Consider the following 57,059-nt stretch of genomic DNA (forward strand, 5'->3'; position numbering starts at 1 on the left):
GCGCTGCCATGCCGTGAGGTGGAAGCCCCGCGAGACTTCATCGAGATCGCGCGGCACGGTGCGCAGCGACTGGTAGAAGCTGAACGTCATGTTCCAGGCCTGGCTCGTGAAGATCGCGAAGATCGCCGCGAGCTCCGCGCCCAGCACGCGCGAGGGAAACAGCGCGAGGAAGAACGTGACCGTAAACGAGATGTAGCCGAGCACCGGCACCGACTGCAGGATGTCGAGGATCGGCACCAGCACCTGGCCCGCGCGGCGGCTCTTGGCCGCGAGCGTGCCGTAGACGAGCGTGAACACGAGCGAGGCAACCATGGCCGCGAGCATGCGCAGCGTGGTGCGCAAGGCGTACTCGGGCAGCATCGACGGATCGAGCGAGATCGTCTGCGTCTTGAGCGTGCCAATGGGCGCCATGGTCTGATGGAAGCCCACGACGGCCATGGCGATCAGCCCGATGATGAGCGGGAACGCCACGAAGTCCCAGCGATTGGGCAGCACGCGCCACGCCGAAGCGTTGGCCGTGCGGTTCAGGTTGAATCTGAACTCCATCAGCGGCCTCCTGGGGCGGATGCATGCACGGCGCCACGTACGCGCGGTGCGCGGCGAGTCGTTCGCATCGAGCGGTTGAGCAGATTGAGCAGATTCATGTCTTGAGGCACCGGCATTTCTGGATGTTGCTGTTTGTTGCTGTTGCGCGGCCCTTGCGCCTCGCCTGCATCGCCATGCGCGATAGCGGCACAGGTGCGCGGGGCCGCGCTTTCTTGTCTATCTCTTGGCTTGCTCTCGCAAGCTACGTCAGCCCCGCGCGCTCCGAAACACCCGTGCGCGCAAGTCTTGCCAGCGCGCGGCGAGTCTCGAATGGCGGCAAGGCGGAGCGGCCGGCGCGCGCTGGCGGGCACCGATCACATCGGGATGGAGGTTTTGTTGCGTTTGCGGCAGGTGCGGCAGAAGAAGGCCGAAGTTCATGCTGAATCTCCTCGCGTCACGCATTCGCGTGGACGCCATGTCGAGAAAAGCCAGCAGACCCGGCTGCGCGCAATACAAGGCCAATTCGGCGCGCTACAGCGGCTTTAAGTCTGCGCGCTTTCCTCAGGGAACGAAACAAGGAAGCGGCATAACGGATAACTGTCACTGTCGGACATCGGAACTCCTCATCGTCACGGCGGCACGCGCGGTGGGCCGAATCGGCCTGGGCCATAACGGCCTGGGCCATGCTGGCCTGCGCCATGCGCGACGCAAGTGGCGGTCCGCGCATCGCACCGCATCGGCTGCCGATGCGCGCAACGAACGGACCGTGCCGCGAGCGAGACTCGCTCACAGCGCGATATCGGCCTGGTGCTGCGCGCGAAACAACAACGCGGCGGCGCCGGGTCGACGCTATTCAGAGTGCACGGAGATTACTGCTGGACGCGCACCATCTGCCTGGCTGGCAAGACGGCGGCTGAAAGAAAAGGAGCGCGGACGTCGTGCCGGTCAGGCAGCGAAACTAATCGAAGATCGACAACTGCTACTGTCCAAGGCGTCAGCCCCTTTTGTTAAGACGGGCGAATTTTAGTCACGCCCACTGCCGGAAGTCAACACGATTCGCGCCTCGCGTCAAATGTCGTGCCAATGCCGCCACAAGGCCACTGCACGGCCAGAACAAGTGCGCCACGCGGCCATCCCAAGGCAGCGATCGCGAAGCGGGACGATCCATCGAGCGTCACCGGCTTTTATCTGGCCCCGCTTGCGATGACGCTCACTTCATTCTGCTTCCAAGGGCGCGGCACGCATGGGGGGCGGATCGTTTGCCAGCCTCACGCAAAACGCGCAATCCACATGCCCAACACCGTGCCCTCCCCTAATTCCGGCGCCTGCCCGCATGCTTCACGCGCGCTTGCGCATCGACTGCCGTGCGTCACCCGTGCGCGTGCGCTCCAGCCGCTCGCTCGCCTGCGCCAGCACCCAGAACGGCGCGCTCTGCAACTGTTGGTCGTAGACGCTCACGATGGTCTTGACCGCCTCGAACTGCGCGTCGTCGAGACGCCAGTCGTCCTCGGCGCCGCCGCGCGCGAAGCACGCGAGGATCGCCTCGTCGGCGCAACGCACCTGCTCGGGCGTCAGCGCACCGTAGCCCGCGCCGGCAATCGACTGCGCCAGCACATGCGCATGCAGGAGCGCCTGCGCGTCGAGCAGCGTGCCGTCCGCGCGCAACGACGCCAGCGCCAGATGCACTTGCAGCGCGAGCTCGTCCGCGCTCGCGCGCGGCATCGGCAGCAACTCGGTCTTATTGCGCCGGGCGCGGGTGGTCTGGTGCTGCGGAAAAGGGATCGTCTTGGCCATGTCGCACATCGGGGTCCATTCAGGTGCATTCAGCCGCATTAACGGCACGCGGCGCCCAAGGTTGAGCGCCGCAGCGTGAGATGGATGTAACGAATGGTGACGACCCGGCGCCGGTGCGCGCCCGCGAGCCGCCGCGCCTGCCTTGCACTAGCGCGCCTCGTCGGACCCGCGGCGGGCCGCCATGAAGGCCTCCACGTGGCGGATGGCCGCCTCGCATTGTTCTAGTGTCAGATGGTGGATCGACGGATTCGGCAGGTCGAAGCCGAGCTCCTCGGCGAGCCAGCGCAGCGCGCGGCCGCGGGCCTCGAAAACGTTCACCTTGTCGCGCCGCACCTTGGCGGCGACGAGCGGTTCGAGCACATCGTGCAGGCGGCTCTTGGCCTCGCGCAGCGCGGCATTGGCGAGCCGCCCGAGCGGCACGTTGCGCGTGCTGCGCGCGGGCACGCCAATCCATGCTTCGCAGGCCGCGCAGACCCAGAGCGGGCCGTGGTCGTCGCGATACGGATAGGCTTCGTCGCCGTAGCGGGCGAGCAGCGCCTTCGCGCCGCAGTAGTCGCATAGCGGCTGCGGCAGCGCCTTGACCGGTCGGCCTACGCGCATGCGGGGCTCCCGAGGGTGATGATCGATGGTTGCATAAACACTTGCTTGCGTGATGGTGATTGCGTTTGCTGTGTAGCGGCGTTGCAGCTGGTGCACATTGGCGTGACGGCCCGGTGGGGCGGGAAGAACGCGCGCCTCGGCAAAAGGATACCGGGACATCCGCCGTTTGGGCTGCGTGCGTCTTCCAGCGCTTCGCTCACCCCGCGCCTGCGGCGGCGCGCGTCTCCTCGTTCTCGAGCGAGCGCGTCTCGCGCAGGGCGGGAAAGAGCTTCATCCACAGCAGCGCCACGCCGATGGTCGCCACACCGCCCACCAGCACCGCGGGCTGCGCCCCCCACCATCCGGCGGTCAGGCCCGACTCGAACTCGCCCAACTGATTCGAAGTGCCGATGAAAAGCGAGTTGACGGCGCTCACGCGTCCCAGCGTGTGCTCGGGCGTGCGCAGCTGCACGAGCGACGTGCGCACGACCACGCTCACCACGTCCGACGCGCCGAGCACCGCGAGCGCGACAAGCGACACGGCGATGTTGTGCGACAGCCCGAACGCGATGGTCGCGCAGCCGAACACAATCACGCCGCCGAACATCGCCAGGCCGGGACGCCTGCGCAGCGGGAAATGCGCGAGCCAGATCGAGCCCGAGAGCGCGCCCACTGCCGAAGCCGAGCGCAGCAATCCCAGTGCCAACGGGCCCGCATGCAGGATGTCGCGTGCGAAGACGGGCAAGAGCGCCGTCGCGCCGCCGAACAGCACGGCAAACAGGTCGAGCGAGAGCGCGCCGAGAATCACGGGCTGCGATCGGATGAAGGCGATGCCCGAAAACACCGAGGCGAGCGTGACGGGCGCGCGGGCGGCGGGCCGCGTCTGCAGCGGAACGCGCGCCGAAAGTATGGCGGCCACGGCGAACGACAGTGCGCACACGAGATACGCGGGCCCCGCACCGACGCCGTAAAGCAACCCGCCCAGAGCCGGCCCGACGATCTGCGCGGTCTGGCTCGCCGAGGTCGACCAGGCAGTGGCCTTGGGCAACTGCGCGCGCGGCACCACGGCGGGCAGCAGCGAAGACATGGCCGGCGACTCGAACGCGCGCGCCGCGCCCACGCAGGCCGCCAGCGCATAGATGACCGGCGCGCTCAGCCAGCCTCCGAAGGTGCCGCACGCGAAGGTGAGCGCGGCGGCGCACTCGATGCCCTGGCAAACGGCGGCGATGCGCCGGCGGTCGTAGCGGTCCGCGACATGGCCGACGACGAGCGTGAGGAGGAACATCGGCAGGAACTGCGAGAGGCCGACGAGGCCGAGCGCGAACGCGCTCTTCGTGAGCGCATAGACGTGCCAGCCCATTGCGACGGCGAGCATCTGGAACGACATCGAGGCGAGCACGCGTGCGCCCCAGAAGCGCTGGAAACCGCGATTGCGCGCAAGACGCCCGGGCGCAGCCTCGGGTGCGGACGAAGGTGTGTTCATGAACGGCAGGAAGGGCGCGGCGCGCGGGCGACGTGCGAAACAGCAGATTTTAAAGCAGCGGGCCTGACGCACCGGCGAGCCCCGATTGATGCGCGCGACGGATTACTGCCATCGATATATACATTAGAATACAACGAACCCGTCGGGCCTCCCGATGTGCGATCCGGAATCCATCAGTCAGAAAGAGGTGCTTGAGTGAGCCGTCGGCCCTTGGCGACGAATGCAGCGGGAAGCGCCCCGAGCACACCTGCCACGCTGAACGCCATGCCGCCGCGCGCGGCGTCGCCGTGCGGCGCACCAGCGCCTGGCGTGCGGGAAGCCGGCGGGCGGGCAACTGACATACAGGCGTCTGCCATACAGGCAGCCGACATACGGGCGACCGACATGCAGGCAACCGGCATGCGGGCACCCGACGCCGTTCCGGCCACGTTCACGATCTTGCGCCCCGCGTCTGGACATGAGCGCGCGGAACAGATTCGCGACATCATTGACGCCTTCCGGCGCCTGCGCGAGAGCATCGAGCGCTTCAACCGCATGTTCGCCGCCGCAGCGGGCGAGCCGCAGCCGCGCGGTAACAGCGGCGCTTCGCTACAGCCGTTGCTCACGACGCTGGCGCGTCGCGTCGACGGCGCGCGCTTTGCGCGGCATCGCGAACTCAAGCGGGCGATTCGCGACGCGCGCCGCCTCGACAAAACCCGCGACGCGCTGTTCTCCGACGCCTTCTGCCTCGATACCGACGCCATGCGGCGAACCGCAGCGGAACTGGAGCGTCTCGATACCGCGTTCGTCCGGCTCGGCGTCGGGCATGTGCTCGCGCAACATCTGGAAGACGCGCGCACCACTCCGGGCGACGCCGCAGCGAAACCGGCAGTTGCCGGCGCAGCCGCTGCCATGCAAAGGGACGCCGCCTGAGCCACCGCGCGCACGCGAGCCGATGCACGCGCGCCAGGCACCGTCAGACAAGCGCCGCCAGCCCCGCGCCATCCGGCACGTGAGCGCGCCGCCTGCGGCGTTCAGCGGCCCGATCTCGTTATATTCCATGGTATATTGCGATTTCGGCAAGCAGCCGCGCGTCATCGCTAACGGCTGCGCCACGCGCATCGCCATCCCGCGTTCCCAACCGGATCAGAGGTCACCATGCACGCACCGCCGTTTCGCCTCGCCCGCACGCCGGGCGCCGCGACGCCGGACGAGGCGCCGCATCTGCGCGCCTTCGCCCCCGCCGCCGCCTGTTGTGGCCCTTCTCAGGCCGAGCTGGACCGTTCGCGGCGCCGCACGCGGCTCGCCGATCTCGACGCGCATTTGCACTGCTCGATCATCGGCACCTGTCTTTCCACACACGAACTGCGCAAGCTCGTGCCGAAATACACGCCGCTCGACGGCCAGCATGCGAGCGATCTCGAGATTCACCACAGCGCGGTCGAACACGCGATCCAGGGCGGCGCGCTCTGCAAGGCGCTGCAAAAAGCGCTCGACACGCGTTACGCCGGTGCGCTTCGGCGCTTTGCCGCCGCGCGAGACGTCGACGCCGTTCTCGCGCTCTGGAACGAAGCCCGCGCGAGCGGCGACATTCCCCCCGCCTACTGGGCGCTGATGACTCATCCGGCCACGACGATGGAGGTGCGCCAGGCGGCGTTTGGCGACCTGCACATGCTCTCGCACCTCGTGGGCGCCGCGAACCGTGCGGATCTGCGCCGCCTCGTGGCGCTCGAGGAAGAAAACGCTGCCTTGCACGCGAAGATCGAGCGCCAGCAGTTGCGTCTGAACGAGATGAGCCGCGAGCGCGACGACGCCCGCAAGGCGCTCGACGAGCAGTCCGCGCACGCGGCTGCGCGGTCCGAAGCGCAGGACAACGCGCACGACCAGGCGGCGCCGCGGATTGCGGCATTGCAGGAGGCGCTGGCTGCCCGCGACGCGCGGCTCGCGCTGGAAACGACCCGCCGCGAAGCCGCCGAGCAGCGCGCCGCCACGGACGCGAGCACCCTGCAAACGTTGCGCGCGCAACTTGACGAAGCGCACGCGCTGATCGATGCCCTGCGCGCCGAGGCGCACGCGATGGAAACCGCGGCGCAGCCCGACGACGAAGACGCGCCGCGCGCACTGCCGCGCGAGACGCTCAAGGGACGGCGCATCGTCTATGTGGGCGGACGCCCCGGATCGAATCACGCGCTGCGGCGCTGGGTGGCCGCGGCGGGCGGCGAGCTCACGGTGCACGACGGTGGTCTCGAGGACCGCAAGGGTCTGCTGGCGGCCTCGCTCGCAAGCGCCGACCTGGCCGTGTTTCCGGTCGATTGCATCGACCACGATTCGATGGCGACGCTCAAGCGCGTGTGCGAGCGGCACCGGGTGAGCTGGCACCCACTGCGCACTGCGAGCCTCGCGAGCTTCGTCGAATTGATGATGCGGTTGCACGTGAGTCCCACGCCAGCGCTGACGGCCGTGCCCGTCTCGCGGTTCTGCCTGCGCCACGGCTAGGCGGCGCACAATCGTGCGCCCGCCCGAAACCGCGCATGACGCACGTGTGCGGATGCGGGCTCAGCCCTTCACGAGTTTCTTCAGCGCTTCGATTTCGGGCGCGCATGCGGCGGCGGCCCGCGCCTCGATACCGCGATAGAGGCGAATGATCTCTTCGCCCACCGGCGTGAGCGTGCTGCCCCCGCCGCTTTGTCCGCCGTGCTCGGACACCGTGGCCGGCGATTCGAGCGCGCGATTGAGTTCGTCCATGAGGAGCCAGGCGCGCCGGTACGACATGCCCAGACTGCGCGCCGCCGCGGAAATCGAGCCATGCTCGCGCACGGCTTCCAGCAATTGCACCTTGCCTGGCCCGAGCGCGATGGTGCCGTCCTGCATGACGCGCATGCGAAAACGCACTTCAGGCTCGCTGCGCCGTGTCGACGCACTGCCCTGAGTCTGATCTTTTTGGGGTGGGGTCATGGGCGCAAGCATACACGAAGGTCCAGCCCGAATAGCCCAGGCCGGGCGGCTGACCGCCCTGCTGCTCAATGCCCTTGCGGAAAGCAGAAGCCAAAATCCTCACAGCCCGGACAACCCGGCGCGGGCCCCGGCACGCCGCCGGTGGCTCGTGCAAGCTCGCGCGCGAGCAGTTTCTTCCAGCGCAGGCCTTCGCGATTGCGCGCGACGACTTCCGGGAAAAAGCGCGTGAGCATCGCTGTGACGTCGTCGCGGCCAGCGAGGCCCAGATCGCGCCACAGGTGATCGGGACGCAGGCACGCATGCGCGAGGATCGTGGCGAGACACTGGGCATCGGCCGCATCGACGTCGGGCGCGGCGAGGCCAATCAGGAATTCGCGCATCGAAGCCACGAACGTGGCGTGCGTTGCATCCACGACCGGCGCCCGATGCGGAGGATGCAGCCATGGCGCCACCGCGTCCGCCACGAAATACCGCTGGGCGAGCGCCGTGAACGCGTGCGCCGATAACCCCAGCAGCGCCAGTTCGCCGCGCACTTCGCGCGCCGCCACGAGCCGCGCGAACAGCCACGCGTCGCCGCAGCGCGCGCCGCCGGGCACGCCGGTCAGGCGGTCGCGGCAGGCCGCCGCAAGGCGCTCGAAATCGGGCGCCGCCGCGTGGCCGTGCGTGGTCCCGGTCATGTCGGTCGCGGTTGCGGCTGTGCGCGCCGGGATCGGCGTTCGAGCCGCTTGAGCGCAGGCTGCACGCGCAACTCAGGCGTCCACGCCCACGATCACGCTCGACGCCTTGAAGAGCGCCGAAGCCGCCTTGCCCGCTGCCAGGCCGAGGCGGTCCACGCTGTCGTTCGTGACGATGGCCGCGATCTGCGCGCCGCCCGGCGCAGCGATCACAACCTCTGCGTTCACGGCGCCCTTCGTGACCGAAGCGACGGTGCCCGCGACCACGTTGCGCGTGGAGACCTTGCTTGCGTCGCCGTCGACCATCAGGATCACCGACGAAGCCTTCACGAGCGCAAACGCGCTCTTGCCAGCAGCCAGGCCCAGCGACGCGGCGCTGCCATGCGTGATGATGGCGACGATCTCGAGGCCACCGTCCGCGCGTAGCGTGACTTCGTCGTTGACGGCGCCGGCCTTGACCGCGGCGATCTGGCCGGTGAAATGATTACGGGCGCTGGTACGCATGATTGCCTCCTGTTGAACCGCACGCTGAGTGCGGCCCCATGCAAAGTTGAGATTTCGCGAAACGACGCAACAACCGGCGCGGCGCGCGCCGGCGAGATGTCCGAATGCAGGTGCCCAGTGTAGCCGCGCGGCCGGATCACGCACAGGTGTTATCGAGAAGATTGGCCATGTGGCCAGGTGCATGAACCCGACAGTCCGTCGTAATATATGGACCTTTATAACGCTACGGGGTAGAAGAGATGATCCGCAAGCTGATCGCATCTGTCGTGGTGATGTCGGGCGTGCTCGCCACGAGTACGGGCGCATTCGCGGCCGATGACAGCGACGTCAACGTGCTTTACGCAGGCTCGCTCGTGAATCTGATGGAAAAGAGCGTCGGTCCCGCGTTCGAGAAGGAAACGGGCCTGCACTTCAAGGGTTACGCGGCCGGTTCGAACAAGATCGCCAACGAAGTGAAGGGCAAGCTGCGCCGCGGCGACGTGTTCATCAGCGCAAGCCCGAAGGTCAACACCAACCTAATGGGCGAAGCGAACGGCAACCATGTTTCGTGGTACGTGAATTTTGCCGAGTCGCCGCTCATGATCGGCTATAACCCGAAGAGCCGCTTCGCCGCCGACTTCAAGACGAAGAAGTGGGATCAGGTGCTGCAAGAGCCGGGCATCCGTGTTGGCCGCACCGATCCCAAGCTCGACCCGAAGGGCGCCTTCACGGTCGAGCTCATGACGAAGGCCGCGCAGGCCTACAACCAGCCGGACCTCGTCGAGAAGACGCTTGGCGCGCCGGAGAATCCCGCCCAGGTGCTGCCGGAAGAAACGCTGGTGGGCCGTCTGCAGTCGGGCCAGCTCGACGCCGGCTTCTTCTACTCGACCGAAACGTCCGACCTGAAGATTCCGTCGATCCACCCCGCGCCCGAGCTGGGGATCAAGGCCAACTACACGCTCACGATCCTCAACGACGCGCCCAATAGCGCCGGCGCCGCGCGCTTCGTCAACTTCCTCTTGAGCGCCGAAGGCCGCAAGCTGCTCGCCGAGCACGGCGTGGATGTCACGAAGCCCACGGTCAAGGGCGAGGCGCAAGCCATTCCGCCTTCGGTGCAGGCCGTGATCGACGCCGCCCAGCAATGATGCAGCAGCCATGACCCAACCCGCGCAGCGCGCCGCAAGGCCGCTCTGGTGGCTCGGCGCGTTGCTCGCGGTCTATCTGTGCGCGCCGTTTTTCGCCAGCATTCCGCAGATCGATCAGGCGGACTGGGCCGGCGTCGACTGGCACACCATGGGGTCGGCCGTCGGCGTCTCGGTGGCCAGCGCGAGCGTCGCCTCGCTCATCATCCTCGTGGGCGGCGTGCCGCTCGGCTATTGGCTCGCGCGTTCGCGCGCGCGCGGCGTGGCCGTGCTCGGCTTCGTCGTGCAACTGCCGCTCGCGCTGCCGCCCCTCACGAGCGGCGTGCTGCTGCTGTTCCTGATCGGCCCGTATAGCGCCCTCGGCCAGCTCTTCAACGGCGCGCTCACCGACTCCTTCACGGGCATCGTGCTCGCCGAGACCTTCGTGGCCGCGCCGTTCCTGATCGTCGCGGCGCGCTCGGCGTTCGCCGCCGTCGATCCGGTCTACGACGACGTCGCCGCCACGCTCGGCCATCACGCCGCCAGCCGCTTCTTCCGCGTCACGCTGCCGATTGCGTGGCCCGCCATCCGCGCGGGGCTCGCGCTCGCGTGGCTGCGCGCGTTCGGCGAATTCGGCGCGACGGTGATGGTCGCTTATCACCCGTACTCACTGCCGGTCTACACCTACGTGGTATTCGGCGGCCAGGGGCTGCCGGCGATGATGCCGCTCTTGCTGCCGACGCTCGCCATTGCGATCGTCTGCGCAGTGCTCTCGGTGTACAGCCGCGGCGCGCGCGCCACGCTCGCGGTGAGCGTCGACAACGGCGACGAGCTCACCGCATTCACGCCCGCCGCCACGGCCGTGGATGCTGGCGGTCTGCGTCTCGCGTTCGCGGCGCAGCGGCGCCTGGGCGCCTTCACGCTCGACGTCGCCTGGCAGCCGCGCACGCGGCGGCTCGCGATTATCGGGCCCTCGGGCTCGGGCAAATCGCTCGCACTGCGTATCGTCGCGGGCCTCGAGCAGAACGACGCGGGCTTCGTCTCGCTCGGCGCGACCGACATCGGCGCGCTGCCGCCCGAGCGGCGCCAGATCGGCTACATGCCGCAGGACTATGGCCTGTTTCCGCATATGACGGTGGCGCAGCAACTGGCGTTTCCCGTCGATGCCGACGCCGCCAGCGCACGCTACTGGCTCGCCCATCTGGGCCTCGACGCGCTCACGCAGCGCCTGCCGCGCCAACTCTCGTTCGGCCAGCGCCAGCGCGTGGCGCTCGCCCGCGCGCTCACGCGGCACAGTCAACTGCTGCTGTTCGACGAGCCGTTCGCCGCGCTCGACACGCCGCGCCGCCGCAAGCTGCAGCAATCGCTGCGCGCCCTGCAGCGCGAGATCGGCGCGGTGACGGTGATCGTCACGCACGATCCCGACGAAGCCGCCCTGCTCGCCGACGAAGTGCTCGTGATCGAGCACGGCCGCACGCTGCAGGCCGGCACCGTCGACGCAGTGTTCGCGCGGCCCGCCTCGCTGCGGGTGGCCGAATTGCTCGGACTGCACAACATTGGCGTCGGTGTCGCGCTTGACTCGGGCGAGATCGAAACGGCGGGCGGGCTGCGCCTGCCGTGCCGGAGCGCCTGCCTCGATACGCCGCTCGCCGCGGGCACGCGCGTGATGTGGCGCGTGTCGCCACGCGCGCTGTGCGCGACGCCCGGCGGTTCGCTCGAAGGCCGTCTCGCCGGCTACTCGCTGCGCCACGGCGACCGCTACGTCACGCTCGAGCTGGCCGGCGAAACATTCGACATTCCCGCCGAGGAAGCGGCGTTGCCACACGCCAGCGCGCACGCGGGCGCCCTGCGTTTCGAGATCGATCCCTCGGGTGTTACCGCGTGGCCCGCCGCTCACCCCTGAAAAAGCTCACCTTTCGGTGTCGCTACGGCGTCGATGGCGCGATGCCGAGCGTTGCTGCACCAGACAGAAGGCCTTGTTTTCCGGTGTTTTCAAGGCTTTCTGCTCGAACGGTTAGTGTTTCGAAACGACCGCGCGCACCGCTCCCGAATAACCTCACCTTTGCCGCTCAGGCACGGCTTCGCATGCCGGATCGAGAAAGATTCACATCGCTTAACCTGGGACTACCAGGAAATTTTTCCGTGGCGCCATGGGCAAACCTGCGCTTCGCAGCCGCTTTTCGGCTTGATGGGTCTCGCGGACTCGCCGGCGCACCCGCGCAAACGGTGAATAACGGACGATTCGCTCACCTCACCGCATGGCGCCGATTCGCGAGATAGCATCTGCTCCCGAAAACCCTCACCTTGAAGCACACACGCTTGTGCGCCACGGCGCGAGCAATCGTCTCGCGTGACCTGGGAGTCCCAGGAAATTTTTCACCGCAATGCATCGAAGAATCGCGCGATTTCTTGCGCGGGTGCCGAATCTCCGGTGAGTGGCTCCGAACCGTTGCGCTTCACCTCACGTCGCATGACGGCACGCGCTCTTGCCTGCGCCACACTCCCGAAAAAGCTCACCTGGCGCGCGACGACGCCCCTTTGCGAATGCCATCGGCTCAAATCACGAAGCGGCTATCCTCGTCCAATACCTTTGGCAGCGGCATGAGATCCGCGCGCGCAAAGCGTATCAGCGAGAACGCGCGCAGGCCCTGCGGACTGGCCGGAAGGCGCGCAAGCGGAAACACGATCTCCGCGCCGCGGCCCGGCGCGCCGCGCTCGATCACGACATTCATCGGGCTCAGCCGCACATGCTTCATCTCGACGTTGGCGTGCTGCGCGGGATGCGCGAGGACGTCGCAAATCACATCCATTTCATGCTCGAGCGCATCCGTCTTCAGGCCGAGCGCCGCGAGCGCCTGCTCGTTTGCGTCGATTTGCGCCTGCAGTTGCGCAAGCTCCGCGGCGTTCGCGATCGCGCGCTCGCCAACCATCTGCTGCGTGCCCGCGCCCTGACGCGTGAGCAACTGGCGGCGCGTGCGCAGCAGCGCACGCTCCTGTTCCAGCGCGTCGCGGCGCGACTCGTCAGCGCCGATCTGCGCGAGACCTTCCAGCGCGATCTGCTCGACAACGCGCTGCACGATGTGCTCGCGCAGATCCGCTTCGGACTCGCCGCACACGCGCACCTGATGATCGTCGAAACTCAGCGTGGTCTGAGCGACGTCGGCATGCACCTGGTCGCCGTGCTGCTCCACGCCGAAGCCGCGGCGCTCGTTCATCGCCATGCCCAGCACCGCCCAGGTTTCGCGCACGAGCGGATGGCTCTCGAACCACGCATGCAGATCGGGCGAGCGGCTCAGCACGGGCGCGATCTCGTCGGGCACGGCAAAGAACGCGTGAATATAGGGATCGGCAAGCCAGTTCGCGGCGCTCGCCTCGCGCGCGGGCGGCAGGCGCTCGACGATGTCACGCACGTACGTAACCGATTGCGCGAGCGCGGGGCACAGCCGCTCGCGATAATCGCGCGCAAGTTTCAGCGAGGGGCTGAGCACGATCAGCCGCTCGACGAGCGCGCGCGTCTGCGCCGTCTCCTGAACCGGCAGCGCGCGTTTGCGTGGCCACAGTCGGTCGAAAAAGCCCATGGTGCAACTCCATCGTGCGGCGCCGGGGACGCTCGAGGGTCGAGCCGGCCGGCGCATATCGCGAGTCACTATACCGTTTCCCTCGTGCATCTCGATGACAGCAAGCCTGGCGCACCCCTCCCGAAAACGCTCACCTTTGCAGATTCACCCAGACGCTTTGGTTGAGAAAATCCGCGAAGCAACTTACCAACGTGCAGTAAAAAAACACTTTTTGACGTCGCTCAGTGAATATCTGCTCCCGCAGACACTCACCTTTGCCATTTGCGAACCGGGTTGGCCGGTTCCCGGCCGTTTTTCGACACTCGCCGCATGCCTGGCACCCACGCCCCCGAAAACGCTCACCTTTGGTGGCCGCCCACCAGAATCCGATCCCGAATTCCCTCACCTTTGAGCGTGCCACGCAGTTCGCGAACGGTACCGCCAGACGCACCGCAGTTACTTTGGATATCGAATCAACTATCCGATTTAGCCAGCAGCCCGAACCGATTGGGCCGCGCCTTCTTCGCGCCTGCCGCAATCGGGATTTGCCTCAAGCCCTTCGTTTAGCCCTTCAAATAGCTTGCTATCCGAACGGTTCGCACACAACGAGCCTCACGTTCCCCGGGAACACCGTTTGCTCGGCGGCCCCGCCGCGCCACTGACGAGCCACGCAAACACATCGGGAAAAACCCCTGTTGCGGGCGGCTCAGGCCATGCCTGTGCGAGCCGCGCTGCCGCACGGCCCAGTTTTAGAGTGATTCGTTCAATTGACAGCGGCCAATGTCATGATCCAATCTTCAGCGCATAAATTATTACGAGACAGGGAGGCAACACATGTTGGAGAGCATGCTCCGCTGCGTCGCGCTGGCCGCAGCCGCCGCGCCTTTGCTGATCGCGTGCGGCGGCGGTAACGCCAGCGATCCGGCGCCCGTCACCCCGGCGCAATGCTCGGGATCGACCTGCGCGAACCAGGGCCCGCCCACGAGCCAGCCGGCTGCCACGGCGCTGTGCCCGGCCGCCGCCGATATCGCCAAGAACACCTACCTGGGCGGCGCGGGCAGCGGCGAAGTCGTGAGCCTGAACATCGATCCCACGAAGATGACCTACTCGCTCACCTTCCTCGCCTCGCCGATTCCGGTGAACTCGAGCTCGGTGCAGAACACGCGTGCGGGTCTCACGATCACGGGCGCGGTCCAGCATCCGCCCAGCGGCTCGCTGCCCACGGCCGCGCAGATCGCCTGCGCGTTCCAGCTTCAGCAAGGCACCGGCACGATCGGCGGCAGCACCTACACGAGCGCCTATAACGCCAACAATCCGCCCACCATCTACGTGGGCTTCGGCGTGGCGGGCGGCGGCATTCCGGGCGCGACCGTGGACTTCAGCGGCGACCAGCTCGCCTCCACGCTCTTCCCGAACGTGAAGGCGCGCTCGTTCGACTTCTATCCGTTCATCGGCTTTTCGTCGGTGAGCACGAACATCGCCGACCTGAAGGGCTCGTATAACGCGCTGCTTTATCACATCCTGCCGTCGAACAACTTCGCGCCCGCAGCCGAGGTCACGCAGGAACAGTACGATGCGAGCGGCAACTGCAGCGTGCCGTCCGGCGCGACCAACACGGGTTGCGCGACGGCCACGAGCGCGTGGGCCACGGACGCGAACGGCAGCTACTTCGACAGCGCCAACGCGCCGCAAATCGAAACGCCCACGCCTGTTGGCACGCCGCTCGTCGGCCCGCTGCTCGGGCTCGTCGTCCAGCGCAATGGCGCGACGGCGCATCTGATCCTCGGCAAGCTCAACAACGCGATCGTGCCGATCGTCGTGCGCACCGGCTACGTGAACGAGAACCTCACGAACGCCCACGTCGACGACGAATCGGGCATCGCAATGATGGCGCCCGCCGCCACGCTCAAGCCGGGCGCGTTCGACGGCAGCTATATCGGCGCCGACTCGAACTTCGCCTACACGGCCACGCTCATCAACGGCCAGACAGCGGGCTTCCTCAAGCCCTCGACGATGACGACGCAAAGCACGTTCACGCTCGACTACACGCAAACGCAACCGGGCCTGATCGGCGCGATCGACAACAACGGCAACAAGGGCAACGTGATCGCGGTGGGCGGCCTGTACGGCATCTTCCTGAACGGCGAGGAGAACGGCGGCGTCACGTCGACCTCGGCGAACAGCGCCACACCGAACCAGCCTTACTTCGGCGTGGGCGCGCTGATCCAGCCGCAGTAAGCGCCGCGCGGCACGGCGTCAGTTAGTTCGGATGCCAGATTATTAAAGAAGCGATTCAAAGAAACCAGACCGGGGCGCAAGGACAGGGAGCCTGCGCCCCGCCAACAAGAACACCTGGAGACGCGCAATGAAATTAAAGCTCTTCGCGACGCTTGGCGTCGGCGCGCCGTTGCTGCTTACGCTGAGCGCGTGCGGCGGCGGCGGCAACAGCAGCCCGCCGCTCGTCGAAACCTCGCTCTGTCCGACCACGCTCGACTACAACACGGTCTACACGGGCGGCGGCGGCGACGGCGAGCTCGTCAAGCTCCAGCTCGACACCACCAAAAAAACCTGGCAGATCACCTATGTGGAGTCGCCGATCCCGGCCACTACGGGCACCGTCACGCCCACGCGCAAGGGCCAGGTGGTGTCAGGCACGATTACTCAGGAGACCGGACTGCCTACTGCGAAGCTCAATCAGTGCGCGTTCCAGCTGAACGGCGCGAGCCTCGATCCGAACCGCCCGGCGCGCGTGTTCATCGGCGAAGGCGTGGCGGGCGGCACGATTCCGGGCGCGGAGATTCAGTTCGCGGGATCGGGCGGCATCGGCGTAGTGCCGGACACGAAGTTCCCGTACTACCCGTTCATCGCCTTTTCGTCGATCGAAACGAATATCGCCAACGTCGCCGGCACCTGGAACCAGCTTGGCTATCACCAGGTGCCGTCGCAGAACTTCCTGCCCGCCGCCGTCGACGCGAAGATCACCATCAACGCCGACGGCTCGTGGACCGAATGCGACAACACCGGCGTGAACGCGGGCAAGTGCCAGCAGCCCGGCACGAACCTGACGCAATCGGCCGACGGCAGCGGCGCGTTCGAAACTGATCACTTCCAGGGGCAGGTCAAGCCCACGCTCGTCACGACCCAGAACGCGGCGAAGGGCTTCATGATCGTCGGCAAGCTGCGCGGGCAACTCGTGCCGGTGCTCGTGCGCACGGGCGTGGCGTATCCGCAGGTGGGCGTCGATCCGCAGAGCGGCGCGACCGGCCCCGTCGCCGACGACGAATCGGGCATCTCCGTGCTCGCGCCGCAGACGGCCATTGCGCAAGGTTCGCAGGACGGCGAGTACATCAGCGTGGACAGCCAGTTCGATTACCGCACGCTCGCGCTCGCCGGCACGCAGGCCACGCTGCTCGATCCGTTCAATGCCTCGCAGGCTTCGCTCGCGACGGCGCTCGATCTGGACTACACGCAAAGCGTGCCGGGCATCGTGACGACCACGCACGTGGGCGCGTCGACCGGCACGACTCCGACCGGCAAGATGACCTTCACGGGCGGCGTGTTCAGCTTCCTCGACATGACGAATGCGTCCTCGCCGTATTTCACGGCCGGCGCCTTCGTGCAATGACGTGTGCCATGACTCGCGCAGTCGTGCAGTCGTGCATGGATAAACCAGGGCCGTGCGGCCCACGAGGTGACCGCCTGCACGCACGCTAACGCGTGCGTGCAGCCTGGCGTGCGCAGGAACGGCCGTTCACGAGACGGCCGCCGCGCACAAAGCCAGCAGCAGGCAGGGACACCCGAACCTGAGAGCAGCCAAGAAGAACAGGGAGGAATGATGAGACGTATCGCAAAGCCAATGCTGGCAGCGGCGGCGGTCGTGCTGAGCACGACCGCCCACGCCCAGCACGCGGGCGACAACGTGGCCGTGCTCGGCTGGTTCCACGTCGCGCCGAAGGATTCGAGCACACCGCTCACGACCACCGTCGCGCCCACGCCGATCAATACGCCGTTGCGCCTGCCGAATTCGTTCACGTCGCCGGGCACGAGCCTGTCGACGAACAATGCGAACACGGTCGGCCTCGTGTTCACCCACTTCCTGACCGATCACATTGCAGTTGCCTCGGTGGCGGGCGTGCCGCCCACCTTCAAGCTCTATGGCCACGGCACGATCAAGCCGCCCGGCCCCGCGGGTGCGCTCGGCAGCCAGAACCTGAACGATCCGGCCACCAACCCCATCGTGCAGAGCGTGCGCCAATGGAGCCCGGCGCTGATCTTTCAGTACTACTTCCGGGATGGCGACGCGAAGTTTCGCCCGTTCGTGGGCGTCGGCGTCTCGTACAACTGGTTCTCGGACATCCAGCTCAACCCGAACTTCGTGAAGGCCACCCAGGACGATCTGGGCTCCGTGATCGCGGCCGGCGCGGGCAAGCCGGGGGCGACCCAGGTGAGCGCGAAGGCGTCGTCGTCCTGGCAGCCCGTGTTCAATCTGGGCGCGGAGTACAACATCACGGCGCATCTGGGGCTCGTGGCTTCGCTCACGTACATTCCGCTGAAGACCACGTCTTCGGTCATCGTGAAAGCCGCCGACGGCACCGAGCTCGCCGTGAGCCGCGCCGAGCTCAAGGCCGATCCGTTGATCTCGTTCCTCGCGGTGTCGTACAAGTTCTGAGGCGCGTTTCGCATGTTTTGCGCGCATCTCGTGCATCCCGCACGTTTGGCGCGCGTGCGCCAACGCGCGTTCGTGGCGCTCGCGCGACGGGTCTTGCTAAAATCGGCGCATGCCGAAATCGCCCACGCCCCCCGTCACCGAGACCGCGCCCGAGCACGCCATCGACAGTGAATACACCGTCGACGAACTCGCGCGCGTGGCCGGCACCACGGTGCGCAACGTGCGCGCCTATCAGGACCGCGACCTGCTCATGCCGCCCGACAAGCGTGGCCGTGTAGGCATCTACAACGACTCCCACGTGGCGCGCCTGAAGCTCATCAATCACCTGCTCGCGCGCGGCTATACGCTTTCGAACATCCAGGACCTCATCAAGGCCATCGACGACGGTGGCGACTTGCGCTCGATTCTCGGTCTCGAGAACGCGATTGGCGGTCCGTGGTCGCACACGCGGCCGAGGAGCTATTCCCTGCCCGAGCTGATCAAGCTGTTCGGCCCGCAGGTGCCCAGCAGCCTCACGCGGCTCGCGAAGCTCGGGCTGCTCGAACGCCAGGGCCTGTCGTTCGTCGCGCGCAACCCGGCCATGCTCGATGCCGCCGCGGCCACGGTGCGCGAAGGCATTCCGGCGCGCGAGCTGCTGGACGTGCTCGAAGAGGCGCGCCCGCATTTCGATGCCATCGCGAGCGCGCTGGTGGCGATGGTCGTGCGGCATCTGGACCGCTACGACGCGGGCGCCCTGCCGCCCGCCACCGACATGCCCGCGCTCGTCGATGCGATCTGGCGGCTGCGGCCCCTCTCCACCGTGTTCGTCGAGAACGAAATCCTGCGCGCGCTCGAAGAGCAGTCGAGCGCCTACCTGGGCGGCCGCGTCGCCACGATCCTCGAGCAGACACTGGGACGCCGCCCGGGCGCTGGCGCGGCTGCATCTTCCGCATCGGCGGCTCAAGATGCGCCGCCCGAACCGGGCGAAGCCGCCACGAAGTCCTCCCCGGCCGAGGCCATGCCGAAATCGGCCAGAGCAGGCGCGAAGCCGTCCGCCGGTAAAGTGGCTGGCAAAGCGGCCGGTAAAGCGGCCGGCAGATCGCCTGCCAGGAAGCGCTGACCCCCACACGCGCGGAGGCAGATTCCTACGCGCGTGAGCTTCGCGGGCTTGTCTTAAGGCCCCGATTTTCTCTCCGATTTCCTTCCGATTTTTTCCGCTCACGCCACCCGCCCTCGGCGCGCAACCCGCGCCAGGCGGGCATTTGGGCGTTCTCCCGGCCTGCGCGCTCGTTCCTGGAGTGTTCCCTCTAGCCCCTTGCGTCAAAGCGCCCCACCCACTATGTTTACATCATTCAATGTAACAGTTCTCAATGGACCATAGGGAGACGCTCCGGATGAACGCACCCACCCGGTCTTTCGACGCGGTCGGCATAGACGCGGTCGGCAATGGCGCGGCCAGCAAAGGCCGCACAGGCGAGCCGCTCGGCATCGCCATCATCGGCACGGGATTCGCCGGTCTCGGCATGGCGATCCGTCTGCTGCAACGCGGCCATACCGATTTCGCCGTATTCGAGAAGGCCGGCTCGGTGGGCGGCACCTGGCGCGACAACCACTACCCGGGCTGCGCATGCGATGTGCAATCGCACGTCTACTCGTTCTCGTTCGCGCCCAATCCGCGCTGGACGCGCATGTTCGCGCCGCAGCCCGAGATTCGCGCGTATCTGAACCGCTGCGTCGAGCAGTTCCGCCTCTCGCCGTGGCTGCACTTCGATCACGAGTTGACCAGCGCCCACTGGGACGAGACCGCGCATTGCTGGCGTCTTGCGTTTGCCAACGGGCGGAGCCTCGCCGCCCGTGTGCTGATCTCCGGCATGGGCGGCCTCTCGCGGCCCGCGCTGCCCGCGATTCCCGGCGTAGAAACCTTCCAGGGCAAGGCCTTTCATTCGCAGCAGTGGGACCACGGCTATGCGCTCGCAGGCAAGCGCGTGGCCGTGATCGGCACGGGCGCGAGCGCGATCCAGTTCGTGCCGCAAATCGCGGCGCAAGTGGCCCATCTCGCGCTGTTCCAGCGCACGCCGCCGTGGATCATGCCCAAGCCCGACCGGGCGCTCTCACGCTTTGAACAATGGATGTTCCGCACGCTGCCGTTCACGCAGAACATCGCGCGCACGGGCCTTTACTGGATGCTGGAGTCGCGCGTGCTGGGCTTCGCTGTCCACCCCGCGCTCATGAAAAACGTGCAGAAGCTCGCGCTGCGGCATATCCACCATCAGGTGAAGGACCCCGCGCTGCGCGAAGCGGTCACGCCCGATTACACGATCGGCTGCAAGCGCGTGCTGATCTCGAACGACTACTATCCGGCGCTCACGCGAGCCAACGTGGGCGTCGTCACGGACGCGATCGAGCGCATCGACGCCACCGGCGTGATCACGGCGGACGGCAGGCATCACGAGGTGGATTGCCTGATCTACGGCACGGGCTTCCAGGTGGCCGATCCGTTTCCCCCGGGCGCAGTCATCGGGCGCGGCGGCGCGGACATCGTGCAAACCTGGCGCAACGGCGCGCATGCCTACCTCGGCACGACCTTGCCTGGTTATCCGAACTTCTTCATGATCGTCGGCCCCAATACCGGGCTTGGCCATAACTCGATGGTCTTCATGATCGAGTCGCAGGTCGAGTACATCCTCGGCGCGCTCGACGCCATGAAGCACGATCGCGCCGATGCGATCGAGGTGCGAGCGCAGGTGGAGGCGCGCTACAACGCGCACATTCAGGCAAAGCTCGACCGTGCGATCTGGTCGGTGGGCGGCTGCAAGAGCTGGTATCTCGATCCGCGCAGCGGCAAGAACACCACGCTCTGGCCGGGCTTCACTTGGCGCTTCAGGCAGGCCACGGCGCATTTCTCGATGGCCGACTATCAGGTATTTCATGCGCCGCATCATGAGGATGCCGAATCACCGCTCGCCGTCACCACGCGGACCACCGAGGCCGTCTGAAGCGCAACGCCGCGCACCACAGCGCAACGCCACGCATCGTCAGGGAGAGAACGCTCATCATGAAGCACTTCGACAACAAGGTCGCCGCGATCACCGGCGCGGGCTCGGGCATGGGCCGCGCGCTCGCCGTCCAGCTTGCCGGCGCCGGCTGCCATCTCGCGCTCGCGGACAAGAACGCACCAGGACTCGCCGAAACCGAGCGCATCGTGCGCGCGATCGCCCCCAAGGTGCGCGTGAGCACGCGCGTGCTCGACGTGGGCGAGCGCGACGCCGTGTTCGCCTGGGCCGACGAAACCGCCCTCGCGCACGGCCGCGTGAACCTCATCTTCAACAACGCGGGCGTCGCGCTCTCCAGCACCATCGACGGCATGTCGTACAGCGATCTCGAATGGATCGTGAATATCAACTTCTGGGGCGTCGTGCATGGCACCAAGGCCTTCCTGCCCTATCTGAAGGCATCGGGCGACGGGCATATCGTCAACACATCGAGCGTGTTCGGCCTGTTCGCGCAGCCCGGCATGAGCGCCTACAACGCCACCAAGTACGCGGTGCGCGGCTTCACCGAATCGCTGCGCCAGGAGCTCGACATGATGAAGTGCGGCGTCTCCGCCACCTGCGTGCATCCGGGCGGCATCCGCACCAACATCGCGCAATCGAGCCGCGTGGCGCCGAACATGGTCGGCTTCATGGTGGCGAGCGAGCAGCATGGCAAGGACGAATTCGAGAAGTTCTTCATCACCACCGCAGACGACGCCGCGCGCACGATTCTCAATGGCGTGCGCCGCAACGCGCGGCGCGTGCTGATCGGGCGCGACGCCCGCATGGCGGACTGGCTCGCGCGCGTGCTGCCCGCGGCCTATCAGTCGCTCGTCGTGCGCGAGGCACGGCGCGAGGCCGGGAAGGCCCGCAAGCGCGCGCGCCGCGAACAGTCCAATGAGCTGATAAATGGACTCGCCAACGGACTAACAAGCGGCACCAACGCCGCACGCGAACAGGCAAGGAACAACAACACAGGCAACAGCAATCAGGGAGAAACAGCATGATGCCGATCCGGCGCGACATCCGTTTCGCGTTACCGCCCGAAAGAGCCTGTGACTGGCACGTCGAGGGCGTGCCAGTCACCCACTTCTTCAATGCGCTTTCGCTGCTGTTTCCGGCCGGCGAACGCTTCTTCATGGACGCCGTGCGCCACTACCGCGACCGGATCGTTGACCCCGAGCTCAAGAAGCAGGTCATGGGCTTCATCGGCCAGGAAGCGATGCACACGCGCGAGCATGTCGAATACAACGACCTGCTGGAGGCGGCGGGCCTGCCCGCGCACAAGCTCGACAAGCGCCTCTGGGCCATCCTGAACTTCGGGCGCAAAGTGCTGCCGCCCTCGCTGCAGCTCGCGCAGACCGTGGCGCTCGAGCACTACACCGCGATGCTCGCCGACCTGCTGCTCGCGGACACCGGCACGCGCATCGAAGGCTCGGTGCAAGGCTATAAGCAGATGTGGCTCTGGCATGCGCTCGAGGAAACCGAGCACAAGTCCGTTTCGTATGACGTCTGGAATCTCGTGATCGAGCCCGGCGTGAAACGCTATCTGATGCGCACCGGCACGATGCTCGCGACGACGGTGCTGTTCTGGCTGATCGTGTTCGACTATCACCTCGCACTCATGCGCCGGCACAAGCGGCGCATCGGCAAGTTCGGCGGCCGCTGGCAACTCATCAAGTTCCTCTACGGTCCGCGCCACGGCGTGTTCCCCGGCATCGCGCTCGAATGGCTGCGCTTTTTCAAGCCGGGCTTCCATCCGTGGGATCACAACAATCGTAAGCATCTCGAACGAATCGATGGCCTCATCGCGCAGATCGACGAGACCAATGCGCAATACGCTTCGCAAGCTGCGCCACGCCGCGTGCCGCTGCATCCGGCGGGCACACCGCGCGCCGCCTGACGCAGCATGTGCGCCATGAGCGAAGCTAAGCACGGTGGGTCACGCGGGCACGATGCGCCTTCGGCGCCGGAACGGCTCGAGGTGATATCGGACGGCGTGCGCCTTGCCGTGTACGTGAGCGGGCCGCCCGACGCGCCGCCCATGATCCTCGTGCACGGCTATCCGGATTCCGCGCGCGTGTGGGCGGCGCTGCGCCGCGAGCTGGATACGCACTTTCGCGTGATTGCGTACGACGTGCGCGGCATGGGCGCCTCGGCGGCGCCGCGGCGGCGCGCGGGCTACCGGCTCGCGCAGCTTGCCCGCGATCTGTCGGCCGTGGCCGACGCCACCTGCGGCACGCGGCCGTTTCACCTCGTCGCGCACGACTGGGGCTCGATCCAGTGCTGGGAAGCCGTGACCGACCCGGCCAACGCGGCGCGCATCGCCTCCTACACGTCGATTTCGGGGCCGTGCCTCGATCATGTGTTTCGCGCGCGCATGAGTCTCGCGCAGTCGCTGAAGTCCTGGTATATCGCGTTCTTTCATCTGCCGCTCGCGCCACAACTCGTGTGGCGCCTGGGCGGCGCTGCGCTATGGCCGTGGTGGCTGAGCAAGACCGAGGGCGTGCGCGCGACGCCCGACCCCGATCAGCTGCGCAACGGCATCAACGGGCTGCAGCTCTATCGCGCCAACTTCATCGCGCGCGCCTGGCGTCCGCGTGAGCGGCGCACCCAGGTGCCGGTGCAGTTCATCGTGCCGCGCCTGGACCGCTATGTGACGCCGGCCCTGTCCGAGGGCGTCGCGCAATGGCTGGGCCGCTACCGGCGCGAGGTCATCGACGCTGCGCACTGGTGCGTCTTGCGCGACGCGCCGCTCATTGCCATGCGTATCGAACGGTTCATCGCATGGACAAGACGCGACCCGCAGCCGATGGCAGCGCAGCCCCGATGCCCGGACGACACCGGGGCATCCGGTGCTGCGCCGGAACGCGGCGAGCGCAAAAGTACCTGAACCATACCCAGTCGTACGGATAACGAAGAATTCCGTGTTCTTCATGTCTCTCCATCTTGCCAGCGGAGGATCGCGTGAACGCCATCGCCTTGCCCCTCGTAACGGCAATCGCCGTGATAGCCCTTGCCTGCGCCGCGCTCATGTCGTTCACGCGGCGTGCGGCGCGCCGCATCGAACAGGCCGTGCCGATGGACGGCCGCCATATCGATATCGATGGAGAGCGCATCCATTACGCCGAGTACGGCGGCGGCAACACCGATGGGCCGCCCATCGTATTCGTGCACGGTCTGTGCGGGCAGATGCGCAATTTCTCGTACCTGCCCCTCGAAGCGCTCGCGCGCGAGCATCGCGTGATTCTCATCGACCGGCCCGGCTCCGGATACTCCACGCGCGGCGCGCATAGGCTTGCCAACATTCGCGCCCAGGCAGACACGGTTGCGCGCCTCATCGCCGCGCTCGGCCTCGAGGCGCCCGTGCTCGTGGGGCATTCGCTCGGCGGCGCGATCGCGCTGGCCGTCGCGCTCGACCATCCCAGGTCGGTCGCACGGCTCGCGCTCATCGCCCCGCTCACCCATGTGCAGACCGAGGTGCCCAAGGCCTTCCGCGCGCTCGCCGTACGCTCGGCGCGCGTGCGCCGCTTCATCGCGCGCACGCTCGCCACGCCCTTCGGCCTCGCCACGAGCACCGCGACGCTCAAGGCCGTGTTCGCGCCCGAGGCGGTGCCCGCGGACTTCCGCACACGCGGCGGCGCGCTCCTCAGCGTTCGGCCCAAGGGGTTCTACAACGCGTCGATGGATCTCATCGCCATCGAGGATTCGGACGATCTCGAACAGATGGAGCAACGCTACGCAGACCTGACGGTTCCTGCCGACGTGCTGTTCGGTCGCGACGACATTGTCCTCAACTGGATGCATCACGGCGATGCCCTGCGCCGCCGCTCGAAACGTGTGACGCTCAAGGTCGTCAATGGCGGCCACATGCTGCCGGTCACCGCGCCTTCGGCGACCTGCGACTGGCTGCGCGCTGCGATCGCAGGCACCACGCAGGCGAATGACGAACGGCCGATCGCCGTCGACCAGCACGACGGTGCGCAGTCGCTCGTCGCTTCGCCTCCACTGGGCGGCCGGGCGGCGACATAGTCACGCCGCCCGCGCGTTCAATCGGCAGGAATGCAAACGAAACCCTCGCCGCGCGTTACGCGACGAAGAAATTGAGAAACAACGCGCAGCGTAGCCGTTACCATCGCGCTTTTTTCGCTACGCCGTTTGCCGTTCTGTTTGACGTTTCGTCCAAAAAAGTAGCGACACAGGGAGCCAAACCATGAATATCGATCCATCGCATTCGACACCGCCCGGCGCTCAGCCTGTTCGCGCACCGGCGCGGCTTGCGCGGCGCCTCGCTGCGCCGCTCACCTGCGTGGCGCTTGCCTTCGCCAGCGTCACGGCCTTTGCGCAAAGCGACGCGCCAGCCGACGCAAGTGCACAACAAAGTACCCAGCAAGACGCCGCGCCAGCCGCCGCGAGCCCATTGGGCAACACCGCCGCCGAAGTCGGCAAGCTTTCCCTCGAGCAGCAGGTGCGCTGGCTTCAGCGCGCGCAAAAGAGCGGTGCGCTCGTGAAGATGAGCGACGCGCAACTCACGGCGCTCTTTCAGGCATTCGATCCTGTCGTCGTGCCCGCGCTCATCCAGCTCGGGCCATCGGGCTATCCGTCGTACGAATTCGTGCTCTCGCGCTGGGAACGCCTGAACGGCAAGTGGCCCAGCAAGCCCGCGCACATGCTCGTCAAGCTCACGCACGATCCCCTGCGCATCTACGCGAAATGGCTGCCCGACGGCGAACATTCGGGCGAAGAAGTGATCTACGACGCCGGCAAACGCACCGACCAGATGTACGGGCATCTGGGCGGCCTGCTCGGCGTCATGCCGATGTGGACGGCGCTCGACGGCTCGCTCGCGCGCTCGCAGTCGAATCACAAGATCACGGAACTCGGCACGGAGTTCATCGTGAGCCAGTTCATGACGGACGCGAAGAGGTATGTCGAAGTGGGCGCGCCGTACAAGCCGCAAGTGGAGGTGAAGACGCTCAGCGGCGTGCGCGTCGTGGCGCTCACCTATGTCTCGCCGGCCGGCAAGCCGCAGTTCTATGCGAAGAAGCAGACGCTCGGGCTCGACCTGCGCCGCCCGTATTTCCGCACCGTCGAAGCTTACGACAACGACGGCCAGATCTTCGAAAAGATCGTGATTGAAAGCATCACGCCGAAGACCTTCGAGGCCGATGCCTTCGATCCGAAGAATCCCGACTACAAGTTCTAGCACGCATTTGCGGCGCGGCGCGCAAAGGTGAGGTTTTTCGGGGGCCGACGACTCCTGGAATTCCTCACCATTACCGTGCCGGTGAGACTGCCGCGCCTTGTGCGGCTCACCCCGAGCCTGCATCTCCTGGAATTCCTCACCATTACCAGGGCCGGTGAGGCTGTCGCGCCTTGTGCGGCTCACCCCGAGCCTGCATCTCCTGGAATTCCTCACCACTACCGGAGCCGGTGAGGCTGCCGCGCCTTGTGCGGCTTACCCCGAGCCTGCATCTCCTGGAATTCCTCACCACTACCGGAGCCGGTGAGGCTGCCGCGCCTTGTGCGGCTCACCCTGAGCCTGCATCTCCTGGAACAGCTCACCTCAGTGGCACGCCGCCCTAAATTCCGCGCTCAGCGATAGCGCTGCAATTCAGGATCCTTGATCGGCTGCGCGGGCAAATTGAGCATGCCTGGCAGCATGCTGAGCTTCGGCAGGCCGTCGACATCGGCCCAGCGGCCGCCCGAGCCCTGATAAATGATGGTGGGCGTGCCCTGAAAACCCAGGTCCTGGAACAGCTTCATGTTGCTGTCGAGCTGCGCCTGCGCGGCCGGCGGGATGCTCGCGAGCGGCGCGATGCCGCCCGACTCGTCCTTCTCGGAGTAATGCGTCTCCAGTTCCCTCAGGAGTGCCGCACTGTCCTTCGACTGCAGCAGTGCCGCCGCCTTGCCCGCCGAATCGGGCTTGAGAAAGCCCATGGGAATCCAGTGGACCTGGAGCCCGACGGCTTCATACGGCTGCAGCGCTTTCCACACCAGGTGACAAAAAATACAGTTGGGGTCCATGAAGACATAAAGCGTCGACTTGACGTTCGCACCACTCGCGCCTTCGACAATCGCACTCGCGCTCAGAAAGCGCGTGGCGGCCGTGGCCGGCAGCCACGCGGGCTCGTCTGCAGCCATGCTCGCTGCCGGAGCAGCCAATGCGCTCAAGGCACTCGCTGCAATCAGTGTCGTGATCCACTTCTTCATTATTCACCTTTGGGCATGCTGCGCGTGCAGTCAGGCTCCCTTTGTCATATCAATCGGCTCGATACCGGCCTCGGCAAGAAGCTCCGTATCTTATGGCGCGGGCGTGGCGCGCTCCTGACGCGATTATGGCAAGACTGTCAGGTGAGCACAAAGGTGAGCGTTTGCGGGAGGCACGTGCGCGCTTCGCCGGGCGCGCGCGAGCGTGTGTGCATGAGCACACATGGCGGCACCGCGGATGCGTTCGCTCCATCCCCTGGAATTCCTCACCTTATCGAAGGTGAGGAAGAGGAGGTGTCCAAACAGCGCGCCCGTGCGTCTGCGTTGCTGTGTTGGACACCGCACACAAGGGCATTGATAGCGGTGGCGCCCGCCATCGCCCGTGCGCTATAAGATTACCAATTGCTTTCATTTCGCTATCAGCGCGAGCAGGAGTGAAAGTCTTTGGTTGCCAGCGACGAGTAACACGACGAGCAGCACGACGAACGGCAAACAGGCGAACGGATCGGCCGGACGGGCGCGAGCGGCAACGCGGGGCAACACCGACCAGCCGAAACGCGTCAGACAAGCGCTCAAAGCAGCGCACATAGCGTTGCACGAGCACGCGCTGACTACGGGGGACAAGCGGTGAAGGACATCACAATCGTCATATGCAGCTACAACTACGAGCGGTTCTTGCGCGAAGCGATCGACTCGGCGCTCGCCCAGGAACCGCAACGAACGCAGGTCGTCGTGATCGACGATGGCTCGACCGATGGCTCGCACGCCATCATCGCGAGTTACGGTGTGCGTGTGACACCGGTTCTGAAGGCCAATGGCGGCCAGGCGAGTTCGTACAACCTGGGCCTGGAAATGGCCCAAACCGAATACATCCTGTATCTCGACTCCGACGATGTTTTGTATGAAGGCGCGGTTGCGCAAGTGCTCGACACATTCGAGCGAGGCGGCTACGCGAAAGTGCAATTCACGCTGGACGTGATCGACGGCCAAAGCCGGTCCATCGGCGTGTGCGTGCCGCATTCGCAACCGCCCGCCGAATGTGCGGGGCTGCTGCGCAATGGCTGGCTCTACCCGTCGCCGCCGGCGTCCGGCAACGCGTATCGCGTCAGCGCGCTCAAACGCGTGTTGCCGTTGCCGAAGACGACGCGCCGCGGCATCGCCGCCGACTTTTTTGCCATCTACGGCGTTGCCCTGGTTGGGCAGGTGGGCGTGATCGACACGCCGCTTGGCGGCTATCGCGTGCATCGGGCGGCCAACGAAAGCGAAGCGGCCGCCAAGCCGCGCGCCGGGCTCTCGATTGCGAACAGTCAGGACGTTGCCGAGGTCGTGCAAGCCTTTCCGCAGCGCTGGGACGCGTTGCGCGAGCTCGTGAGCGAGCGCCTCGGCGAGCAATTGCCCGAGCAGCCCATGGACTTCTCGTACGAGAAGGCGCATCTGTGCCTGCGGGTGTACGACGCCCCGCTGTGGCGGCGCTGGCATTGGATCGTTTTCGACTCGCGGCGCTACTTTCGTTCGATCCTCGCCAATCCGTTCTGGACGACGCGCAAGAAGTTCGCGGCGGTCGCATTGACGCTGCTCTGCCTCCTGCCGCTGCGCAGCGTCAGCGATCACGCCATTCGCTTTCTCGCCAATCCGCTCGCGCGGGGCACCCAGACCCATCGCTCCTGATCCCGCGATGGTTTGACCATCCAGCGCCATGCACCCAGGCATTCAATTCGTCATCCTGAATTATTTCGAATAAACCCAGTCGATCAGAAAACAATCGATAACCACGCTCACGGGACCCAACATCGTGATGAACGACACGAAAGCCGCGGTAGTGCCGGTCACCCAACCCTTCTTGCCGCCCCTCGGAGAATTCCTGCCTTACCTGGAGCAGATCTGGTCGAACCGCTGGGTGACGAACGACGGCCCGCTGCACCATCGGCTGGAGCAGGCGCTATGCGAGCACCTCGGCGTGGAGCACATCAGCCTGTTCTCGAACGGCACACTCGCGCTGATCACCGCCCTGCAGGCGCTCGAGATTACGGGTGAAGTCATTACCACGCCGTTCTCGTTCGTCGCAACGACGCATGCGATCCACTGGAACGGCATCAAGCCGGTTTTCGCCGACATCGACCCCGTGAGCATGAATCTCGATCCGGCGCGTGTCGAAGCGGCGATCACGCCGGCGACGCGCGCCATCATGCCGGTCCACGTCTACGGCAACCCGTGTGAGGTCGAGGCGATCGGGCAGATCGCGAATCGCCATGGATTGAAGGTGATCTACGACGCCGCGCACGCGTTCGGCGTGCGGCGCAACGGCCGCTCGGTCCTGAGCTTCGGCGACATGTCGGTGCTGAGCTTTCATGGCACCAAGATCTTCCACACCTTCGAAGGCGGCGCGATCGTCTGCCGCGACGCGCAGATGAAGCAGCGCATCGACCGGCTCAAGAACTTCGGCATTCAGGACGAAGTGACCGTGGTGGGTCACGGCATCAACGGCAAGATGAACGAGGTTCAAGCCGCGTTCGGTCTCGTGCAATTGCAGCACGTGGACTGGACCCACGCAGCGCGTGCGCGGATCGATGCCTGCTATCGCGAGCGTCTCGGTCACGTGAAAGGGCTGCGACTGCATCGAATCGATGCAGACAGCACACCTAACTATGCGTACTTCCCGGTGCTCGTGACGCCGGACTTTCCGCTCAGCCGCGACGCGCTCTACGCGGAGCTGCGGGCGCGCCAGATTGCCGTGCGGCGCTACTTCTACCCGCTGATCAGCGAATTCCCGGCGTATAGCGGTCTGGCTTCCGCGGCACCCGGAAATCTGCCGTCGGCGCAGGCGATTGCGCAGCAGGTGCTGTGTCTGCCAGTCTTCCCCATGCTGGAGCGGGAGGTGCAAGAGCGCATCATCGACATCGTGCTGGCCGCGGCGGACGCCACGGTGCCAGCGGTGCAATGAGCATGCCGGCCAGGACGCGCAAGGAGCACCGCCCATGAGCGACAGCGCTTCTCCCGAAGGCGAACGCAAAAGTGCAAGCGCGCGCGAGGCGCACCGAACCCGCAAGCGGGTGCCTCGCGTGCTGCTCTCGCCGTTCACCAATACGACGAATCCGTACATCGATTTGCAGAAGCAACTGCTGCGCGAGATCGGCTACGACGTCCGGCCGCTATCGTTGCGGTACCTGCTGCGCGGCGGCTTCATCGATTTGTTCAGACGCTCGACGGTGCTGATGCTGCACTGGATCGAGCTGCGCGCCTTCATCGACAAGGGGCGAGGCGTCGTGCCGCGGCCGTGCGGCTTGCCGGTGGTGCTGCTCTATTGCGCGTTGATGGCGTTCGGCCGCGCGCGAGTCGTGTGCTTCGTGCACGACCACGCGGTGCACAATGCGCGCGGCGCCGTGCGCGTGCTCTCCGTTGCCTTGATGTCGCTCGTGCGCTGGCTCGCCGATATCCGCATCGTTCACGATCCCCACTACGCCGGGCATTTTCGCGCGCGCTATCTGCCGCATCCGCTCTATTGGGACGTGCCGGGGCGCGCGGTGCCGGCCGCGCAGGGTGGAACGCGCGAGCCGTCGTTTGCGATTCTCGGCACCGTCGAGCCCTACAAGGGCATTGCCCAGGTGCTCGCCGCCTGGCCGGCCGGCCACACGCTGCTGATTGCCGGGCGCGGGCAGGCGGCCTATGTCGACGCGCTGCACGCGATCGTGCGCGAGCGGAACCTCTCGGCATGCGTCACGCTCGAAGCCCGCTTTCTCAGCGATGGTGAATTCGACGCGCGAATCAGCGCCGCCGACGTCCTGATCCTGCCGCACGTCGCCGATTCGATGCTGGTGAGCGGCGCGTTCTTCGAGGCGATCGGGCGCGTGCCGGTAGTGATCGGGCGGGCCATCCCGTTCATGCGATGGGCCGCGGAGCAGTTCGACAACGTCCTGCTCTTCGAGCACGAAGCGCAGCTGCCGGAGGTGGTGCGCTTCGTCACGGAAAACTGGCCGCGCTTTTCGGCGGTAGAGGCGGTCGCGGCGCGTCGACAACAGGCCATCGACATGTTCGGGTGGGAGGCTTGCCGCCATCGCTATCGGCAATGCTTCGACACGTTGACGCAAGACCCGCAGGCGCTCAGAACTTCACCCGCAGTTGAAACCCGATCGTAAAAGGCAGGTCGTCGGAAGGAATCGGCGGGATGACGATGAAGTTCACGCCCACGCGCTTGTACGCGACCATCACGATGGGCGCGGCCACGGGCCCGATCGTGTGATTGTGGCCGAGTCCCCAGTTGCCGTAGTTGTAGCCCGAGATGATGCCGCCCATCGCCGCCAGACGCACGTAACCCCAGTGCAGGAATTCGGGCGCCCAGACCGCGCCGCCGTACCACGAGGGCCGCCGCAGCGAATTGCGAAAGCCTCCGGCCGTGAGCGCCCATGTGTCGCCGGGCCAGCATTCGATGCCGAGGCCCGGGTTGAACTGCTCGAAGTCCTTGTCGGGGTGGATGTGGTACGAGCCGGCCATCGCATCGACCCACAGGCCCCCGCCGCACCAGTTGGCCGCGCGTGCGCCCGTTGCGGCGCCGAGCATGAGCGCCGTGAAGGCGATGAGCGTTGCCGCCTTGGCAATCCTCTTGCGCCCGTTGATGGTTGCTGGGTTTTTGGCGCGCGCGTCGGCCGCCGGGCGTGCTTCAGGACTTACCCCAGTCTCTCGAACAGCGGGTGCGATCCCGCGCCAACTTGTCCTGCCACCGCGCACTTGCCAACACCGCATGGGCTCTCCGTCCTCTCGCTTGCCGAATCGCTTCGGTTCGTCTGCTGCTGGTTCTGTTGATGGTCTCTTTCCGGTGACTGCAAACTGTACAGCAAGACCGCCCGCGCGCGTATGGAATCCAGGCTCGGAATCGCCCATCGAGCGCGCAGGCGCGCGCCTTTCGGCGCGTCCATGATGCCCGCCCGATGAGTCTCGGCGATGAACCCTCGAGCGGCGTGCGATGGCGAGAGGCGAGGCAACCCGCTCAGAGCCCGAGATCGCTCAAACCCGGATGATCGTCGGGACGGCGGCCGGGCGGCCAGCGGAAAAGCCGGTCTGCTTCGCGAATCGGCAAGTCGTTGATGGAGGCATGGCGGTGCGCCATCAGCCCGTTCTCGTCGAACTCCCAGTTCTCGTTGCCGTACGAACGGAACCAGTTGCCCGAATCGTCGTGGCACTCGTAGGCGAAGCGCACCGCGATGCGGTTCCCGCTGAACGCCCACAGTTCCTTGATGAGCCGGTATTCGAGCTCGCGCGCCCACTTGCGCGTGAGAAACGCCACGATGGCTTCGCGGCCAGTCACGAATTCGGCGCGATTGCGCCAGACGCTTTGCGGCGTGTAGGCAAGCGCAACGCGCTGCGGATCGCGCGTGTTCCAGCCGTCCTCGGCCGCGCGCACTTTCTGGATCGCGGTCTCATGGGTGAAGGGCGGCAGCGGCGGGCGGACTTCGGCTGGCGTCGTCGGTTGGGTGGCACTCATGCGTCTGCTCCATGGAGAGGGCGGCGCACCGGGACGGCGCGCACGCAATAGAAACGGCGGAAAGCGGCAGAGACGGCCGCGAACTACAGGCGAACTACAGGCGAACTACAGGCGAACTACAGGCGAACTACAGGCGAACAGCAGGCGACCAGCGGGCGACCGGTGGGCGAACACGGGCGCACAACACGCGAACACCGGGCGAAGCGCACGCGAACGGCGCGAAACGCGCAGCTAGCGGCGTGCTCGTGCAGCCTCGCGCTTGTTTTGCACGGCGCCGCGCGTTCGCGACGATCGAGGCAATCGAGCCGGCCGGGGCGCGAGCGCATCGAGCAAATGCTGGCCGGCGGCGCGCGCATCGAGCGCCGCGTCCGCCTCGCCGCTCACGAGCGCCACGCCAATCGCGCCGTCGATCAGGATCAGCCACTGGCGCGCGAGCCGCGCCGCCACGCGCCGGTCCGCGCCAACCGCTTTGGCCCATGCCGCGCCTTGCTCGCCGATGAAAGCGAGCAAGCGCGCCTTGTGCAGGCGGGCGACCTCGCGCACGGGGTCGTCGGGCGAGGCGGTCTCGCCCGCGGCGTTCAGGAATGCGCAGCCGTGAAAGCCTTCCGAGGCAAACCACTCGCGCAGCACGTCGAACATGCCGATCAGGCGCGTGCGCGGCGTGCGGCCGCGTTTCATCGTGGCTTCGACGAACCAGCGCATCCAGCGCTCGTCGCGGCGCATAAGCGCGGCGGCCACCAGCGCATCCTTCGACTCGAACCAGGTATAGAAGCTCTTGCGCGCGGCGCCCGCCGCGCGGACGATCGCGTCGACCCCGGTGGCATGGATGCCGCCCGCGTAGATGAGCGCCTCGGCGGCCTCGAGCAGACGCTCGCGCGCATCGGGCAAGGAAGCAGGCGGGGAGGCTTGCGGCGCGTCGGCGGCAATCGTGTGGTGGCTCATGACTTCAATTCTTCGCAGGGTGTCGCGGCGTGCGCCGGTCAATCGGCTACCGGTCGATCAGGCGCCGGCGCGTGAGGTGGAACGATCGTTCTCCATGTCAGGCAATGTAGAACGATCATTCTCCGGAGTCAAGACATCGCCGGGTTGCGAGTTCGCCGGGACGCTCCCGCGCCCGCTACATCATGCGTCCTGGCCGCCCGGACACCGCCGCACGGCCGGCCCCGCAATCACGAACACGGCCGCGACAACGAGTGCGAGCCCGGCAAGCCGTGCGGGCGTGAGCGGCTCGCCCAGCACGAGCGCGGCGAGCACCACGCCCGAGACGGGCGCGACGGCCGTGAAGATGGCCGCCTCGGCGCCGGTCACGCGCGCCGCGCCCGTGTACCAGAGCCAGAAGCCTGCGACGGTCGGCACCAGCGCGTAGTACGCCACGGCCAGCACGGCGTGCGAGGGTAGCGCATGCAGCGTGGCCGGCCAGTCGGGCAACGCCGCGGCAGCGGACACGGCGAGGCCGATGCCCGTCATTGCAGTCGATTGCGCAAGCGGCGGCCAGGGCGTCGCCAGACGCTTGTTCAGCAGCACGAAAAGACTCTCGCAGACCACCGCGCCGATCAACAGCGCGTCGCCCGCAAGCGAGCGGTTGCCTGCCTGCTGTGCGGCGGGCGCGAGCGTGACCAGCGCCACGCCGAGGCTCGCCACCCCAACCGCGGCCAGCGTGCTTGCACGCAGGCGCTCGCGCAGCACCACGGCGGCGGTGAGCGCGCACACGGCGGGCAAGGTGCCGAGGATGATCCCCGCGTCGGCGGCCGAGGTCCGCTGCGTCCCGGCTATCAGCAAAACGGTGTAGCCGACGCTGCCGATCGCCGCCTGTGCGATCAGCAGGCACGCGTCGCGCAGGCCCGGGCGGGGAAACGCGGTGCCAGTCACGCGCATGAGCACGAGAAACACGGGCAGTGCGAATGCGAAGCGCAGAGCGGTCGCGGGCATCGGGTCGAGTCCGGCGCCGATGATCTTGCTCGCAATCACCGTGCTGCCCACGGTGATCATGGCGAGGGTCAACTGAAGATGCGCGACGGACCGCGACGACGATGCGCGCGGCGATTTTGCGGGTGACAGCGAAGAGGACATGAGGCGCTCCTGGGATTGAAGCACCGGTATAGATCGTGGCGGGCGCGCCGTCTTGGATCGGTGTGCGGCAAGGCGTGGCGGTGGCCAGCCGTTTCGGTGGGCGACGGCAAACGACAAAGCGTGGCGGCGACCGGCCGTTTCGGCGGTCGACGGCAACCGTCAGGCGGGGCCGGCACCCTGCGCGAGCCGGTAACGGCCCGGCGACACGCCGAACTGGCGGGCAAACGCCCGGTTGAGGTGGCTCTGGTCACAGAAGCCGGCCGCGAGCGCCGCCTGCGCGGGCGCCTGGCCGGCCTTGAGCAGGCGCCGCGCGAGCCCAACGCGGCCATGCAGGATGTACTGATGCGGCGCCACGCCGAACGCCTGCACGAAGCCCCGATGAAGCTGGAAGCGGCTGAGCCCCGCGGCGCGCGCGAGTTCGGCGAGCGAGAAGGCCTGGCCCGGGTCGGCGTCGATCATCTCGCGCACGCGCGCCACGGCCGCCGGCGAGCACGGCGCGAGCGGCCGGCGGTGGCCGAGGCCGCGCACGAGCCGCGTCATGGCGTCGAGCGCCGCGCCGTCGAAAGCCATGGCCGCGAGGTCGCCACGTGCGGCCGTGGCATAGCCGAACGCGGCATCGAACAACGCGCGCAGGAGCGGATCGGCGATCACGGGCGAGAAGAGCGCGAAGCCGGCGTCGTCGCCCTGGGTGACATCGGCCTGCAGCGCATCGATCCAGCGCGGCTCGAAATAGAGCATGCGCCAGCGCCGTGCGCCCGCGCCGAGCGGACGCCCGTCGTGCACTTCGCCGGGATTGACGAGGATGAGGTTGCCGGGCACGGCCTCGACCACGCCCGCATCGGAGAGAGAGACATGGCCGCCGGCATCGATCACGCCAATGCCGTACTGGTCGTGCGCATGGCGCGCGAAGCTGCGCGCCGAGGCGGCCGTCATGGCGTCGACCTCGCGCACGTGCGTGGCGTGAAAGCGGACCGAATCGTTCGCGGTGGGCATGCGGCGGCTTCCTCCGGGCGGCCCGGGCTCTCCAGGCTCCCACGTTCCAGTAACAGGCTCCAATCCGTCGGGCGGCGATCCGATATCAAACCCGAAATCGGGCCGCGTGGCAATCCGTGGGGCAAACCATGCGCGCCAGGCGCTGTGCGAAGGCTGCGCGCGCAGGCGCTTCGTCCCCGGTGCCAGGAGACTCGCCGCGCGACATGCAAGAATGACGACCCGCGCTCGATCTACGGCCATTCAACATTCGTGGCTATCGATGGAACAAAAGCGCGCCGTCAATCGTAACTGCAGTAACTACCGTAACGAACCTCACTCGCCGGGCCCCCGAAACGGAGACGCCATGAACCGCTCCCCAGCCGCAGCCACCCCGCACGCTCGCCGCCGTACGCTGTGCGCCGCGCTGGCCGCGGCCTGCCTGCTGCTCGCCTGCACGCCGCTACGCGTCGTCACGCACAGCGTGAGTCCCGCCGAAGCGTCCGTGCCAGCGGGACATTACACGCTGGACGTGCATCACTGGAGCATCGTGTTCGACGTCGACCATCTGCACTACACGCGCTTCGTGATGCGCTTCGATCGCGCGAGCGCGCAGCTCGACTGGCGCGCGAACGCACTGGAGAATGCAACGGTGGAGACCGTGATCGACGCGGCGAGTCTCGACACCAACGTGCCGCTGCTCGATCGCATGGTGAAGAGTTCGCAGATGCTCGACGTCGAGCGTTATGCCCAGATCCGCTTCGCGAGCACGCATTTCGAGCGCACCGCAGACGTGGACGGCAAGCCCGCCGGCAAGCTCACGGGCGAGCTCACGATTCATGGCGTGACGCAGCCGGTCACGCTCGACGTGGTGTTCAACGGCTATGCGCCGAACCCGCTCACGAAGCAGCCGACGCTCGGCTTTGCGGCCACAGGACGTTTCAGCCGCGCGAAGTTCGGGCTGACGACGTGGTATCCGGCCGTGGGCGACGAGATCGACGTGCGCATCCAGGCCGAGTTCGAACAAGCGCCGCCGGGTGGGGCAGCGGCGCAATGAAGCCTGCGAGGCCTCAGGCGGCGGCGGTCCAGTCGAGAATCACCTTGCCGCTCTCGCCGGAGAGCATCGCTGCGAAGCCCTGCTCGTAGTCGTCCACGCTGAAGCGGTGCGTGATGATGGGCGAGAGATCGAGCCCGCTTTGCAGCATCGCGACCATCTTGTACCAGGTCTCGAACATCTCGCGGCCGTAAATGCCCTTGATTTCGAGGCCCTTGAAGATGACCTGATTCCAGTCGATGGCGGTTTGCGCGGGCGGAATGCCGAGCAGCGCGACCTTGCCGCCATGGTTCATCGACTCGAGCAGCGCCGTGAACGCGCTCGGCACGCCCGACATTTCGAGGCCCACGTCGAAGCCCTCGGTCATGTGCAAGTCGTTCATCACATCGCGCAGCGATTCGCGCGCGACGTTCACCGCGCGCGTCGCGCCCATCTTGCGCGCGAGCTCGAGCCGGTAGTCGTTCACGTCGGTGATCACGACGTTGCGCGCGCCCACGTGCTTCGCGATCGCGGCGGCCATGATGCCGATCGGCCCTGCGCCGGTGATGAGCACGTCCTCGCCCACGAGGTTGAACGAAAGCGCCGTATGCGTGGCGTTGCCGAACGGATCGAAGATCGCCGCAAGATCGTCGGAGATCTCGGGCGGGATCTTGAAGGCGTTGAAGGCTGGAATCACGAGGTATTCGGCGAATGCGCCTTCGCGGTTCACGCCCACGCCGGTGGTGTTGCGGCACAGGTGACGACGTCCCGCGCGACAGTTGCGGCAAAAGCCACAGGTGATATGGCCTTCTCCCGAAACGCGGTCGCCGATCTCGAAGCCGCGCACTTCCTGGCCCATCTCGACGATCTCGCCCACATATTCGTGGCCCACATGCATGGGCACCGGAATGGTCTTTTGCGCCCAGTCGTCCCACTTCCAGATATGAATGTCGGTGCCGCAGATCGCCGTGCGGCGGATCTTGATCATCACGTCGTTGTGGCCGACTTCGGGCTTCTTCACGCGCGTCAGGGTGAGGCCAGGGGCGCGTTCGAGTTTGGCAAGCGCTTTCATTTTATTTCGTCATCCTTCTCAAATCACACCAAGCTGCTTGCCTACCCGCGCGAATGCGGCCACGGCGCGGTCGATCTGCTCCGGCGTGTGCGCCGCGCTCATCTGCGTGCGGATGCGCGCGCGGCCCTTCGGCACCACCGGATACGAAAAGCCGATCACATAGACGCCTTCGTGCAACAAGGCATCGGCCATCTTCGCGGCCACCTGCGCGTCGCCCAGCATCACGGGGATGATCGGATGCTCGCCGGGCACAAGCGTGAAGCCGAGCGCGCTCATCTCGCTGCGGAAATGCGCGCCGTTGGCCTGCACGCGCGCGCGCAGCTGCGCGCCTTCGGCGCTCGCGATCAGCTCGAGCACCGCAAGCGATGCGGCCGCAATGCTCGGCGTAAGCGTGTTCGAGAACAGATAGGGACGCGAGCGCTGGCGCAGCAGCTCGATCACTTCCTTCTTCGCCGCCACATAGCCGCCCGACGCGCCGCCCAGCGCCTTGCCGAGCGTGCCCGTGATGATGTCCACGCGTTGCGCCACGCCGCAGTGCTCGGGCGTGCCGCGGCCATGCTCGCCGATGAAGCCCACGGCGTGCGAGTCGTCGACCATCACGAGCGCGCCATAGCGGTCGGCCAGATCGCAGATGCCCTTGAGGTCGGCGATGATGCCGTCCATCGAGAACACGCCGTCGGTCGCGATGAGCTTGTAGCGCGCGCCGGCTTCATCGGCTTCGCGCAGCTTCGCTTCGAGATCGGCGAGATCGTTGTTCTTGTAGCGGTAACGGCGCGCCTTCGAGAGCCGCACGCCGTCGATGATGCTCGCGTGATTGAGCTCGTCGCTGATGATCGCGTCCTCTTCGCCGAGCAGCGTTTCGAACAGGCCGCCATTGGCGTCGAAACAGCTCGAATAGAGAATGCAGTCGTCAGTCTGCAGGAACGCGGCGAGCGCGCTTTCGAGCTGCTTGTGCACCGTTTGCGTGCCGCAGATGAAGCGCACCGAGGCCATGCCGAAGCCGTCGCGCTCGAGCCCGTCCTTCGCGGCGGCGATCAGGCGCGCATCGTTTGCCAGGCCCAGATAATTGTTGGCGCAGAAGTTCAGCACGTCGCTGCCGTCGGCCAAGCCGATGGACGACGATTGCGGCGTCGCGATCACGCGCTCGCTCTTGTAGAAGCCGTCCGCGCGAATCTGGTCGAGCGTCGCGCGCAGGTGATCGAGATAGGGAGTAGCCATTGCATCATGCTCCTGGGCAATCTTGCATGGGGCCGGACTAAGTGGTGAAGCACTGACTCCGGCCGACACATGCCAAGCCGCGGCTGCTATAGTCGCCGTCAGCGTTGAGCGAAATTATTCGTCTTTCCGAACTCAAGTTCGATATATCGAACAACTTTAATCGATGAGGCAGCCTATGGCAAGCACCGGCACAGGTTCGCGCGCAGGCAAGCGCGCGGCATCTCCGGATTCATCGGCCGAAGGTTCCGGCGCAGGAACCCAAGCCAATGCCAGCGCAAGTGTTAAAACCCGCACGCGCAAATCCCGCGCCGCAGCAGGCCCGGCGGCGGAGCTGCCGGAACTGTCCGGTCGAGCCGCGCCTGCTGCGCCGCCGCGCGTGGGCGAGCAGATCCAGCGCCTGCGCAGCGAGCGCAAAATGACGCTCGACGAGCTGTCGCGCGCGGCCGGCGTCTCGAAATCCATGCTATCGGAAATCGAGCGCGACAAGGCGAATCCGACGATCGCCGTCGCATGGCGGCTCACGAATGCGCTGGGCGTGAAGCTCGATTCGCTGTTCGTGGCGCCGCGCGCGCCCGACGCAATCACGGTGGCCGGGCCGCACGACATCCCGACCCTGCATGGCCACGAGGCGGGCTACCAATTGCGCGTCTGGGGGCCGATCGAACTGGCCGGCCATTTCGAATGGTACGAGCTCACGCTCAAGCCGGGCGGCGCGCTGGTGTCGGCGGCGCACGAGCCCGGCACGCGCGAGCATCTCACGGTTCTGCAGGGCACGATCGAAGTGGAGGCGGGGGACGCGCACGAGCGTCTGAAGACGGCGGACACGGCGCGCTATATCGGCGACCAGCCGCACGCGATCCGCAACGTGGGCAAGGGCGAGGCACGCGCGCTGCTGATCGTGATCCACGGCTGATCGGGCGGCGTTCGCGCGGCGCCGACGCTCCACTGTCGCCCCGCATTCGACGATTCGCCGATCCCTGGCTGAGCGGATGAGGCTGCATAATCGCGCCGACTACTGTATATTCATACAGTAAAAAGAACGACCGGAGCAGCCGCCATGCAAACCTCGCAAACCTCGCGAACCCCGAACGAGCAGGAGCTGGCCGCCTTGCGTTTTCAGGCGGCCGCGCGCGACCTCGAACAGATCGTGCGCAACATCGCGCAACGCTATATCGCCCAGCAGGTGCCGCTCAGTTGGCGCCTGTTGCACGCGATCGAGGCGGAAGCGCTCGCCGACCTCGGTTTCGCGAGTCGTCACGACGCGCTCATGCTCGGCCTGTTCCAGCGTCCGGGCGGTCTCGAGTACCCGGAAACCGACGAGACAGTCGACTTCGGTCAGTCCAATGCGCTGCCGGCCGTGTTCGCGTTCGCCGTCAGCGCCTATGAGCGGGCGGCCCAAAGCACGCAGGACGCCCAGCGCGAGGCCCGGCGGCGCGCCGCAGCGAAGCGCACGCGCGCGTGGGGCGGCTGACGGCCATCGCATGCCGCTGCGCGCGGCACGGCCGGCTTTGCCGCATGGCGGCGCCCCGCCCCGCGTAGATTTCGCTAGAATCCTTTCTCGTAACGCAACTAACGGAAGGATAGTGATGAGCGTCTCCGATTCCTCTCGCGACCTCTTCGACCAGCAGCGCAAGGACTGGCAGCACGATCCCGCCGCCGCCTTCGACGCCTGGCTGGCTTCCCAGGATCTGCGCCAGTCGTCCGCCGACGTCTACCGCGTGCAATGGGGGCGGTTTCTCGAATGGCTCGCGCTCAGGCGCAAGACGATTGTTTCCGTGGACACCGGCACGATTGCCGAATTCGTGGCGGGCCTCGACGTGAAGAAGCCGCAGCGGCTGCGCTATCTGCGCCTCATCGAGCGCGTGCTCGACCACGTGCGCCAGATCGAGCTGGCGTCCACGAACCCCGCGCGCTTCATCGCCCAGGACGGCGAGGCGGCCTGGCGCAATGCGCGCGAGAACGAGCCCACCGGTTTTCTCACGGCCATCGAACGCGCAGCCGTGATCGCCCGGCTGTTCGCGCCGCTTACCGAGCAGTCGGCCGCGAAGCGCTGGCGCGAGCGGCGCGATCGCGCGCTTGTGGCCGTATTCCTCGGCGGCGGTCTGAAAACCGGCGACGCCATTGCGCTGAAGCTAGACGCCACGGCAATCGGCTCGGAGTGGATCACCCTCGAAGCCGACAATCCGGCCTTCACCCACAGCACGCGGCTCGCGCCATTCGCCGTCGACGTGATGGGGGCCTGGCTCGAAGCGCGCCGTCTCGCGGGCCTGCCCGGGCAACTCGTGTTTCCTGGCTCGCCGAATGGGCGTCCGATGCACAAAGCCACCGTGCTGCGCGCGATCGACGCGCTGATGGAGGCGGCGGGCATCGCTGAGACCCGCGCCGAACGCGCGAGCCCGCAAACCCTACGCAACAGCTTTGCGGCCGATCTGTTCGAGCGCGGCACGGACGCTGATCAGGTGGGGCAGTGGCTCGGGTTTCTGCAACCGATTTCCGCCGGCCGGCTGCATCGTGCGTGGCGCGTGTGGGCCGACCGGGAAGCATCCGCGAGTCGCGCGGACGTTGCGCCCGAAGCAGGCTGAAGTTCAAGGCGCAAAAGCGCTATCCGTCTACCTCGCACGCCGCTGCCGCTACCGTAAACGCCCCCGTTCCCGGCACACGGCGTCTCCCGAAAACGCTCACCTCACAGCGTTACGGGCATTTTTCTTGCCCACTGCGAAGCGTGCGACGGCCTCGAGCCGCGACACGCCCAGGCCCGACGTGTAGTCGCACTCGGGACACGACAGTTCGAAGCGGCCATCGACTTGCGCCAGCTCCGGCTCGCCGTCCTCACAGTTCGGACAATGCGCGGGCAGGCTCACATGGGCATCGACGCGCGTGCCGAGCTGCGCCAGCTCTTCGTCGCCCAGGCGCCCCGCCTGCGCGAGCGCACACAGCACGCCGGCGACCGAACCGTCGATACCCTGTTGCGTGCGCAACGTCGTCACCTGGCGTGTGAGCACATCGACCTCGTCCGAGCGCTCGCGCAACACGGCATCGAGCCGGTCAGCACGCGCCTTGGCCGTGGCCAGTTGCTGGATAAATTCGAATTCCTTCTTGCTTGCATCGCGCTGGGCCGACTGCCAGGTGGACGACATCGTGCGCAGCGAATCGAGCTCGACGAGCATCGGCTTCACACGGCGCTCGGCCTCTGCGAGCGCATCCTTGATCTGTTGCGCGTAGTGCTCGGTGCTTTTGCGCATTTCTTCGTGCAAGCCGTCGATCCGGTCGCGCAAGCCCGCATTGGTGGTCTGCTCTGTCTCGATACGCTTCTGGAGCGACTCGTTTTCAGCCTCGAGGCGGCGCACCGTCGCCTGCAGACTGTCCTGATGCAGTGCGCCATGCGCGGAAGCGGTCGCCACCTGGTTTTCGAGCTCGCGCACGCGGGCCCAGGCCGCCTCGACGCGGGCCTCGCTGCGCTGAAGCATTTCGTCGGCGGCAAGATGCCGGGCTTCCGCGTCCCGCAATGCCTGTTCGGCATCGCGGCGGCCAGACTCGATTTCCTGACGCTCGGCCTCGAGCGTCTGTCGGGCCAGCGCTCGGGCCTCTTCATATAGAGCACCGAGCAGTTCGCCGGCGCGCTCTTCCAACGCGGATGGAATGGCGCCGCTGCCAACGCGCACCTTCGACGCAGCACGGATGCGTTGCCAGAAAAGCTCGATGTCTTTGGGAATGTCACTGGCGCTGCCGGTCTGGGTCAAATCCCGGACGGTGGCCATTGAGGGACGGATGCCGAAATCGAAAAACAGACGCTTGCAGGCATGTAAGGACAGGTCCTGGCGCCGCGCGCCGTCGTTGCGCAATGCGTCCAACTCTTCGCGGAGGGCCTGGCGGTCTTCGTCTCGAATCATGGTCGTCTCAGCGAGGGATAATGGATCGAATAATAACAAATTACGTATTGATCGATACGAATATCCGTTCGGTTTTTGGCAGACCTGTAATTCAGGCGAAGCAGGCACTCCAAATGACGATTTTGTTGTCGTTCTAGTCGGCGCTTCGTGAAACAAAACGAAGTTTGTTCCATAAGCCATTGTAAATGCGTGGCTTTCTGGATGCGAACCATTTATAGACGTTGTTTCACGAACGGTTGTACAGGCAGAAACGGATCTCGAGACTGTGAGGGGTGTGGATATCCTGAAGGGCTCGCGGGGTAGAAGGGCTTGAGAGTAATAAAAGTAAACACCCTTGATACCTGTTAAAAGACGTTAACGCCACAGCAAACCCTTACCTGGCGTGGGTTTCAGCCTGAAGAGGTGAAGCTTTACGGGAACGGTGGTGAGCCTCTGCGGGACATGCGGGTGATGGGCTTCGGGGAAGGGGGTGAGCGCTTGCGGGACAGGACGTGAGCGGGTTCGGGACTGCCCTGATTCTTGACTCTACAGCAAGGGTGAGTCAATACGGGAGTTGACAGGGAGTCTGCCCCCGACACATCGGGGCAGCGGATGTTGTTACGTGAATTGCAACGGTGAGTGGATTCGGGGCGTGCGATTAGGCTGGTTTTTGGCGTCAATTTGGGTCGCCTGGAAGCTGCGGTGAGGGAGATCGGGAAGAATCGCCTGGATAAGGTGAAGCTTTTCGGGAGGCGAAGGGAGATTTTGACCGGATTCGCGGCTTTCCGGACCCTGAGGTGAGCTTTTACAGGAGCGCAATAGTGCTCGATCCCGAGGGGCGATGACGATGCGGCAGGAGATTTCGATACCGCCTGCGTATCAAGGTGAGCTTTTACGGGAGTTTGTCGCAGTGCCGCGAAATCGGCCGTGCCGGTCGTGCTGTGCCTGCGTCAGGTGAGTCTATTCGGGAGTCGATTTGGGCCGAAAAAGCCACTCAGGTGAGCCTTTTCGGGAGCAAGTTGGCGTTCACTGACGCTGGAAGGTTGATTTGCAAAGGCACGCGATTCTTCCCGGCGTTTAGGCTGATCCGGCAAGGTGAGATTTTTCAGGAGCTTCTGGCGCGGGGTGGTGACGCGCGCTTTCAGTCTGCACGACGCTTTGAGGTGAGGATTTTCGGGAACGGCCGGTTTCTTTGCTTGGCCGACGTGGATTGTGGATAACCCTAGGAATCTATTGGCTTTTTCGGGTTTTCAGCAGTAAAGGTGAGCGTTTCCGGGAGCAGCCGCGTTAGCCTCATCGGGTCGAGCGCGGCGGGCATTCCCGTCCTGCCAGGCGCCAAAGGTGAGCGTTTTCGGGAGCGTAATGGCGGGTATCGGCTTGCTGTGTTGGCTACAAGCGTTACAGGCTCAAACTTCGTGTCGCGTTGAAGGTGAGCTTTTTCGGGGGCAGGCGACCCGGTCGGGCAAATTGCAGGTATCTTGCGGGCTCTCGTGACGCGCGGCAGGGGGCACCTAAAGCTGGCCAAACGGGTTTGGTGCAAGCGGAGGCTTCGTTGCAGTGCGTCAGGCCTGCGCAGCTGGCGCACCTGAGGGAGGTGACGGATCGTGGAAACGGCGTACGCAGGCGAGTGCGCTATCCGTTCCAGGTGTTATCCGGTGATGGTCTCGGAGCCGTTCGCCCCATTCGGGCTGGCCCATTTGGGCTGGCTCATTTGGGCTGGTCCATTCTTGGGCCGGCCCGTCAGCGCAGGCCCACCGGGGTCGTGGGAGCATCGGCCTGCTGTTGCGTTTGCGCCAGGAAATTTTTGAGGTGAGCTTGTTCGGGATTCGGTCGACACCTTTCGGAGAGGCTCCGGATGAGCGGTGGGTGCCAAAACCCAGAGCGCGTCGGGAGGCCGGCGGACAGGCGCTACCCGGTAAGGTGAGTGTTTTCGGGAACCCTTCGCGGTGAGGCGCGTGCCGCAGACTCACTTCACCCGCAATGGTGAGAGTGAGCCTATAGACGCGTTTCACCACAGGCGGTATCCTTTCGCGAAATCTCACCTCGACCCGACGCATGGCCACGAAGCGCGTGAAAAAAACCGATGTGGTGAGCCCCAGTTCGGCCGAATTGCGCAAGGCCGTCGAGGCGATCGCGATTCAGCCGAAGAGCGGCAAGATCACCCTGCTGACCCGCAAGCTCTTCAACGTCCTGCTCGCCGTCGCGCAGCAGGCGGATGAGTCTGGCGACACCTATCGTGCGCTCCTGTCGGATATCGTCGCGAACTCGGCGTTCGATTCGAACGATACGGCGCTCGTCAAGGAGCATCTGCGGCGCATGGTGTCTGTGCAGGTCGAATGGAGTCAGGGCACCTCGAGCCAGAAGCCGGGGCGCAAGTGGGGCATCTCCACACTGATCGCCGACGCGGAAATTCTGGAAGACCCGGCCACCCGTCGCGTTTGGGTGGAATTCTCGTTCGCACCCAAGATCAAGAAGAAGCTGCTGGATCCGGTCCAGTACGCCCGGTTGAGCCTGCAATTCCAGAGCCAGTTGCGCAGCAGCGCCGGTCTCGCGCTCTACGAGATCTGCGTGCGTTATCTCACCAATCCGAGCCATCTGACGATGCGCGAGACGTGGGAGTGGTGGCGGCCGATCCTGTCGGGCACGCCCGACACCGAGGCCGGCGACGAAGCCAAGCGCGAGTACAAGTATTTCAAGCGCGATTACCTGCGACCGGCCATTGCAGAGGTCAACGCTGTCACGAACATCTTTGTCGAGCTGATCGAGCATCGCGAAGGCCGGCGGGTTGCGGAAATCCAGTTCCGCGTAACGGAGCGCAAGCAGCCCATGCTCGCGCTCGACGAGCACCCGAACGTCTTCGACAGCACGCTCGTCGACCGCATGGTCAAGATCGGCATTCCACTGAAGGAAGCCCAGTCGCTTTATGCCGACAGCGAGGAAAACCGTATCCGCGCGGCGCTTCAGTTGACCGAGCAGCGTATGCGCAGCACGAGCCTGCCGCCCGTGCGCAGCGCCGCAGCGCTGTTCAAGGATGCATTGAAGAAGGGCTACGCGCCGCCGTTGGAGGACGGCGCGGCAGGTACGCCGGCCTCGGCACGCGCAGTGGCCGGGAGCGTGGCGGCGGACGATCCGAAGGCACGCCTGATGGACGAGTACGCGGCCTACCGGCGCAAGGAGGCGCGTGCGCTCTACGACGAGCAGGGCGAGCTGGAGCGCGAGATTGCACGCACGTCGTTTGAGAACGATGAGTTGCCGGGGCTTGGGGCACATCTGCGCGACGACTGGCGCCGCCGCGGCCTCGACTCGAAACTGGCCGATACGGCATTCTTCGATTGGCTCGCACGCAAGACGTGGGGCGAACCCACCGACGGTGATCTGCTCGCCTTCACGCTGAGCCAGTCGCGCGCGGCCTGAGCGCCGGCGTCGCCGGTTCCGCTGGCCTGCGGGGCGGGGCAATGCAGGGTGTCGTCCGATTCGCAGCGGGATTCCAGTGGAATTCCAATAAAAAGGTCTTCACGCCTCATGCGTGAAGACCTTTTTTCGTTGCTTCCTGCGATTACTTCACCTTCAACATTTCTTCGATTTGATGAAGCAGGGCGTCGCGCCGATCCTTCGTGAGACCCTTCAAACGCAGTTCGAGCCGGTCCTCGCCGTATGACTTCAGGTCGCCCACGGCTACGCCGTCGAGCTTGATCTCCAGGCGCTGGGCGTAACGCTGCCGGCCAGCGGACTTGGGGCTTTCCTGTGGCGTTGCCCGGCCCTTTACGATGTCCGCGACCTGGCGCGTGCTGAGGTCGTCGGCAACGATCCGGTTGATGAGACGCAGCGTGGCGTCTGTGCCTCGCGCGCCATGATAGCGGCCAACCTGATAGGCCATGTTCGAGCCGAAACGATCCGGGCGCGCGACCATTTCATGCATGACCAATTCGGGCAGCTTGGCGATGGAGAGCGCGACAGCTACGGTCGATTCATCGAGGCCAAGATGATCGGCGAGCTCGCGCTGGCTCTGAAAATGCTTTTCGTCGATAAAGCGCTTCCAGACAATGGCGTTGTCGAAGACCGTCTGCGAGTCGCGCTGGACGTTGAGATCGTAGCCGAGCTTGTAGCTTGCGAGGCCGATGGGCAGATCGACGACGATCGCCTTGACGACCTCCTTGTTGGCTTCCTTGAGGGCGCGCACGCGCCGCCCGCCGTCGCTAACGTAATAGCTGCCCGGCGCGGCGTAATCGGGAATCACGTGGATGGCCTGCTGCTGCCCCTGCTTGGCGAGATTCACCGCGAGTTCGGCAATCGACGTCTTCAGATAGAAATGGCGCGGATTAAACGGGCTCGCCTTGATCGCCTTCAGCGGCAGCTCGATGATCTGGCCGGGACGATAACCGTGCTCGATGCGCCACGCGCGATATTCCGCAGACTCGTGCTCCGTTGTAGCAAGCGCAGCATCCTCCGTGCTCTCGACCGGCTCCGGCTGACTTGCGCGACCGACCGTTTCACGTGACTTCGGCTTGTCCTGGACGATGCCGTCGATGGCATTGAGTCGGTCGAGGGCCGTGCGTTTCTCGCTGCTCGTCGTGTCAGGCCGTGCCTGAAAACCTTTGGCAAATTGTGAGGGCTTCATTCAGGGTCCTTTATGCGCATAAAGTCAGGGAGCATCTCCGCTATTTCGTCGGCGCAAGCGCGCACTTCGGCTGCAGCGAGCCGCGCACCGCGATCGCTCATCTGCAGGACCGTTTGGCCGAGAGCCATGGCCTGCTTGTACGCTTCGCGAGTGGGTATTTGTGTTCTGAGCAAAGGGAAACCGAGTTCTTCCAGCGCGCGCTTCAGCTCGCGCGTGAGCATGCGCTTCTCTTCGGTCTTGTTCAGCAGGAAGACGGCCTTCAGGTCTTCGTTCATGACCTGCGCCTGCTGGATCAGCTTGACGAGTCCAACGCTCGACCAGTAGTCGGCCGGTGAAGATGAGGTGGGGATGACGGCGACCGTAGCGGCCAGCAGGACAACGCCAGAGACTTTTTCGGTAATCGATGGCGGGCAGTCGACGATGATGATGTCGTAGTCGCCGATGAATTTCTTGATCTCGCGGTGAATCTGGCCACCCGCCTCAGAAAGATTCACCACCGGGAACGGAATCCCGGTTTCCTCGTCTGCGGATGCGCTCGCCCAATGGACCAGCGTGTTCTGGCCGTCGGCGTCGACCACGAGTACACGCTTTCCCTTTTCGTGGAATGCTGCGCCGAGATGCATCGCGATCGTGCTCTTGCCGACCCCGCCCTTTTGCTGCGTGACTGCGATTATCTCTGCTGCCAATTGGTTTTCTCCTTTTTGCTAATTGTTTTGGATTTTACCTGGATTAAGTTGCGATTCAACGGCAGTTGTATGATTTTCATCGCACTGCGTGAAGTATTGGCCATTCGGCCAAGGTTTATGCGCATAAAGGTCGGGGGATGCGAGACATTTGGACGGTCCAGGGTACAGGGGGCGCCCTTGCATGTATGGACCACGGAGGGTTGGCTGCCTGGCGCAGGACTGGCTGACAGCTTTATGCGCATAAAGGTTGTGGCGACGGACGACTGGATGGGAGCCGGAATCACTCACGACATCCAGTAGACCCGTCGAGCGTCAATTGCGCCTCTTCTGTGAGCGCGGCTTTATGCACATAAAGCCCCAAGGGGATGCCCGGTAATGCCGCGTCGACCAGGAAGAACAGTACCCAGCCAACGCGCTTCAGCAGGCAATCTGAAGCCGTGCCCGTGCTAAGGGTCCTCAACTTTATGCGCATAAAGCTGCCGGCAGGTGTTGGCTAGCGGCCAGGCGATACCTCAGTTATCAATCGGCTCAGGCCGTTGCTTCCTTAAGGGCGATCTGCTCCGATGCCGCTACATCTCAACTGCTTCCACTGTGATCACAACCAGCCCGAGGGTGGGATCACGAGCCACTTCTGCCCTCTCCGGCCTGGCCGGTAAAATTCGTCCCTGTGAACGGTCCATACGAAGCCTGTTCAACCCGGTCGCGTTTTCGACAGGCTTTCCGTACTGTTGAATTCACCGCATCGGTGTCCATGCCGAGTGACCGGACAGGCGGCGCTGTTCCCAATGCAATCCATTTTCCCCGACCATTCTCGCCTTGAATCCATGATTACGATCTATCACAACGCCCGCTGCTCGAAGTCCCGTGCCACTTGCGAGTTGGTCTCGACCACGTACAACACGGCCAATGAATCGGTCGAGGTTGTCGAGTATCTGAAGACTCCACTCACGGTCGACCAGTTGAAGGCTTTGCACGCATTGTTGGGCGGTCCCCTGCGCGACATGATGCGCACCAACGAAGCCGAATACTCGGAGCTCGCACTCGATGCCGATGGCTTGACAGATGATCAGTTATACGAAGCAATTGCGCGCCACCCGATTCTGCTGCAGCGTCCGATTGTCGTGCGTAACGGCCGTGCCGTGATCGGCCGTCCGCCGGAAAACGTAGCCGCGCTGTTCGATTGACCCAAGCCGGATCGCCCGATCTGCGCGTGGTCTTCTTCGGGCAGATCCTGCCGGGCGGTCGTTTCGTGCGCAGGTCTCACACTCACGCTCGTTCACTACAGCCTGCCGGGTTGGCCGCTCGCGAGACAGTAATGCTCCGCGCAATGCCTCACCGCACACTCGCGCGGCGCGTTGTTACGCGAGGTTTCGCCGCAGGGCGGCACACTGCGCTGCGCGTCGACGCCTGTCGTCATCCCGAGAATCACCCGGCGCCATCGGCCTTCACGCCAAATTGTCCACAAGGTTGTGAACAAAATCTGTGGATAAATCTCCGGCCAGCCGCACTTATCCACATTTGCCGTGCGCTTCGTGCGCGCGGCCCTTCTGCCCTTCTGACATACCGCCGATTTCTCCCGCGTCTATGATGGGGTTTCTTTCCACTGCGCTTCGTGCGCGATACCGGGGAAAACCGGGGAGGACACTGAGATGGCCTATCAAGTTGCGGTCGTGGTCGGCAGTCTGCGCAAGGCCTCGTTCAACCGCCAGCTCGCGCATGCCGTGACGTCGCTGGCACCGGCCGATTTTTCGTTCGAGTTTCTCGACATCGGCGTGTTGCCGCTTTACAGCCAGGACTACGACGCCGACTTCCCCGAGGTCGCGCGTCAATTCAAGCAGAAGATCGAGGCCGCCGATGCGCTGCTCTTTGTGACGCCCGAGTACAACCGCTCGATCCCCGGCGTGCTGAAGAACGCTATCGACTGGGGCTCGCGCCCGTGGGGCAAGAACTCGTGGAGCGGCAAGCCGGGTGCCGTGCTTGGCACGTCGCCGGGTGCCATCGGCACGGCGCTTGCCCAGTCGCACCTGCGCAATGTGCTCGCGTATCTCGACGTGCCGACGCTCGGTCAGCCCGAGATGTTCATCAAGCACGATGCCACGCGGATCAACGAAAAAGGCGAGATTGTGAACGACGATACGCGCAAGTTCCTGCAGGCGTTCGTCGATCGCTATGCTGAATGGATCAAGCGCCAGTTGGGTCGCTAAGCAACGCCCGCGGCTTGGCCGAGCCGGTGGGTCCGCGGCAGATAGTGGCAGGTAGCGGCAGGTAACGGCAGGTAACGGATCGTGCCGCGGCGCTCACACTGCGTGCGCCGCGGCACGCGCTGCGCACGCAGTGTGGCGCGCGCAGTCGGCAACTTCTTTAATGCAGCGTCGCACGCTGCCCGGTCACGGGCCGATCCGGCGCATCCGACGCACGGTGGTCGTGCGAGTCTTCTTCGTACTCGATGAATTCGTCGGGAATACGCGGCGCGGCAGCGCCCGCGGGTTGCGTCGCCTGCGGCGCGGCAGGCACATCGACGCGTGCGCCGGCTGCCCTGCCCATCACGGCGCCCGCTCCCGGGGCACTGGCCGATGCGAGCACGGTGGCTTCGGCCTCGTTCACCGGCCGCGCCGTGGCCTCGGTTGACGAGCGCGCAGGTTCACCGGCGGCGCCAGGTCGAACCTCGTTCGCTTCGTCCTGCGCCGACTGTGCCACGCGCCGCCGCACGGCTTCGGCCAGATTGGCGAGGCCAAGTTCGTCGAGCGCCGAATGCTCGCGTGCAACTGGATCGGCAGCGTCCGTCGCGGCCCATGTCCAGTTGCCTCCGCGCACCGCGACCTCGAGTGCGTGCTCGCCGCGCAGCGTGGTGCACGCGAGGTCCACGCGCGCATCGTCGGCGACGCGCACGCCGATCAGCACATTGCCTGCCGGTGCTTCGGATTCGGGTGGCGCGCCGGTATTCGTGCGCACGTCCCCGGTCGTGGAGAAGAAGCTCGCCACAATCCGCTCGATGCCGGCCAGCACGCCTGACTCGTGTATCGGCAATTCGATGTCGCTGGCAGGGAAGCCGCATTGCAGCAGCGCTTCCTGCGCATGGCGCGCTTTGTCGTAGGTCTCGAAGAGACCGGTCACGGTCTGTTTCATGGCTCGTTCCTCCTCATAGCCGTTCCCACGTGCCGCAGACGGATACCGCAATCCGCGTGCCACGAAGCTCGCTCATGCATCGCCCGCCGTGCGCACGGCGCACACTGGCCGCGCGCTCTGGGTGCCCCGCGTGCCATTTCGACCTACAGCGTCGCGTCCCGTTCCCGCCGCGCGCGCCGCTGGCGATCGTGCTGGATCGCTTCCAGCATTTTCTCCAGCAGTGCGATGTCGAACGGCTTCGGGAGCACGCGCACATCCACGCCGCGCGTGCGCTCCAGCTCTTCCGCGTAGCCCGTGACGAGGATCACCGGCAACCCGGGCTCACGCGCCTGCAGCGCTTCCGCGAGATCGATGCCGTTCATCGTGCCCGGCATGTGGATGTCCGAGAGCACGAGGTCGAAGCGCGGCGCATCGTCGTCGCCCGCGCGCGCGGCGCGGGCGGCGTCCACGAACGCCAGCGCGCTCGCCGCGTCGTTCGCGCAGGTGACATGATGGCCCATCATCTGCAGCAGCGCCTCAGTGCCCGCCGCGACTTCGTCGTTGTCCTCGACGAGCAGCACGCTCAGCCCTTGCGGCGGATTCGTGCTGTGCTCGCGCGGCTCGGCTTCGCGCTGCGCGGCCGGCGCTGCGCTCGCGCGCGGCAGATAAAGGTGCACCGAGGTGCCGGCGCCTATCGCGCTGTCGATCGCGGCAAGTCCGCCCGAGCGCTCGCAGAACGCGAATACCTGCGGCAGCCCGAGCCCCGTGCCCATGCCCTTCGGCTTGGTCGTGTAGAGCGGCTCGAAGGCGCGCGCGAGCACGTCGGGCGGCATGCCGACGCCCGTGTCCTCCAGCGCGACGTGCACGAATTCGCCGTCGAGCGGGAAGCCTTCGCCCGGCCGGAACGAGATATTGCGCGCCCGCACGGTGAAACGTCCGCCGTTGGGCATGGCGTCGCGCGCATTGACGGCGAGATTGATCAACGCGAGCTCGAATTCGGCGACGTCCACCTGCACGGGCCACACGGCTTCGTCCACATCCATGACGAGCGCGACCTTCGCGCCGAGCGAGGCGCGCAACAGCTCGCGCGACGCGGGCAGCCAGCGGCCGACCGGAATCGTCTCGTTGCGCAGCGGCTGCTTGCGCGCGACGCCGAGCAGCTGGCGCGTGAGCGACTGCCCGCTCTTCAGCGCGCGCTCGACCGCGGAGATTTCGCGCTCGAAACCCGTCACGCCGCGTCGTCGCGCGATCTGCACGTTGGCCGAAACGATCATCAGCAGATTGTTGAAGTCGTGCGCGACGCTGCCTACGAGATTGCCGAGCGCCTCCATCTTGCGCGACTGCCGGTAGGCCGATTCGATCGAGCGGCGCATCGCGGCTTCGGCCTGCCAGCGCTCCCAGGCTTCCTCCTCGGCGGCGAGGCGGCGCAGCGAAAGCCAGATCACGCACCACAGCGCGATCGACGGCGTGAACATCGAGATGATCAGCACGCTCAGGTGCCGGTACCACGCGGACCAGATCGCCGAGGTGCGGTAGAGGCAGGCGACGTAGACCGGATACGCGCCCACGCGACGGAAGGCGACGATCGCGTTGTCGCCGAGCAGCCGCGAGTGCATGCGCACGACGCCTGCCTCCTTGCCGAGCGCGAGCGCGGCGGCGAACGGCGAGCCCGCCGTGATGGCGGCCGGCGCAGAAGCGCCAGATGCGCCAGATGCGCCAGATGCGCCAGATGCGCCAGATGCGCCAGATGCGCCAGATGCGCCGGCGCTGCTGGACGCCGTGGCGCTCGCCCCATTGGCGACGTTGGCGCTATTGGGTGGCGCGCTCGCCGCGGCTTGCGCGAGCGTCGCGCGAGGCGCGCGTGCGCCCGGCGGCGGCTCGAACGCGAGTATGGCGCCGTCGCTGCGCACGAGGCCGAGCGCCATCGGCGAGTCGTCGCCCAGCAGCTCGCTGTAGAACTTGTCGAAGTAGCCGGGCCGCAGCGCGACCGAGACCAGCCCCGCGAACTGGCCCGCGGCGTCGTGGCGCGCGATGCCGGTGTTGAAGACCGTTTCGCCGCTCACCTGCCCTTGCATGACGCGCGAGACGTGGTCGAGCATGCGGCCGTTGCGGATGCCCACGAAGTCGTCGCGCGTGGCGATCGATACGCGCGGCGGCGGCGAATAGCGGCTGCTCGCGAGCAGCTCGCCGTCGCGGCCGAAGATCGAGACGGCTGCCACCTGCGGGTAGCCGCCGCCGATCGCGTCGAGTTTCTCGTGGATCTGCGACTCGCTCGCGCGGATGCCGTCGTCGTCGAGATCCTCCACGCCATCGATGATGCGTGCATCGAGCGCGTCGTTCATGTCGAACACCTTGAGCGCGTGCTCTTCCGCCACGCGCACGGTGCGCAGCGTGGCGTCGGTGGCGTCGGCCTCGCGCGTGCGCAAGTCGTTCCACGCCATCGTGGCGACATAGATGCAGGGCAGCACGATCGCGGCCAGCAGCAGCGCGATCAGCGTGCGGCGGCGCACCGTGAAGTCGTGGCTGGGCGCCGCCGGAAACGGCACCTCGTCGGCGCGCGGCGGCGGCGAGCGATCGTCGGGCCCAGCGGGCCGGTCGGGATTCATCGTAGGGATAAGGCTGAAGGCGGCGGCGGACCTTTAACATCATAAACGACCGGGCTCGCGCTTCGCGCCCCCTCGAGCCTCTCATGCGCATTCGATCCGCGCGGGCTACGCGCGCGCCGGCTATCCAAGCGGCCATCATGCGCCGCCGCAAAGTAGGTAAAAACACGCGCTACGCTGCGCAGGCAGGACGATCTCTCCCGGTGTTCCTGCGATTGCGCGACGTTCCGCGTAGCGCAAACGTACACAAAAGCATAATCGCCGGCCTTTAATTAGGGGATGGATTATTTATTTCTTGAAATCGGCAAAAACAAGTCGTTTCTGTTCGTCGAACGATTATCGACGAGTTGCATTTGGTTCAATTTGCTTTGAGAATCGCTGCCACGATAATTAACATGCGCAAAAATGGGCGTTGCTTGCCACGCAATATGCCGTGTTTTTCGGGGTGTTCTCAATCTGTAAGGCAAAGCAGGCGGCATAAAAACGGAGCCGCTTCGCATCGGCCGGGCGGGCGTCGAGCCGTGCCATCGATTCAGCCGGGTCAGCCGACGGTTCCATGCAATACGCATAAAAATGTGCGCGCACGCTAAAGAACTCGCGTTCGCAGCCGTTAATACGCCTTAACGCATTCCGTCCCACGCACATTCATTCAGCATACCCATGTCCCTGCCCATCGTGATTGCCGACGACTCGCTGCTCGCCCGCAAGGTGCTCACGAAGGCGCTGCCCGAGGGCTGGGACGTCGAGATCTCCTACGCGTCGAACGGACAAGAAGCGCTGGCGTTGTATCGCGCCGGGCGTGCACCGGTCATGTTTCTCGACCTCACGATGCCCGACATGACGGGCTTTCAGGTTCTCGAAGCCTTGCAGCACGAGGATCTGAACACGTTCGTGATCGTCGTTTCCGCCGACGTCCAGCCGCGCGCCCAGGAGCGCGCGCTCGCGCTCGGCGCGATGGCGTTCGTGCCCAAGCCGGTCACGCAGGAGGCGCTGCTACCCATCCTCAAGGAGTACGGGTTGTATGCCTGATCGAGTGTTCACGGAATTGCAGCGCGACGCGCTCCAGGAGATCGCCAATCTCGGCATGGGCCAGGCCGCGACACGGCTGTCGGGGCTCCTCAACGCCTTCATCGAGCTCTCGGTGCCGCGTGTGCGCGTGGTCGCCGTGAGCGAGGCGGCGCTGGCGCTGCGCGAGATGACCGGCATCGACGGCCCGGTCACCGCGGTGCGCCAGGGCTTTCGCTCCGAGATCAAGGGCGAGGCGCTCGTGATCTGCCGCAGCGGCGAGATCGGCGAGCTGGGCGCGCTGATCGGCGGCCCGTACGCGCAATCCACGCGCGACGCGCTCATGGAGCAGGAGCTGATCTTCGACGTGGCCAACGTGCTTTCCGGCGCGTGCGTCTCGTCGATGCTCGATCAGCTCGGGCGCATGCCGGTGTTCTCGCAGCCGGGGCTGCTGGGCGAAGCCATCATGCTCGACGAGGTGTTCCAGCCCGGCATGCTCGCCTGGGATCTCGCGCTCCTCGTGGAGGTCAACTTCGCGCTGGAAGACCAGCGCTTTCGCGCGCATCTGGTCATGCTGATGGCCGAGGAATCGATCCATCACGTGAGCCGGGCTATCGACGCGATGCTGCACAGCCTATGAATACCCGTGACCTGCCGGCCCCGCCGCCGTCGACGCCCGCCCTGCCGCTGTCGCTCTCGGACCTTGTCGTGGAGCGCGTGGGCTTTGGCATCTTCGTGCTCGACCGCGACATGAACGTGCTGATGTGGAACCGTTTCATGCAGGACCACAGCGGCGTGGCGGCAGCCGACGTGATCGGCAGGCCGGTGTTCGAGCGCTTTGCCGACCTGCCGCGCGCCTGGCTCACGCGCAAGGTCGAGAGCGTGTTCCAGCTCGGCAGCTTCGCGTTCAGCTCGTGGGAGCAGCGGCCCTACCTGTTCCGCTTCGACCACGACCGTCCGATCACGGGCGGCGTGGACTACATGCAGCAGGACTGCACCTTCATGCCGCTCATGCGCGAGCGCGAGGTGATCGCCGTGTGCGTGACCGTCTCCGATGTCACGCACGTGAGCGTCATGCAGCGCGAGCGCGAGGACGCCGTGGCGAGGCTGCGCGAATACGCCGACCGCGACGGCCTCACGGGCATTGCGAACCGGCGTTTTTTCGAGGGGCGGCTCGCCGACGAATTCGCGCGCTGGCAGCGCTATGGCGGCGAGATGTCGATGCTGCTCTTCGATCTGGACCACTTCAAGAAGATCAACGACGAATTCGGCCACGTCGCCGGCGATACGGTGCTGCGCGCCATGGCGCAGCGCGTGGCGCAGGTGGTGCGCAAGCAGGACGTGTTCGGGCGCTTCGGCGGCGAGGAGTTCGCGCTGCTCTTGCCGTGCACGCCGCTCGACGACGCGCTGCACGTGGCCGAGAAGATCCGCCGCACCATCGGCGACGCGCCCGTGGAGGTGCAGGGCGTGGTCGTGCCCGTGACGGCGAGCGTGGGCGCCGCTGCCGCGCGGCCCGGCGCACCCGATTATGAGGTCATGATCAATGAGGCCGACGCGGCGCTCTACCGGGCCAAGCACCAGGGGCGCAACCGCTGCGTCGCGCTGGTTCACGAGCTTTCCTGATTTTTTGGCCGCAGATGGCCTGGAATCGCAGCAATTTCGTGTAGTTTGATGCAATTTGCATAATGCGGTCATCCGTGTGATTGCGCTTCTTCTCGCGCGGCGCTTGCGCCGGGTCCAGACCCTCGCCTTGTCTCGCCCTGTCCTCCACCGCTGCTGACCGGGCCGCGACTGCGGCGGCCGGCAAAGGTTGCTATACTTTTGGCCGTTTCCGGCCTCGGACCCTGAACGGTGTTCCGGCAGGGCCGGTGCCTCGCGCGTGTCCGCGCGCGCGGGCGACCCGCGGCATGCGGGCCCGATATCTGAAAAGCCCCGTCGAGGGCGACCCCAGCGGAGAAGCGTCTTGGCCGTTTCCAACCTCGTCGTGGACGATACACATCAAACCGACGCTGCCGCCGCTTCGTCGGGCAGCTCGTTTTATCTGGCGATGCGGATCCTGCCGGCTGCGCAGCGCGACGCCATGTATCAGGTCTACGCCTTTTGCCGCGCTGTCGACGACATCGCGGATAGCGACCTGCCGCGCGCCGAGCGTGCGGCGGGGCTCGAGCAATGGCGCGCCGACATCGACGCGTGCTATGCCGGCACGCCGCGCGCCTCGCTCGCGGCGCTCACGCGCCATATCCATACGTTCGGGCTCGCGCGCGAGGATTTTCACGCGATGATCGACGGCATGGC

The 57,059-nt window shown here is 65.8% G+C and carries 51 protein-coding genes (1 of these 51 only partly in view); 30 read left to right on the top strand and 21 right to left on the bottom strand.

The features are described from left to right. The coding region (locus tag EYW47_RS21740) for an ABC transporter permease subunit (RefSeq protein WP_133197008.1) at positions 1-546 on the bottom strand (546 nt) is incomplete at its 3' end. A 415-nt stretch (positions 547-961) separates the two neighbouring features. Here EYW47_RS21740 and EYW47_RS21745 point away from each other — a divergent pair. Further along, positions 962-1,552, top strand: a complete 591-nt coding sequence (locus EYW47_RS21745) for a hypothetical protein (protein WP_133196899.1) — start codon at positions 962-964, stop codon at positions 1,550-1,552. Positions 1,553-1,863: 311 nt separating this feature from the next. Here the strand turns inward: EYW47_RS21745 and EYW47_RS21750 are convergent, their stop codons facing one another. From EYW47_RS21750 to EYW47_RS21760, 3 genes are all read right to left on the bottom strand, one after another. Further along, positions 1,864-2,319, bottom strand: coding sequence for a hypothetical protein (locus EYW47_RS21750; protein WP_133196900.1), 456 nt, complete (start codon positions 2,317-2,319; stop codon positions 1,864-1,866). 147 nt (positions 2,320-2,466) lie between these two features. Next, positions 2,467-2,919, bottom strand: a complete 453-nt coding sequence (locus EYW47_RS21755; protein ID WP_133196901.1) for a zinc-finger-containing protein — start codon at positions 2,917-2,919, stop codon at positions 2,467-2,469. Positions 2,920-3,115: 196 nt separating this feature from the next. Then, the gene (locus EYW47_RS21760) at positions 3,116-4,381 is read right to left on the bottom strand and encodes an MFS transporter (protein ID WP_133196902.1); all 1,266 of its coding nucleotides are present in this window, start codon (positions 4,379-4,381) and stop codon (positions 3,116-3,118) included. Positions 4,382-4,780: 399 nt separating this feature from the next. Between EYW47_RS21760 and EYW47_RS21765 the strand changes: the two genes are divergently transcribed. After that, positions 4,781-5,293: a hypothetical protein gene (locus tag EYW47_RS21765; protein ID WP_133196903.1), complete on the top strand. Its 513-nt coding sequence runs from the start codon at positions 4,781-4,783 to the stop codon at positions 5,291-5,293. A gap of 225 nt (positions 5,294-5,518) precedes the next feature. Continuing rightward, entirely contained in the window at positions 5,519-6,856 is a 1,338-nt protein-coding gene (locus EYW47_RS21770; protein ID WP_133196904.1) for a DUF2325 domain-containing protein, read from the top strand. Between the two features lie 60 nt (positions 6,857-6,916). On the opposite strand, the gene EYW47_RS21775 is transcribed toward EYW47_RS21770, so the two are convergent. The 3 genes from EYW47_RS21775 to EYW47_RS21785 form a co-directional block, all read right to left on the bottom strand. Continuing rightward, positions 6,917-7,315, bottom strand: coding sequence for a winged helix-turn-helix domain-containing protein (locus EYW47_RS21775; protein ID WP_240763839.1), 399 nt, complete (start codon positions 7,313-7,315; stop codon positions 6,917-6,919). Positions 7,316-7,380: 65 nt separating this feature from the next. Then, complete coding sequence (locus EYW47_RS21780; protein ID WP_133196905.1) at positions 7,381-7,992, bottom strand: nitrogen fixation protein NifQ; 612 nt, start codon at positions 7,990-7,992, stop codon at positions 7,381-7,383. A gap of 72 nt (positions 7,993-8,064) precedes the next feature. Next, the gene (locus EYW47_RS21785; RefSeq protein ID WP_133196906.1) at positions 8,065-8,493 is read right to left on the bottom strand and encodes a TOBE domain-containing protein; all 429 of its coding nucleotides are present in this window, start codon (positions 8,491-8,493) and stop codon (positions 8,065-8,067) included. Between the two features lie 272 nt (positions 8,494-8,765). Between EYW47_RS21785 and EYW47_RS21790 the strand changes: the two genes are divergently transcribed. Continuing rightward, on the top strand, positions 8,766-9,617 hold the full coding sequence (locus tag EYW47_RS21790; protein ID WP_377785339.1) for an extracellular solute-binding protein: 852 nt from the start codon (positions 8,766-8,768) through the stop codon (positions 9,615-9,617). A 10-nt stretch (positions 9,618-9,627) separates the two neighbouring features. Next, positions 9,628-11,496, top strand: a complete 1,869-nt coding sequence (locus EYW47_RS21795; protein WP_133196908.1) for an ABC transporter ATP-binding protein/permease — start codon at positions 9,628-9,630, stop codon at positions 11,494-11,496. Positions 11,497-12,148: 652 nt separating this feature from the next. On the opposite strand, the gene EYW47_RS21800 is transcribed toward EYW47_RS21795, so the two are convergent. Then, entirely contained in the window at positions 12,149-13,171 is a 1,023-nt protein-coding gene (locus EYW47_RS21800; RefSeq protein ID WP_133196909.1) for a hypothetical protein, read from the bottom strand. A gap of 94 nt (positions 13,172-13,265) precedes the next feature. Here EYW47_RS21800 and EYW47_RS21805 point away from each other — a divergent pair, with 94 nt between their 5' ends. The 11 genes from EYW47_RS21805 (at position 13,266) to EYW47_RS21855 (ending at position 26,036) form a co-directional block, all read left to right on the top strand. Further along, complete coding sequence (locus EYW47_RS21805; protein ID WP_133196910.1) at positions 13,266-13,562, top strand: hypothetical protein; 297 nt, start codon at positions 13,266-13,268, stop codon at positions 13,560-13,562. Between the two features lie 422 nt (positions 13,563-13,984). Next, the gene (locus EYW47_RS21810) at positions 13,985-15,388 is read left to right on the top strand and encodes a DUF2957 domain-containing protein (RefSeq protein ID WP_133196911.1); all 1,404 of its coding nucleotides are present in this window, start codon (positions 13,985-13,987) and stop codon (positions 15,386-15,388) included. A gap of 127 nt (positions 15,389-15,515) precedes the next feature. Beyond that, on the top strand, positions 15,516-16,775 hold the full coding sequence (locus EYW47_RS21815) for a DUF2957 domain-containing protein (protein WP_133196912.1): 1,260 nt from the start codon (positions 15,516-15,518) through the stop codon (positions 16,773-16,775). Positions 16,776-16,985: 210 nt separating this feature from the next. Then, the gene (locus tag EYW47_RS21820) at positions 16,986-17,819 is read left to right on the top strand and encodes an OmpW/AlkL family protein (RefSeq protein ID WP_133196913.1); all 834 of its coding nucleotides are present in this window, start codon (positions 16,986-16,988) and stop codon (positions 17,817-17,819) included. Positions 17,820-17,928: 109 nt separating this feature from the next. Further along, complete coding sequence (locus tag EYW47_RS21825; protein WP_165976644.1) at positions 17,929-18,918, top strand: MerR family transcriptional regulator; 990 nt, start codon at positions 17,929-17,931, stop codon at positions 18,916-18,918. Positions 18,919-19,192: 274 nt separating this feature from the next. Next, positions 19,193-20,794, top strand: a complete 1,602-nt coding sequence (locus tag EYW47_RS21830) for a flavin-containing monooxygenase (RefSeq protein ID WP_133196914.1) — start codon at positions 19,193-19,195, stop codon at positions 20,792-20,794. Between the two features lie 59 nt (positions 20,795-20,853). After that, positions 20,854-21,837: an SDR family NAD(P)-dependent oxidoreductase gene (locus EYW47_RS21835; protein WP_133196915.1), complete on the top strand. Its 984-nt coding sequence runs from the start codon at positions 20,854-20,856 to the stop codon at positions 21,835-21,837. Next, positions 21,834-22,733, top strand: a complete 900-nt coding sequence (locus tag EYW47_RS21840; RefSeq protein WP_133196916.1) for a metal-dependent hydrolase — start codon at positions 21,834-21,836, stop codon at positions 22,731-22,733. Before EYW47_RS21835 ends, EYW47_RS21840 begins: the two co-directional genes overlap by 4 nt. Positions 22,734-22,748: 15 nt before the next feature. Beyond that, positions 22,749-23,723, top strand: a complete 975-nt coding sequence (locus tag EYW47_RS21845; protein ID WP_133196917.1) for an alpha/beta fold hydrolase — start codon at positions 22,749-22,751, stop codon at positions 23,721-23,723. Positions 23,724-23,863: 140 nt separating this feature from the next. Beyond that, a complete protein-coding gene (locus EYW47_RS21850) occupies positions 23,864-24,862 on the top strand; it encodes an alpha/beta fold hydrolase (protein WP_133197011.1) in 999 nt (332 codons plus the stop codon). A 181-nt stretch (positions 24,863-25,043) separates the two neighbouring features. Further along, the gene (locus EYW47_RS21855; RefSeq protein WP_133196918.1) at positions 25,044-26,036 is read left to right on the top strand and encodes a DUF1571 domain-containing protein; all 993 of its coding nucleotides are present in this window, start codon (positions 25,044-25,046) and stop codon (positions 26,034-26,036) included. Positions 26,037-26,425: 389 nt separating this feature from the next. Here the strand turns inward: EYW47_RS21855 and EYW47_RS21860 are convergent, their stop codons facing one another. Then, positions 26,426-27,043 (bottom strand): thioredoxin fold domain-containing protein, encoded by a 618-nt coding sequence (locus EYW47_RS21860; RefSeq protein WP_133196919.1) that lies wholly within the window; start codon positions 27,041-27,043, stop codon positions 26,426-26,428. Between the two features lie 624 nt (positions 27,044-27,667). On the opposite strand from EYW47_RS21860, the gene EYW47_RS21865 reads away from it, so the two are divergent. The 3 genes from EYW47_RS21865 to EYW47_RS21875 all read left to right on the top strand — a co-directional run bounded on the left by EYW47_RS21865 (position 27,668) and on the right by EYW47_RS21875 (position 31,173). After that, complete coding sequence (locus EYW47_RS21865; RefSeq protein WP_133196920.1) at positions 27,668-28,708, top strand: glycosyltransferase family 2 protein; 1,041 nt, start codon at positions 27,668-27,670, stop codon at positions 28,706-28,708. A gap of 127 nt (positions 28,709-28,835) precedes the next feature. Further along, positions 28,836-29,981, top strand: a complete 1,146-nt coding sequence (locus tag EYW47_RS21870) for a DegT/DnrJ/EryC1/StrS family aminotransferase (RefSeq protein ID WP_133196921.1) — start codon at positions 28,836-28,838, stop codon at positions 29,979-29,981. 34 nt (positions 29,982-30,015) lie between these two features. Further along, positions 30,016-31,173, top strand: a complete 1,158-nt coding sequence (locus tag EYW47_RS21875; RefSeq protein ID WP_133196922.1) for a glycosyltransferase family protein — start codon at positions 30,016-30,018, stop codon at positions 31,171-31,173. On the opposite strand, the gene EYW47_RS21880 is transcribed toward EYW47_RS21875, so the two are convergent. The 5 genes from EYW47_RS21880 to EYW47_RS21900 form a co-directional block, all read right to left on the bottom strand. Continuing rightward, positions 31,139-31,594: a hypothetical protein gene (locus tag EYW47_RS21880; RefSeq protein ID WP_240763841.1), complete on the bottom strand. Its 456-nt coding sequence runs from the start codon at positions 31,592-31,594 to the stop codon at positions 31,139-31,141. The genes EYW47_RS21875 and EYW47_RS21880 overlap by 35 nt on opposite strands. Before the next feature lie 427 nt (positions 31,595-32,021). Next, positions 32,022-32,516, bottom strand: coding sequence for a nuclear transport factor 2 family protein (locus EYW47_RS21885; RefSeq protein ID WP_133196923.1), 495 nt, complete (start codon positions 32,514-32,516; stop codon positions 32,022-32,024). 231 nt (positions 32,517-32,747) lie between these two features. Then, positions 32,748-33,458 (bottom strand): TetR/AcrR family transcriptional regulator, encoded by a 711-nt coding sequence (locus EYW47_RS21890; protein WP_133196924.1) that lies wholly within the window; start codon positions 33,456-33,458, stop codon positions 32,748-32,750. 180 nt (positions 33,459-33,638) lie between these two features. Beyond that, a complete protein-coding gene (locus EYW47_RS21895; protein WP_133196925.1) occupies positions 33,639-34,586 on the bottom strand; it encodes a DMT family transporter in 948 nt (315 codons plus the stop codon). A gap of 159 nt (positions 34,587-34,745) precedes the next feature. After that, the gene (locus EYW47_RS21900; protein ID WP_133196926.1) at positions 34,746-35,579 is read right to left on the bottom strand and encodes an AraC family transcriptional regulator; all 834 of its coding nucleotides are present in this window, start codon (positions 35,577-35,579) and stop codon (positions 34,746-34,748) included. 343 nt (positions 35,580-35,922) lie between these two features. Here EYW47_RS21900 and EYW47_RS21905 point away from each other — a divergent pair, with 343 nt between their 5' ends. Next, positions 35,923-36,612 (top strand): YceI family protein, encoded by a 690-nt coding sequence (locus tag EYW47_RS21905; RefSeq protein ID WP_133196927.1) that lies wholly within the window; start codon positions 35,923-35,925, stop codon positions 36,610-36,612. Between the two features lie 13 nt (positions 36,613-36,625). Here the strand turns inward: EYW47_RS21905 and tdh are convergent, their stop codons facing one another. Both tdh and EYW47_RS21915 read right to left on the bottom strand, forming a co-directional pair. Continuing rightward, positions 36,626-37,660 carry an L-threonine 3-dehydrogenase gene (tdh, locus tag EYW47_RS21910; protein ID WP_133196928.1) on the bottom strand — a complete coding sequence of 345 codons (1,035 nt, stop codon included), beginning with the start codon at positions 37,658-37,660 and terminating at the stop codon, positions 36,626-36,628. Between the two features lie 18 nt (positions 37,661-37,678). Then, positions 37,679-38,878, bottom strand: a complete 1,200-nt coding sequence (locus tag EYW47_RS21915; RefSeq protein WP_133196929.1) for a glycine C-acetyltransferase — start codon at positions 38,876-38,878, stop codon at positions 37,679-37,681. A 331-nt stretch (positions 38,879-39,209) separates the two neighbouring features. Here EYW47_RS21915 and EYW47_RS21920 point away from each other — a divergent pair, with 331 nt between their 5' ends. From EYW47_RS21920 to EYW47_RS21930, 3 genes are all read left to right on the top strand, one after another. Then, positions 39,210-39,791 (top strand): helix-turn-helix domain-containing protein, encoded by a 582-nt coding sequence (locus EYW47_RS21920; protein WP_240763850.1) that lies wholly within the window; start codon positions 39,210-39,212, stop codon positions 39,789-39,791. Between the two features lie 144 nt (positions 39,792-39,935). Continuing rightward, positions 39,936-40,349: a DUF2471 family protein gene (locus EYW47_RS21925; RefSeq protein WP_133196931.1), complete on the top strand. Its 414-nt coding sequence runs from the start codon at positions 39,936-39,938 to the stop codon at positions 40,347-40,349. 115 nt (positions 40,350-40,464) lie between these two features. Next, positions 40,465-41,460, top strand: coding sequence for a tyrosine-type recombinase/integrase (locus tag EYW47_RS21930; RefSeq protein ID WP_133196932.1), 996 nt, complete (start codon positions 40,465-40,467; stop codon positions 41,458-41,460). A 96-nt stretch (positions 41,461-41,556) separates the two neighbouring features. Here EYW47_RS21930 and EYW47_RS21935 read toward each other — a convergent pair whose 3' ends face one another. Then, on the bottom strand, positions 41,557-42,768 hold the full coding sequence (locus EYW47_RS21935; protein ID WP_133197013.1) for a DNA-binding protein: 1,212 nt from the start codon (positions 42,766-42,768) through the stop codon (positions 41,557-41,559). 2,034 nt (positions 42,769-44,802) lie between these two features. Between EYW47_RS21935 and EYW47_RS21940 the strand changes: the two genes are divergently transcribed. Next, a complete protein-coding gene (locus EYW47_RS21940; RefSeq protein ID WP_133196933.1) occupies positions 44,803-46,161 on the top strand; it encodes a replication initiation protein in 1,359 nt (452 codons plus the stop codon). A gap of 142 nt (positions 46,162-46,303) precedes the next feature. On the opposite strand, the gene EYW47_RS21945 is transcribed toward EYW47_RS21940, so the two are convergent. Both EYW47_RS21945 and parA read right to left on the bottom strand, forming a co-directional pair. Then, positions 46,304-47,365, bottom strand: coding sequence for a ParB/RepB/Spo0J family partition protein (locus tag EYW47_RS21945; protein WP_133196934.1), 1,062 nt, complete (start codon positions 47,363-47,365; stop codon positions 46,304-46,306). After that, positions 47,362-48,051 (bottom strand): ParA family partition ATPase, encoded by a 690-nt coding sequence (parA, locus tag EYW47_RS21950; protein WP_133196935.1) that lies wholly within the window; start codon positions 48,049-48,051, stop codon positions 47,362-47,364. Before parA ends, EYW47_RS21945 begins: the two co-directional genes overlap by 4 nt. 824 nt (positions 48,052-48,875) lie before the next feature. Here parA and arsC point away from each other — a divergent pair. Further along, entirely contained in the window at positions 48,876-49,235 is a 360-nt protein-coding gene (arsC, locus tag EYW47_RS21955) for an arsenate reductase (glutaredoxin) (protein ID WP_133197014.1), read from the top strand. 465 nt (positions 49,236-49,700) lie between these two features. After that, positions 49,701-50,255, top strand: coding sequence for an NADPH-dependent FMN reductase (locus EYW47_RS21960; RefSeq protein ID WP_133196936.1), 555 nt, complete (start codon positions 49,701-49,703; stop codon positions 50,253-50,255). 157 nt (positions 50,256-50,412) lie between these two features. On the opposite strand, the gene EYW47_RS21965 is transcribed toward EYW47_RS21960, so the two are convergent. Next, positions 50,413-51,177: a hypothetical protein gene (locus EYW47_RS21965; RefSeq protein ID WP_133196937.1), complete on the bottom strand. Its 765-nt coding sequence runs from the start codon at positions 51,175-51,177 to the stop codon at positions 50,413-50,415. Between the two features lie 143 nt (positions 51,178-51,320). Continuing rightward, positions 51,321-53,762 (bottom strand): response regulator, encoded by a 2,442-nt coding sequence (locus EYW47_RS21970; protein ID WP_240763842.1) that lies wholly within the window; start codon positions 53,760-53,762, stop codon positions 51,321-51,323. 657 nt (positions 53,763-54,419) lie between these two features. On the opposite strand from EYW47_RS21970, the gene EYW47_RS21975 reads away from it, so the two are divergent. The 4 genes from EYW47_RS21975 to hpnD form a co-directional block, all read left to right on the top strand. Further along, positions 54,420-54,788 carry a response regulator gene (locus tag EYW47_RS21975; protein ID WP_028218248.1) on the top strand — a complete coding sequence of 123 codons (369 nt, stop codon included), beginning with the start codon at positions 54,420-54,422 and terminating at the stop codon, positions 54,786-54,788. Beyond that, on the top strand, positions 54,781-55,404 hold the full coding sequence (locus EYW47_RS21980; RefSeq protein ID WP_133196938.1) for a chemotaxis protein CheC: 624 nt from the start codon (positions 54,781-54,783) through the stop codon (positions 55,402-55,404). Before EYW47_RS21975 ends, EYW47_RS21980 begins: the two co-directional genes overlap by 8 nt. Continuing rightward, entirely contained in the window at positions 55,401-56,387 is a 987-nt protein-coding gene (locus tag EYW47_RS21985) for a GGDEF domain-containing protein (RefSeq protein ID WP_133196939.1), read from the top strand. The genes EYW47_RS21980 and EYW47_RS21985 overlap by 4 nt, the downstream gene beginning before the upstream one ends. Before the next feature lie 340 nt (positions 56,388-56,727). Beyond that, positions 56,728-57,059, top strand: the start of a protein-coding gene (gene hpnD / locus EYW47_RS21990) for a presqualene diphosphate synthase HpnD (protein WP_133196940.1). It continues 520 nt past the right edge of the window; the window shows 332 of its 852 coding nt (coding positions 1-332); its start codon is at positions 56,728-56,730; its stop codon lies off the right edge, out of view.

It is taken from the genome of Paraburkholderia silviterrae (genome assembly GCF_004353915.1).
GTDB lineage: Bacteria > Pseudomonadota > Gammaproteobacteria > Burkholderiales > Burkholderiaceae > Paraburkholderia > Paraburkholderia silviterrae.

Coding starts and splice junctions, on each gene's coding strand:
- EYW47_RS21745 (WP_133196899.1), top strand. CDS start 962: ATGCTGAATCTCCTCGCGTCACGCATTCGCGTGGACGCCATGTCGAGA.
- EYW47_RS21750 (WP_133196900.1), bottom strand. CDS start 2,319: ATGGCCAAGACGATCCCTTTTCCGCAGCACCAGACCACCCGCGCCCGG.
- EYW47_RS21755 (WP_133196901.1), bottom strand. CDS start 2,919: ATGCGCGTAGGCCGACCGGTCAAGGCGCTGCCGCAGCCGCTATGCGAC.
- EYW47_RS21760 (WP_133196902.1), bottom strand. CDS start 4,381: ATGAACACACCTTCGTCCGCACCCGAGGCTGCGCCCGGGCGTCTTGCG.
- EYW47_RS21765 (WP_133196903.1), top strand. CDS start 4,781: ATGCGGGCACCCGACGCCGTTCCGGCCACGTTCACGATCTTGCGCCCC.
- EYW47_RS21770 (WP_133196904.1), top strand. CDS start 5,519: ATGCACGCACCGCCGTTTCGCCTCGCCCGCACGCCGGGCGCCGCGACG.
- EYW47_RS21775 (WP_240763839.1), bottom strand. CDS start 7,315: ATGACCCCACCCCAAAAAGATCAGACTCAGGGCAGTGCGTCGACACGG.
- EYW47_RS21780 (WP_133196905.1), bottom strand. CDS start 7,992: ATGACCGGGACCACGCACGGCCACGCGGCGGCGCCCGATTTCGAGCGC.
- EYW47_RS21785 (WP_133196906.1), bottom strand. CDS start 8,493: ATGCGTACCAGCGCCCGTAATCATTTCACCGGCCAGATCGCCGCGGTC.
- EYW47_RS21790 (WP_377785339.1), top strand. CDS start 8,766: ATGTCGGGCGTGCTCGCCACGAGTACGGGCGCATTCGCGGCCGATGAC.
- EYW47_RS21795 (WP_133196908.1), top strand. CDS start 9,628: ATGACCCAACCCGCGCAGCGCGCCGCAAGGCCGCTCTGGTGGCTCGGC.
- EYW47_RS21800 (WP_133196909.1), bottom strand. CDS start 13,171: ATGGGCTTTTTCGACCGACTGTGGCCACGCAAACGCGCGCTGCCGGTT.
- EYW47_RS21805 (WP_133196910.1), top strand. CDS start 13,266: ATGACAGCAAGCCTGGCGCACCCCTCCCGAAAACGCTCACCTTTGCAG.
- EYW47_RS21810 (WP_133196911.1), top strand. CDS start 13,985: ATGTTGGAGAGCATGCTCCGCTGCGTCGCGCTGGCCGCAGCCGCCGCG.
- EYW47_RS21815 (WP_133196912.1), top strand. CDS start 15,516: ATGAAATTAAAGCTCTTCGCGACGCTTGGCGTCGGCGCGCCGTTGCTG.
- EYW47_RS21820 (WP_133196913.1), top strand. CDS start 16,986: ATGAGACGTATCGCAAAGCCAATGCTGGCAGCGGCGGCGGTCGTGCTG.
- EYW47_RS21825 (WP_165976644.1), top strand. CDS start 17,929: ATGCCGAAATCGCCCACGCCCCCCGTCACCGAGACCGCGCCCGAGCAC.
- EYW47_RS21830 (WP_133196914.1), top strand. CDS start 19,193: ATGAACGCACCCACCCGGTCTTTCGACGCGGTCGGCATAGACGCGGTC.
- EYW47_RS21835 (WP_133196915.1), top strand. CDS start 20,854: ATGAAGCACTTCGACAACAAGGTCGCCGCGATCACCGGCGCGGGCTCG.
- EYW47_RS21840 (WP_133196916.1), top strand. CDS start 21,834: ATGATGCCGATCCGGCGCGACATCCGTTTCGCGTTACCGCCCGAAAGA.
- EYW47_RS21845 (WP_133196917.1), top strand. CDS start 22,749: ATGAGCGAAGCTAAGCACGGTGGGTCACGCGGGCACGATGCGCCTTCG.
- EYW47_RS21850 (WP_133197011.1), top strand. CDS start 23,864: ATGTCGTTCACGCGGCGTGCGGCGCGCCGCATCGAACAGGCCGTGCCG.
- EYW47_RS21855 (WP_133196918.1), top strand. CDS start 25,044: ATGAATATCGATCCATCGCATTCGACACCGCCCGGCGCTCAGCCTGTT.
- EYW47_RS21860 (WP_133196919.1), bottom strand. CDS start 27,043: ATGAAGAAGTGGATCACGACACTGATTGCAGCGAGTGCCTTGAGCGCA.
- EYW47_RS21870 (WP_133196921.1), top strand. CDS start 28,836: ATGAACGACACGAAAGCCGCGGTAGTGCCGGTCACCCAACCCTTCTTG.
- EYW47_RS21875 (WP_133196922.1), top strand. CDS start 30,016: ATGAGCGACAGCGCTTCTCCCGAAGGCGAACGCAAAAGTGCAAGCGCG.
- EYW47_RS21880 (WP_240763841.1), bottom strand. CDS start 31,594: ATGCTCGGCGCCGCAACGGGCGCACGCGCGGCCAACTGGTGCGGCGGG.
- EYW47_RS21885 (WP_133196923.1), bottom strand. CDS start 32,516: ATGAGTGCCACCCAACCGACGACGCCAGCCGAAGTCCGCCCGCCGCTG.
- EYW47_RS21890 (WP_133196924.1), bottom strand. CDS start 33,458: ATGAGCCACCACACGATTGCCGCCGACGCGCCGCAAGCCTCCCCGCCT.
- EYW47_RS21895 (WP_133196925.1), bottom strand. CDS start 34,586: ATGTCCTCTTCGCTGTCACCCGCAAAATCGCCGCGCGCATCGTCGTCG.
- EYW47_RS21900 (WP_133196926.1), bottom strand. CDS start 35,579: ATGCCCACCGCGAACGATTCGGTCCGCTTTCACGCCACGCACGTGCGC.
- EYW47_RS21905 (WP_133196927.1), top strand. CDS start 35,923: ATGAACCGCTCCCCAGCCGCAGCCACCCCGCACGCTCGCCGCCGTACG.
- tdh (WP_133196928.1), bottom strand. CDS start 37,660: ATGAAAGCGCTTGCCAAACTCGAACGCGCCCCTGGCCTCACCCTGACG.
- EYW47_RS21915 (WP_133196929.1), bottom strand. CDS start 38,878: ATGGCTACTCCCTATCTCGATCACCTGCGCGCGACGCTCGACCAGATT.
- EYW47_RS21925 (WP_133196931.1), top strand. CDS start 39,936: ATGCAAACCTCGCAAACCTCGCGAACCCCGAACGAGCAGGAGCTGGCC.
- EYW47_RS21930 (WP_133196932.1), top strand. CDS start 40,465: ATGAGCGTCTCCGATTCCTCTCGCGACCTCTTCGACCAGCAGCGCAAG.
- EYW47_RS21935 (WP_133197013.1), bottom strand. CDS start 42,768: ATGATTCGAGACGAAGACCGCCAGGCCCTCCGCGAAGAGTTGGACGCA.
- EYW47_RS21940 (WP_133196933.1), top strand. CDS start 44,803: ATGGCCACGAAGCGCGTGAAAAAAACCGATGTGGTGAGCCCCAGTTCG.
- EYW47_RS21945 (WP_133196934.1), bottom strand. CDS start 47,365: ATGAAGCCCTCACAATTTGCCAAAGGTTTTCAGGCACGGCCTGACACG.
- arsC (WP_133197014.1), top strand. CDS start 48,876: ATGATTACGATCTATCACAACGCCCGCTGCTCGAAGTCCCGTGCCACT.
- EYW47_RS21960 (WP_133196936.1), top strand. CDS start 49,701: ATGGCCTATCAAGTTGCGGTCGTGGTCGGCAGTCTGCGCAAGGCCTCG.
- EYW47_RS21965 (WP_133196937.1), bottom strand. CDS start 51,177: ATGAAACAGACCGTGACCGGTCTCTTCGAGACCTACGACAAAGCGCGC.
- EYW47_RS21970 (WP_240763842.1), bottom strand. CDS start 53,762: ATGAATCCCGACCGGCCCGCTGGGCCCGACGATCGCTCGCCGCCGCCG.
- EYW47_RS21975 (WP_028218248.1), top strand. CDS start 54,420: ATGTCCCTGCCCATCGTGATTGCCGACGACTCGCTGCTCGCCCGCAAG.
- EYW47_RS21980 (WP_133196938.1), top strand. CDS start 54,781: ATGCCTGATCGAGTGTTCACGGAATTGCAGCGCGACGCGCTCCAGGAG.
- EYW47_RS21985 (WP_133196939.1), top strand. CDS start 55,401: ATGAATACCCGTGACCTGCCGGCCCCGCCGCCGTCGACGCCCGCCCTG.